General features: G+C 73.7%; 53 protein-coding genes and 2 pseudogenes (2 of these 55 running past the window's edge). 29 read left to right on the forward strand and 26 right to left on the reverse strand.

Annotated features, from left to right (window positions below):
• Nucleotides 1-799 carry the end of a sacsin N-terminal ATP-binding-like domain-containing protein gene (locus ACGRHY_RS15795; RefSeq protein WP_394635972.1) on the forward strand. 2375 nt of this gene lie to the left of the window's left edge, so the window shows 799 of its 3174 coding nt (coding positions 2376-3174); the start codon falls outside the window, past its left edge; it ends in the stop codon at nucleotides 797-799.
• Between the two features lie 60 nt (nucleotides 800-859).
• On the opposite strand, the gene ACGRHY_RS15800 is transcribed toward ACGRHY_RS15795, so the two are convergent.
• Complete coding sequence (locus ACGRHY_RS15800; protein ID WP_394635973.1) at nucleotides 860-1603, reverse strand: class I SAM-dependent methyltransferase; 744 nt, start codon at nucleotides 1601-1603, stop codon at nucleotides 860-862.
• 35 nt (nucleotides 1604-1638) lie between these two features.
• Nucleotides 1639-2178 carry an NUDIX domain-containing protein gene (locus ACGRHY_RS15805; protein ID WP_394635974.1) on the reverse strand — a complete coding sequence of 180 codons (540 nt, stop codon included), beginning with the start codon at nucleotides 2176-2178 and terminating at the stop codon, nucleotides 1639-1641.
• Nucleotides 2179-2441: 263 nt separating this feature from the next.
• On the opposite strand from ACGRHY_RS15805, the gene ACGRHY_RS15810 reads away from it, so the two are divergent.
• The 6 genes and pseudogenes from ACGRHY_RS15810 to ACGRHY_RS15835 all read left to right on the forward strand — a co-directional run.
• Nucleotides 2442-3434 carry a hypothetical protein gene (locus ACGRHY_RS15810; protein ID WP_394635975.1) on the forward strand — a complete coding sequence of 331 codons (993 nt, stop codon included), beginning with the start codon at nucleotides 2442-2444 and terminating at the stop codon, nucleotides 3432-3434.
• A gap of 46 nt (nucleotides 3435-3480) precedes the next feature.
• Nucleotides 3481-4014, forward strand: a complete 534-nt coding sequence (locus tag ACGRHY_RS15815) for a Uma2 family endonuclease (RefSeq protein ID WP_394635976.1) — start codon at nucleotides 3481-3483, stop codon at nucleotides 4012-4014.
• A 135-nt stretch (nucleotides 4015-4149) separates the two neighbouring features.
• Entirely contained in the window at nucleotides 4150-4950 is an 801-nt protein-coding gene (locus ACGRHY_RS15820; protein WP_394635977.1) for a GNAT family N-acetyltransferase, read from the forward strand.
• A gap of 202 nt (nucleotides 4951-5152) precedes the next feature.
• The gene (locus ACGRHY_RS15825; RefSeq protein ID WP_394635978.1) at nucleotides 5153-6364 is read left to right on the forward strand and encodes a helix-turn-helix domain-containing protein; all 1212 of its coding nucleotides are present in this window, start codon (nucleotides 5153-5155) and stop codon (nucleotides 6362-6364) included.
• 94 nt (nucleotides 6365-6458) lie between these two features.
• Nucleotides 6459-6926: a hypothetical protein gene (locus ACGRHY_RS15830; RefSeq protein ID WP_394635979.1), complete on the forward strand. Its 468-nt coding sequence runs from the start codon at nucleotides 6459-6461 to the stop codon at nucleotides 6924-6926.
• A gap of 477 nt (nucleotides 6927-7403) precedes the next feature.
• Nucleotides 7404-7532 (forward strand): annotated as a pseudogene (locus tag ACGRHY_RS15835) (putative ATP-grasp-modified RiPP); the annotation flags it as partial.
• A 26-nt stretch (nucleotides 7533-7558) separates the two neighbouring features.
• Here ACGRHY_RS15835 and ACGRHY_RS15840 read toward each other — a convergent pair.
• On the reverse strand, nucleotides 7559-10081 hold the full coding sequence (locus tag ACGRHY_RS15840) for an HAD-IC family P-type ATPase (RefSeq protein ID WP_394635980.1): 2523 nt from the start codon (nucleotides 10079-10081) through the stop codon (nucleotides 7559-7561).
• Between the two features lie 136 nt (nucleotides 10082-10217).
• Complete coding sequence (locus ACGRHY_RS15845) at nucleotides 10218-10541, reverse strand: DUF2530 domain-containing protein (RefSeq protein WP_394635981.1); 324 nt, start codon at nucleotides 10539-10541, stop codon at nucleotides 10218-10220.
• Nucleotides 10542-10849: 308 nt separating this feature from the next.
• Between ACGRHY_RS15845 and ACGRHY_RS15850 the strand changes: the two genes are divergently transcribed.
• From ACGRHY_RS15850 to thpR, 4 genes are all read left to right on the forward strand, one after another.
• A complete protein-coding gene (locus ACGRHY_RS15850; protein ID WP_394635982.1) occupies nucleotides 10850-12340 on the forward strand; it encodes an NCS2 family permease in 1491 nt (496 codons plus the stop codon).
• A 327-nt stretch (nucleotides 12341-12667) separates the two neighbouring features.
• Nucleotides 12668-13105: a MarR family winged helix-turn-helix transcriptional regulator gene (locus ACGRHY_RS15855; protein WP_394635983.1), complete on the forward strand. Its 438-nt coding sequence runs from the start codon at nucleotides 12668-12670 to the stop codon at nucleotides 13103-13105.
• Between the two features lie 32 nt (nucleotides 13106-13137).
• The gene (locus ACGRHY_RS15860) at nucleotides 13138-14724 is read left to right on the forward strand and encodes an MFS transporter (RefSeq protein WP_394635984.1); all 1587 of its coding nucleotides are present in this window, start codon (nucleotides 13138-13140) and stop codon (nucleotides 14722-14724) included.
• Nucleotides 14725-14751: 27 nt separating this feature from the next.
• Nucleotides 14752-15321 carry an RNA 2',3'-cyclic phosphodiesterase gene (thpR, locus tag ACGRHY_RS15865; RefSeq protein WP_394635985.1) on the forward strand — a complete coding sequence of 190 codons (570 nt, stop codon included), beginning with the start codon at nucleotides 14752-14754 and terminating at the stop codon, nucleotides 15319-15321.
• A 191-nt stretch (nucleotides 15322-15512) separates the two neighbouring features.
• On the opposite strand, the gene ACGRHY_RS15870 is transcribed toward thpR, so the two are convergent.
• A complete protein-coding gene (locus tag ACGRHY_RS15870; RefSeq protein WP_394635986.1) occupies nucleotides 15513-16499 on the reverse strand; it encodes an aldo/keto reductase in 987 nt (328 codons plus the stop codon).
• Nucleotides 16500-16575: 76 nt separating this feature from the next.
• Complete coding sequence (locus ACGRHY_RS15875) at nucleotides 16576-17331, reverse strand: GDSL-type esterase/lipase family protein (protein WP_394635987.1); 756 nt, start codon at nucleotides 17329-17331, stop codon at nucleotides 16576-16578.
• 84 nt (nucleotides 17332-17415) lie between these two features.
• Here ACGRHY_RS15875 and ACGRHY_RS15880 point away from each other — a divergent pair, with 84 nt between their 5' ends.
• Nucleotides 17416-18513, forward strand: a complete 1098-nt coding sequence (locus ACGRHY_RS15880) for a hypothetical protein (RefSeq protein ID WP_394635988.1) — start codon at nucleotides 17416-17418, stop codon at nucleotides 18511-18513.
• 363 nt (nucleotides 18514-18876) lie between these two features.
• On the opposite strand, the gene ACGRHY_RS15885 is transcribed toward ACGRHY_RS15880, so the two are convergent.
• Complete coding sequence (locus tag ACGRHY_RS15885) at nucleotides 18877-19662, reverse strand: TetR/AcrR family transcriptional regulator (protein WP_394635989.1); 786 nt, start codon at nucleotides 19660-19662, stop codon at nucleotides 18877-18879.
• An 88-nt stretch (nucleotides 19663-19750) separates the two neighbouring features.
• Between ACGRHY_RS15885 and ACGRHY_RS15890 the strand changes: the two genes are divergently transcribed.
• Together ACGRHY_RS15890 and ACGRHY_RS15895 are read left to right on the forward strand one after the other, a co-directional pair.
• Entirely contained in the window at nucleotides 19751-20737 is a 987-nt protein-coding gene (locus tag ACGRHY_RS15890) for an ATP-binding cassette domain-containing protein (protein ID WP_394635990.1), read from the forward strand.
• The gene (locus ACGRHY_RS15895) at nucleotides 20734-21564 is read left to right on the forward strand and encodes an ABC transporter permease (protein WP_394635991.1); all 831 of its coding nucleotides are present in this window, start codon (nucleotides 20734-20736) and stop codon (nucleotides 21562-21564) included. The genes ACGRHY_RS15890 and ACGRHY_RS15895 overlap by 4 nt, the downstream gene beginning before the upstream one ends.
• A 43-nt stretch (nucleotides 21565-21607) precedes the next feature.
• On the opposite strand, the gene ACGRHY_RS15900 is transcribed toward ACGRHY_RS15895, so the two are convergent.
• The 4 genes from ACGRHY_RS15900 to ACGRHY_RS15915 all read right to left on the reverse strand — a co-directional run bounded on the left by ACGRHY_RS15900 (nucleotide 21608) and on the right by ACGRHY_RS15915 (nucleotide 24151).
• Nucleotides 21608-22000, reverse strand: a complete 393-nt coding sequence (locus tag ACGRHY_RS15900; RefSeq protein WP_394635992.1) for a pyridoxamine 5'-phosphate oxidase family protein — start codon at nucleotides 21998-22000, stop codon at nucleotides 21608-21610.
• Nucleotides 22001-22122: 122 nt separating this feature from the next.
• Entirely contained in the window at nucleotides 22123-22737 is a 615-nt protein-coding gene (locus ACGRHY_RS15905; protein WP_394635993.1) for a 2'-5' RNA ligase family protein, read from the reverse strand.
• Entirely contained in the window at nucleotides 22734-23312 is a 579-nt protein-coding gene (locus tag ACGRHY_RS15910; RefSeq protein ID WP_394635994.1) for an N-acetyltransferase, read from the reverse strand. Before ACGRHY_RS15910 ends, ACGRHY_RS15905 begins: the two co-directional genes overlap by 4 nt.
• Entirely contained in the window at nucleotides 23309-24151 is an 843-nt protein-coding gene (locus ACGRHY_RS15915; RefSeq protein ID WP_394635995.1) for an NsdA family TPR-like regulatory protein, read from the reverse strand. The genes ACGRHY_RS15910 and ACGRHY_RS15915 overlap by 4 nt, the downstream gene beginning before the upstream one ends.
• Nucleotides 24152-24508: 357 nt before the next feature.
• Here ACGRHY_RS15915 and ACGRHY_RS15920 point away from each other — a divergent pair, with 357 nt between their 5' ends.
• Both ACGRHY_RS15920 and ACGRHY_RS15925 read left to right on the forward strand, forming a co-directional pair.
• Nucleotides 24509-24760: a hypothetical protein gene (locus tag ACGRHY_RS15920; RefSeq protein ID WP_394635996.1), complete on the forward strand. Its 252-nt coding sequence runs from the start codon at nucleotides 24509-24511 to the stop codon at nucleotides 24758-24760.
• A complete protein-coding gene (locus tag ACGRHY_RS15925) occupies nucleotides 24750-24926 on the forward strand; it encodes a hypothetical protein (RefSeq protein ID WP_394635997.1) in 177 nt (58 codons plus the stop codon). The genes ACGRHY_RS15920 and ACGRHY_RS15925 overlap by 11 nt, the downstream gene beginning before the upstream one ends.
• A gap of 244 nt (nucleotides 24927-25170) precedes the next feature.
• On the opposite strand, the gene serC is transcribed toward ACGRHY_RS15925, so the two are convergent.
• Nucleotides 25171-26289 (reverse strand): phosphoserine transaminase, encoded by a 1119-nt coding sequence (serC, locus tag ACGRHY_RS15930; protein ID WP_394635998.1) that lies wholly within the window; start codon nucleotides 26287-26289, stop codon nucleotides 25171-25173.
• Between the two features lie 146 nt (nucleotides 26290-26435).
• On the opposite strand from serC, the gene ACGRHY_RS15935 reads away from it, so the two are divergent.
• Together ACGRHY_RS15935 and ACGRHY_RS15940 are read left to right on the forward strand one after the other, a co-directional pair.
• A complete protein-coding gene (locus ACGRHY_RS15935) occupies nucleotides 26436-29369 on the forward strand; it encodes an FAD-binding and (Fe-S)-binding domain-containing protein (protein WP_394635999.1) in 2934 nt (977 codons plus the stop codon).
• Between the two features lie 241 nt (nucleotides 29370-29610).
• Nucleotides 29611-31182 carry an alpha/beta fold hydrolase gene (locus ACGRHY_RS15940; protein WP_394636000.1) on the forward strand — a complete coding sequence of 524 codons (1572 nt, stop codon included), beginning with the start codon at nucleotides 29611-29613 and terminating at the stop codon, nucleotides 31180-31182.
• 190 nt (nucleotides 31183-31372) lie between these two features.
• Here the strand turns inward: ACGRHY_RS15940 and ACGRHY_RS15945 are convergent, their stop codons facing one another.
• On the reverse strand, nucleotides 31373-32473 hold the full coding sequence (locus ACGRHY_RS15945) for a citrate synthase 2 (RefSeq protein WP_394636001.1): 1101 nt from the start codon (nucleotides 32471-32473) through the stop codon (nucleotides 31373-31375).
• A gap of 439 nt (nucleotides 32474-32912) precedes the next feature.
• Here ACGRHY_RS15945 and pdxH point away from each other — a divergent pair, with 439 nt between their 5' ends.
• Together pdxH and ACGRHY_RS15955 are read left to right on the forward strand one after the other, a co-directional pair.
• Entirely contained in the window at nucleotides 32913-33566 is a 654-nt protein-coding gene (gene pdxH, locus ACGRHY_RS15950) for a pyridoxamine 5'-phosphate oxidase (RefSeq protein WP_394638076.1), read from the forward strand.
• Nucleotides 33567-33934: 368 nt separating this feature from the next.
• Nucleotides 33935-35356, forward strand: coding sequence for a PAS domain-containing protein (locus tag ACGRHY_RS15955; RefSeq protein WP_394636002.1), 1422 nt, complete (start codon nucleotides 33935-33937; stop codon nucleotides 35354-35356).
• Between the two features lie 36 nt (nucleotides 35357-35392).
• Here ACGRHY_RS15955 and ACGRHY_RS15960 read toward each other — a convergent pair whose 3' ends face one another.
• Entirely contained in the window at nucleotides 35393-36196 is an 804-nt protein-coding gene (locus ACGRHY_RS15960; protein WP_394636003.1) for an SIS domain-containing protein, read from the reverse strand.
• 254 nt (nucleotides 36197-36450) lie between these two features.
• On the opposite strand from ACGRHY_RS15960, the gene ACGRHY_RS15965 reads away from it, so the two are divergent.
• Nucleotides 36451-37146, forward strand: a complete 696-nt coding sequence (locus tag ACGRHY_RS15965) for an iron-dependent transcriptional repressor DtxR (protein ID WP_394636004.1) — start codon at nucleotides 36451-36453, stop codon at nucleotides 37144-37146.
• Nucleotides 37147-37605: 459 nt separating this feature from the next.
• The gene (locus tag ACGRHY_RS15970) at nucleotides 37606-38475 is read left to right on the forward strand and encodes an alpha/beta fold hydrolase (protein ID WP_394636005.1); all 870 of its coding nucleotides are present in this window, start codon (nucleotides 37606-37608) and stop codon (nucleotides 38473-38475) included.
• A 127-nt stretch (nucleotides 38476-38602) separates the two neighbouring features.
• Here the strand turns inward: ACGRHY_RS15970 and ACGRHY_RS15975 are convergent, their stop codons facing one another.
• A complete protein-coding gene (locus ACGRHY_RS15975) occupies nucleotides 38603-39274 on the reverse strand; it encodes a bifunctional DNA primase/polymerase (RefSeq protein ID WP_394636006.1) in 672 nt (223 codons plus the stop codon).
• Nucleotides 39275-39617: 343 nt separating this feature from the next.
• On the opposite strand from ACGRHY_RS15975, the gene ACGRHY_RS15980 reads away from it, so the two are divergent.
• Nucleotides 39618-41003 (forward strand): NsdA family TPR-like regulatory protein, encoded by a 1386-nt coding sequence (locus tag ACGRHY_RS15980; RefSeq protein WP_394636007.1) that lies wholly within the window; start codon nucleotides 39618-39620, stop codon nucleotides 41001-41003.
• 640 nt (nucleotides 41004-41643) lie between these two features.
• On the forward strand, nucleotides 41644-42687 hold the full coding sequence (locus ACGRHY_RS15985; protein ID WP_394636008.1) for a hypothetical protein: 1044 nt from the start codon (nucleotides 41644-41646) through the stop codon (nucleotides 42685-42687).
• A 91-nt stretch (nucleotides 42688-42778) separates the two neighbouring features.
• Here the strand turns inward: ACGRHY_RS15985 and ACGRHY_RS15990 are convergent, their stop codons facing one another.
• Nucleotides 42779-44113, reverse strand: coding sequence for an ABC transporter substrate-binding protein (locus tag ACGRHY_RS15990; protein ID WP_394636009.1), 1335 nt, complete (start codon nucleotides 44111-44113; stop codon nucleotides 42779-42781).
• Between the two features lie 223 nt (nucleotides 44114-44336).
• On the opposite strand from ACGRHY_RS15990, the gene ACGRHY_RS15995 reads away from it, so the two are divergent.
• Together ACGRHY_RS15995 and purU are read left to right on the forward strand one after the other, a co-directional pair.
• Complete coding sequence (locus ACGRHY_RS15995; RefSeq protein WP_394638077.1) at nucleotides 44337-44783, forward strand: SCO4402 family protein; 447 nt, start codon at nucleotides 44337-44339, stop codon at nucleotides 44781-44783.
• Between the two features lie 109 nt (nucleotides 44784-44892).
• Nucleotides 44893-45777 carry a formyltetrahydrofolate deformylase gene (gene purU, locus ACGRHY_RS16000; protein ID WP_394636010.1) on the forward strand — a complete coding sequence of 295 codons (885 nt, stop codon included), beginning with the start codon at nucleotides 44893-44895 and terminating at the stop codon, nucleotides 45775-45777.
• Between the two features lie 40 nt (nucleotides 45778-45817).
• Here purU and ACGRHY_RS16005 read toward each other — a convergent pair whose 3' ends face one another.
• Nucleotides 45818-46972: a zf-HC2 domain-containing protein gene (locus tag ACGRHY_RS16005; protein WP_394636011.1), complete on the reverse strand. Its 1155-nt coding sequence runs from the start codon at nucleotides 46970-46972 to the stop codon at nucleotides 45818-45820.
• Nucleotides 46969-47532, reverse strand: coding sequence for an RNA polymerase sigma factor (locus tag ACGRHY_RS16010; RefSeq protein WP_394636012.1), 564 nt, complete (start codon nucleotides 47530-47532; stop codon nucleotides 46969-46971). The genes ACGRHY_RS16005 and ACGRHY_RS16010 overlap by 4 nt, the downstream gene beginning before the upstream one ends.
• 337 nt (nucleotides 47533-47869) lie before the next feature.
• On the opposite strand from ACGRHY_RS16010, the gene ACGRHY_RS16015 reads away from it, so the two are divergent.
• A complete protein-coding gene (locus tag ACGRHY_RS16015) occupies nucleotides 47870-48244 on the forward strand; it encodes an STAS domain-containing protein (protein ID WP_394636013.1) in 375 nt (124 codons plus the stop codon).
• Here the strand turns inward: ACGRHY_RS16015 and kilB are convergent.
• Nucleotides 48234-48752, reverse strand: a complete 519-nt coding sequence (kilB, locus tag ACGRHY_RS16020) for a plasmid transfer protein KilB (protein ID WP_394636014.1) — start codon at nucleotides 48750-48752, stop codon at nucleotides 48234-48236. The genes ACGRHY_RS16015 and kilB overlap by 11 nt on opposite strands.
• 324 nt (nucleotides 48753-49076) lie before the next feature.
• Between kilB and ACGRHY_RS16025 the strand changes: the two genes are divergently transcribed.
• Complete coding sequence (locus tag ACGRHY_RS16025) at nucleotides 49077-49598, forward strand: ATP-binding protein (RefSeq protein ID WP_394636015.1); 522 nt, start codon at nucleotides 49077-49079, stop codon at nucleotides 49596-49598.
• A gap of 71 nt (nucleotides 49599-49669) precedes the next feature.
• On the opposite strand, the gene ACGRHY_RS16030 is transcribed toward ACGRHY_RS16025, so the two are convergent.
• From ACGRHY_RS16030 to ACGRHY_RS16045, 4 genes are all read right to left on the reverse strand, one after another.
• Nucleotides 49670-49840, reverse strand: coding sequence for a hypothetical protein (locus ACGRHY_RS16030; RefSeq protein ID WP_394636016.1), 171 nt, complete (start codon nucleotides 49838-49840; stop codon nucleotides 49670-49672).
• A gap of 66 nt (nucleotides 49841-49906) precedes the next feature.
• Nucleotides 49907-50188: an NUDIX domain-containing protein gene (locus tag ACGRHY_RS16035; RefSeq protein ID WP_394636017.1), complete on the reverse strand. Its 282-nt coding sequence runs from the start codon at nucleotides 50186-50188 to the stop codon at nucleotides 49907-49909.
• Nucleotides 50185-51327 (reverse strand): flavin-containing monooxygenase, encoded by a 1143-nt coding sequence (locus ACGRHY_RS16040; protein WP_394638078.1) that lies wholly within the window; start codon nucleotides 51325-51327, stop codon nucleotides 50185-50187. The genes ACGRHY_RS16035 and ACGRHY_RS16040 overlap by 4 nt, the downstream gene beginning before the upstream one ends.
• 121 nt (nucleotides 51328-51448) lie before the next feature.
• Entirely contained in the window at nucleotides 51449-51991 is a 543-nt protein-coding gene (locus ACGRHY_RS16045) for a GNAT family N-acetyltransferase (protein WP_394636018.1), read from the reverse strand.
• Between the two features lie 373 nt (nucleotides 51992-52364).
• Between ACGRHY_RS16045 and ACGRHY_RS16050 the strand changes: the two genes are divergently transcribed.
• Complete coding sequence (locus ACGRHY_RS16050; RefSeq protein ID WP_394638218.1) at nucleotides 52365-52526, forward strand: hypothetical protein; 162 nt, start codon at nucleotides 52365-52367, stop codon at nucleotides 52524-52526.
• A gap of 13 nt (nucleotides 52527-52539) precedes the next feature.
• Here ACGRHY_RS16050 and ACGRHY_RS16055 read toward each other — a convergent pair.
• From ACGRHY_RS16055 to ACGRHY_RS16065, 3 genes and pseudogenes are all read right to left on the reverse strand, one after another.
• Nucleotides 52540-52713: pseudogene (locus ACGRHY_RS16055) on the reverse strand (helix-turn-helix domain-containing protein); the annotation flags it as partial.
• Nucleotides 52710-53888, reverse strand: a complete 1179-nt coding sequence (locus tag ACGRHY_RS16060) for a Cmx/CmrA family chloramphenicol efflux MFS transporter (protein ID WP_394636019.1) — start codon at nucleotides 53886-53888, stop codon at nucleotides 52710-52712. The pseudogene ACGRHY_RS16055 and the gene ACGRHY_RS16060, both read right to left, overlap by 4 nt.
• Before the next feature lie 793 nt (nucleotides 53889-54681).
• Nucleotides 54682-55101, reverse strand: the 3' portion of a protein-coding gene (locus ACGRHY_RS16065; protein ID WP_394636020.1) for a TetR family transcriptional regulator. It continues 228 nt past the right edge of the window; the window shows 420 of its 648 coding nt (coding positions 229-648); its start codon lies off the right edge, out of view; the stop codon is at nucleotides 54682-54684.

A 55101-nucleotide genomic window follows, 5' to 3' on the forward strand; every position in this document is an offset into this window, starting at 1 on the left:
CCCCTACACCGCCTGGTGGCTGCGCGGCCACCCCGTCCTGGACGGCCGCCGCCCCGCCGGACTGCGCGCGCCGGGCGGCGACCCGCTGCTGGCGGGCCTGTACGAGGAGGCACCGGCCGCCACCGCCGGCCTGGACGAGCAGGTGCTGCGCGCCCTGGGCATCCGCACCTCCGCCGCCGCCCTGCTGGACGAGCCCGGCGGCGCCTCCGAGCTCCTGGGCCGCCTCGCCGACCCGGCCGCGCCCGTCACGCCCGCCCAACTCCACGGCCTGTACACCCTCCTGGCGGAGCTGGACCCGGACGAGGTCACGCTGCCGGACGAACTGCGTGCCGTGGCCGACGGCGAGGTACGGCTGGTGGACGCCGCCGACGCGCTGGTCGCCGACGCCCCCGACCTGCTGCCCCTGGCCACCGGCCGCCCGCTGCTGCCGGTACGCCCGACCCTGGCCGCCGCACTGGCCGCCGTCCTCGACGTACGCCGCCTGAGCGAGACCGTCGGCGCGGACCTGCCCGACCCGGAGGCCGGGGCGGGCGAGGTGCGCGAGGTGCCCGACGCGGTACGCGTCCTGCTGCCCGGCGCCCCGGCCACCTACGTCGAGCACGACGAACTCGTCGTCGCCGGCGTGGAACTGGACTGGCGGCTCACCCCCGACGGCGCCCTCCACGCCACCACCGTCGAGGGCGTCGCGGCCGGCCTGGCCTGGGCGGCCGGCCAGTGGCCGCGCCGCTTCGAGGCCGCGGCCCTGCTGGAGGACCCCTCCCGGGTCGCCGAACTGGCCCGCGACCGCTGGTTCGACTGACGCCCGGCCCCTGGGCCCCGGGCCGGCGGGGCCCTGGGGCCGCTCGCCCCGTCGGCTCCGTCAGCGCCGCGCGACGGTGACGATCTCCGGGCTGGAGTCCGTCAGCGGGCCCCGCGCCCAGTCCCCGTACCGCTCCACGACCCTCAGCCCGGCCCCGGCCAGGAGACCGTCGAGCGCGTCCGCGTCCCAGAACCGCAGTTCGCTGCGGCCGGCCCGCTCCCAGCCGGGGCCGGTGAAGGTCGTGGTGAAGCGGACGGCGCCGCCCGCCACCGGCTCCCGGACCTCGTGCGCGACCCGTACCGCCGCACCCGTGCCGTCCGCCACCCGGACCGCGTGCTCCGGCGTCCAGCGCTCCCACGGCCGGACCGCCGGGTTGCGGGTCTCGAACGCGAAGCGCCCGCCGCCCGTGAGCGCCGTCCGCACGGCGGCCAGGGCGGTACGCACCTCGTCGTCCCCCAGCAGCACCTGGAAGGCGTGCCCGGTCATCACCACCAGCTCGAACTCCCCCTTCCAGCGGGCCGATCCCAGATCCCCGAGCACCCACTCCACCTCGGCCCCCGACCGCGCCGCCTCCCGCCGTGCCCGGTCGAGCATCGCGGCGGCCGGATCGAGCCCGCACAGCCGCCCGCCGTGCCCGGCCTCCCGCGCGCGGCGCAGCAGCGCGCCCGTACCGCACCCGACGTCCAGCACCGAGGCGGCGGACATCACCAGCTCCAGGTGGAAGTCGTCACCCGGGCCCCACGGGTTGAGCGCGTCGTACAGGGCGGCGAGAGCGGGATCGGAGTAGGCGCGGTCGACCGACACCCCGGTCCCGCGCGCCGCGGGCCCCGGCCCGTCCGTCACGCCGGCCCGCCGAGGATCGGCTCGCTCAGCAGCAGGGCCGCCCGGCCGGTGCGGCGGGCCTCGGCGAGGGCGGCCAGCCGCCGGTAGCCCTCGGGCGTCATCAGCCGCTCCCAGACGGGCCAGTACTCCACCGCCCAGCGGTCGTGCTCCTCCGGGTCCAGCCGGATCGAGGCGATCTCCTCGTCGCTCAGCGTGCCGCCGTCGAAGCAGAAGCCGACCTTCGCCAGCGGCGCCTCGGCCGGATCGGAGCGGATGTAGTGCGCCAGCAGCAGCGGGCACGGGCCTTCGATCCGCAGCCCGGTCTCCTCGTACGTCTCCCGCACGGCCGCCTGGAACGGGTCCTCGCCCGGGTCCATGTTGCCGCCCGGGATCTGCCACACCCGCCCGCCGTACACCGAACGCAGCTGCACCGGCCGCCCGCGCACGTCGGTGAAGTACACGCAGGCGTAGACGGTGGCCTTGGGCAGGGTGGCCAGATACTCGGCCTGCGGCATCGGGAACGGCAGTCCGGCGGGCTCGTCACTGGTGGAGGTCATGCCCCTACTCCTACCGGATCCCGGGTTCCGGGACGCGGGATCCGAGCGCTCTATCGGTGGAACGGGTGGGTCGCAGACCCACCCGCCCTCCCTCTGTGAGTGAGGCCGCGAACAGGCGAGTTGACTTTTCGTGACCGGAGCGCCACGCTTCGGCGTGGCGATGCGGCGTTGCGTCCCGCACAAGCAACGGCCCCCGACAGGTGCTCGCAACACCTCCGGGGGCCTGACCAACGAGATCGACAAGCTAGAAGGAAACCGATCCCATGGCTGAGAGCCACTGTAGCTTTTCCGCGTCCTCCGGCGGGCATCCGATGGCCGTTTCCGGCTACGGAAAGCGGCACGTCCCCGCACAACGGCCGCGCCGCAAGGATGACTTCGCGGAGCTGAAGCCCCGGGCCGCGGCCGTCGCCGCGTACATCGACCGGTTGCCCGAGGGCGCCGACATCTCCATCAAGGCCCTGGCCGCGCGGCTGCCCTACGGCCAGCAGGCGGTCGGCACGGCGCTCCGGCAGATGTCGGCGGCCGGTCATCTCAGGCGGGTGCGGGAGCGTCCGCCGGGCTGCGGCCAGTGGGTGACGCGGACGTACTTCTCGCGTGTCCCACGCTCCGACACCTGGTGGGCGGGCTTCTTCGCGGAGGCGGAGTCCGCCGAACCGGCGGCCGTCCGGGAGACCGCCGGGAAGGCCGCTCCGGAGGAGGACGCCGCCCCGGAGCCGGACGGCGCACAGGAACGGCCGGAGCGACCGGAGCGGTCGCGGGCCTACGGGACGCTGGCGCGGCTGGGGGAGGCCGATCCGCGCATGGGCCTGTCGGCGGCCGACTGCGAGGAGTTGGCACCGCTGGTGGCCCAGTGGTTCGCCCGGGGTGCCGGGGAGCGGCAGGTGGTCGAGGCACTGACGGCAGGGTTGCCGGGCGAGGGCGTGCACTCGCCCCGCGCCGTGGCCGCCTGGCGGCTGGAGCACAAGATCCCGCCGCCCCAGCCGGTGCGCAGCCGCACCCTGCGGCTGGTGGAGTGCACGGTGTGCGGCGCGCCGGGCCGGCCGGAGGCCCTGCCCGGCGGACTGTGCCGGGAGTGCCGGGGCGGGGAGCGCCGCGACGGCTCCGGCGGCGCACAGGACGACGCACAGGCTGTGGACGTACGCCGCAAGGCCGACGCCGTACGCGCGGCCATGGCCCGAGGACGGCGCCGGGGCTCGCCGGACGAGCCACGTGCCTCCCGTGCGGGCGCTCTTCGCGGCACTGCTCTGGGCCGGTAGGCGTGAGAGGGGGCGCACCATGACGGCGCGGATGGAGGGCCCTGTGATGTCCGAGGAGATGCGGCGGTTCGAGGAGATCGACACCGCGTTCCCGGACCTCGGGGGCGAAGTGATCGACGGGGAAATCCACATCGACGCCGTGGTGACCAGCGCTCATGGACAGATGGTGCTCGCCATCGCCTCCCAGCTCATGCCCAGGTGGTGCGTGATGACCGAGGTCGACACCGTTTACGGGGGGTGGCACGGGAGGAGCCTTCTGCGTCCCGACGTGTCGGTGGCCGGCCCCTCCTACCGGGGGACCCGGCTCAAGCAGTTCCCGGCCGACGAACTGCTACTTGTCGCGGAGGTCGTCCCGGAGTCCAACCCCGAGAACGACCTGGACCGGAAGGTCGGGAAGTACGCGGTGGCCGGGATTCCGTACTACCTGGTCGTGAATCCGGTCAAGGGCGTCTGTCTGCTGCACTCCGAACCGGTCGGCGAACGCTACCGGGCGGTGCGTGAGAGCGAGTTCGGGGAACCGGTGCCGGTGGGCGAACCGATCGGCACTGTACTCGACACCTCGGCGCTGTACGCCTACTGAGCCGCGTGCTGCCGAAGACCCCCCGGATGGAGGAACCGGCCCGGGACGGGCGGTCCGGCCGACGGCCGCATGCTCCTGCCCGCAGCCGCCCGAACAGCCGGAAAACCGGTTGCGGGCGCTCGTAGAGTCGGAGCCGTGACGGATCTCGACGGCCTGCTCGCGGCCTACGACGAGCAGATGCGCAGACCACCCGCCAACCCTCCGGCCGGAGTACGGTACGAGCAGGACGGGCCGGTGGTGCGGATCGTCGGCGGACACCGCAGCTTCGTCGCCGCACTACGCGACACGGGGCTGCGCGGCGCCGAACTCGACGGGCTGATCGCCCGGCAGCGCGACTACTTCGCCGCGCGCGGCGAAGCGGTGGAGTGGAAGACACGCGGACACGACGAACCGGCCGACCTCACCGACCGCCTGCGCGCCGCGGGCTTCCTCCCCGAGGAGCGGGAGACGGTCGTCATCGGCCTCGCCCGCGAGATGTCCGCGCACCCGGTCCTGCCGGACGGCGTCGCCGTCCGCCGGGTCACCGCCGACGCCGACATGCGCCGCATCGCGGCCATGGAGTCCGCCGTCTGGGGCGAGGACCTCGGCTGGCTCGGTGACGACCTGATCGGGCGCGTCGCGGCGGCCCCCGAAGACATCGCCGTCCTGGTCGCCGAGGCGGGCGGCGAAGTGGTCTGCGCCGCCTGGCTGGTCTTTTATCCGGGCACCGAGTTCGCCTCACTGTGGGGAGGTTCGACGCTGCCCGCGTGGCGCGGCCGGGGCATCTACCGCGCCCTGGTCGCCGCCCGCGCGCAGCTCGCCGTGGCCCGGGGCGTCCGGTACCTCCAGGTGGACGCCTCCGACGACAGCGCCCCGATCCTGCGCAGGCTGGGCTTTCACGCGGTGACCACCACCACGCCCTACGTGTGGACGCCGCCGCACCCCCGGGCCGGCTGACCACCTGCCCGGCGCCCCTCGGCGCTGCCGAGCCATGGGAGCGGGCAAGGCGGCACGGAGTTGACGGCCGGCCGTGGGACAGGAGTGTTCCCCGCGAGGACTGGGCCGAGTGCGCTCGGATTCCGCGGCTGTTCCGTTCCGTCCCGGGCTTCTGGACCTACCATCGGACAGCAGCAGCCTGAGCAGACGCACTGGGGTGATCGTGAGCAGCTGGGCTGATCTGACGAACGGTAAGCGCATCAAGCACCTGCGAGGCTCCGGTCTGACACAGCAGGGGCTCGCCGATGCGGCGGGGCTGTCCCTCGCTCTGGTACAGAAAGCCGAGCAGGACCGCGGGGAGTTGTCCGTCGGCTCCCTGCTCGAACTCGCCCACGCGCTGAACACGGACGTGTCCGTGATCCTGGGGCAGCAGGCGCCGCGTCGGGGCATGGACCGCGGCGACCGTGCCGCGCTGCGCCAGCTGTCCGACGCCGTGCACGAGAGCGCCCTCGGCGAGTGGGAGGGCATCGACGACCCGAGTACCGTCGAGGAACTGGGCGAAGCCCGCGACCGCGCATGGGATTCCTACTGGGCGAGCGACACGGCCAGGGTGAGCAGCTACGCCTCGAAGGTCCTCATGGAAGGACAGGCCAGGTACGCCAGCGCCACCGGCAGCGAGCGCGAGCGGCTGGGATCGATTCTGGCGAGCACCTACCGCGTGGCCGCGTCGTGCTCGAACGGGCTCGGGCAGCGCGACCTCGCACTGAGCGCGCTCACGTCGGCGAAGCACCTCGCGGGGAACGTCGGCGACCCTGTGATGACGGCGCTGCTCGAGTCCACGCTGTCGTGGATCCATCTGCGGGGTGCCAAGTTGCCCCGGGCGGTGGCCGTGGCCGAGCGCGCGGCACTGACGGTCGAGCCGTCGTTCGGCAACGGATCCCGCCCGCAACTGCTCGCGTACGGGCGGCTGATGATCTCCGCGGCCGTGGCGGCGTCGAGGCGCGAGGACAGGAGCGCGGCCGACGACTACATCTCGCAGGCGCACGCCGCGGCGGCGAGGCTGGGCCGGGACGAGAAGCTGTACGGGACCAGTTTCGGTCCGACGGCGGCGAAGGCCGAGGCCGTCGGGATCCACGTCGCGCTGAAGGACTACGGGCGCGCACTCGAACTCGCCGGTCAGCCGGAGATGAAGAAGCTCCCCAAGTTCACGTCGAAGGTGGCCCGCAACCGCTACCGGCTTGATGTCGCTCTCGCGCAGTGCGCGGCCGGTCTCCACGACCAGGCCGGAGACACGCTGATCGAGGTAGGGCTCGACGCTCCTGAGTGGGTCAGACACCAGGCGCTGCCCGGTGTCATCGGGAAGCGCCTCGCGAAGGCGTCCACCTCACGCGTGCGGAACATCGGCGAACTCATCGGCGTGCCCTTGATCGCTTGAGTCCTACGGAGCGTACGGGCCGGGGTCCGGCCATCTCGTCAAGTCCTACGCCTCATCGCTTCACTGTGTGTCATCGGGCGAGCACGATTGACGCATGGTCGGTATCCAGAGCGGGCCGGAACGACCCGGGGCCCGCCGAACCGAAGGCGAACTGCGGCTGTGCCGGTCATTGGCGGACGCGGCGGCGGGCGTCGCGCCGGGTGAGGCCGGTGTGTCCGCCGAGGCCGCGAGGACCGAGCGGTTCCGCTGCGTGGTCTGTCTGTGCGGCGCCCCCAACACGGACATCACGGGCCCTCGCGAGGAGTGCACGATGCACGCCGAGGCGTTCGGGTGGGAGATCACGGGAGTGATCGAGGAGCGCGTGGGGCTGCTGCCGCCGCAGGGACGTGACGGTTTGAGACAGGCCGTCGAGTGCGTCAGGAGCGGCGAGGCCGGGGCGGTGCTCACGGCGTGGCGCTCGATGGTCTCGCCCGTTCCGCAGGAGTACGACGACGTGGCGCGCGAGATCGAGAAGGAAGGAGGCTTCCTGGAACTCGCGCGGGTGAACGGGGGCACGGTATGACCTTCGCCCCGGCCATGGCGCGTACGGCGCGTACATGGTGCGACGCGTGGCCGCTCGTCGCGCAGACGGACGACGGGAACCAGTGGGTGACCGGCGCCTGTTGGCTGTACTGCCGACGGGAAGGCTTGCGCGTGCTGTGGGTCGGGTCCGTGACCACGCCCGGTACGACGGGCGACGTGTACGCGTGCGGCCCGTGCATCGCGGAGCTCGACCACATGGCACGCATTCAGTCGCACGGCCGGGACCGAGCGGCCGACCGCGTCGTACAGCCTGTCGCACTCACCGCGCATTCCCCGCCGCGCACCCTGCTCGCAGGCGTGCTCGGAGAACGTCACCGATCACCCCGCGACTGATGCATCCGCTCCTGTCGGGCGGAGTTCGCGCGACACCACTGTACGAAGCGATCAAGGAGGAAACTTGCAGACGAACCTCGCAGGTATGGAGGCCATCGCACCGGTTCCATGGGGGTTGCGCCGTATGGTTCCGCTGCGCAACGGCTCTCCCTCATCACCGTGGCGGTACGCGGGCATCGACCCGGCCACGCAGACCGGCCGGTGGATCGGGGAGGGCGGACAGATGACGCCGGCTGAACTCGGCAAGCACGGCTGTGCCCGGGCCGCCGGGCGGCGGGGTCAGTCCGGGAAGCGGCGGCCGATCCAGCGCCAGGTGACCTCCAGGAGGGCGGCCGAGGCGGCGGCGACGCCGACGGCCGTCCACGGCATCACCGTGCCGACCAGGCGGAGGGCGAAGAAGTCCTGGAGGAACGGGGTGACCTGGACGACCAGGAAGGCCGAGGCCATGGTGAGCACCAACCCGATCCGCCACCAGGTGTAGGGGCGGGCGACGATCGCCAGCACCCACAGCGCCACCAGGAACAGCGTCAGCGTCGCCGCGCTGGTCTCGGCCTCCAGCGCGTCCGGGCCGGTGTAGTGGGAGCGGGCCAGCAGGTAGACGGTGAAGGTGGCGGTCGCGGCGACGATGCCGGAGGGGACCGCGTACCGCATCACGCGCCGTACGAAGTGCGGGCGGGCGCGCTCCCTGTTGGGGGCCAGGGCCAGGAAGAAGGCGGGGATGCCGATGGTCAGGCCGCCCAGCAGGGTCAGATGGCGCGGCAGGAACGGGTAGGGCACCTGGGAGACGATGACCAGCAGGGCCAGCAGCACCGAGTAGACGGTCTTGGTGAGGAAGAGGTTGGCGACGCGTTCGATGTTGCCGATGACCCGCCGCCCCTCGGCGACGACCGACGGCAGGGCGGCGAAGGAGTTGTCGAGCAGCACGATCTGGGCGACGGCCTTGGTGGCCTCCGAGCCCGAGCCCATCGAGACGCCGATGTCGGCGTCCTTCAGGGCCAGTACGTCGTTGACGCCGTCGCCGGTCATGGCGACGGTGCGGCCGCGCGACTGGAGGGCGCCGACCATGTCGCGCTTCTGCTGCGGGGTGACGCGGCCGAATACCGCGCCGTCCTCCAGAGCCGCCGCCAGTTCCTCGCGGTCCTCCGGCAGGGTGCGGGCGTCGACGGTGGAGTCCGCTCCGGGCAGGCCGAGCTTGGCGGCGACGGCGCCGACGGAGACGGCGTTGTCGCCGGAGATGACCTTCGCCGAGACGTCCTGCTCGGCGAAGTAGCGCAGGGTGTCGGCGGCTTCGGGGCGCAGCCGCTGCTCCAGGACGACCAGGGCGGTGGGCTCGGTGGCGGGCTCGGCGGCGGGGCCGGCTGCCGCGGGGCCGGCGAGAAGGGCGGGGTCGTCCAGGGCGCGGGAGGAGCGGGCCAGTAGCAGTACGCGCAGGCCCTGCCGGTTGAGGCGGTCGGTCTCGGCCAGGGCCGGGGAGCCGGGGGCGAGCAGGACGTCGGGGGCGCCCAGCAGCCAGGTGCCCGTCCCGCCGCCGGGCTCGGTGAGGGCCGCGCCGCTGTACTTGCGGGCGGAGGAGAAGGGGAGGGCGCCGGTGCACGGCCAGCCGGCCGCGCCGTCGGCGGGGTGGGCGTCGGCGATGGCCTTCAGACTGGCGTTGGGACGGGGGTCGCTGCCGCCGAGCGCGGCCAGGACCTGCCGTACGCGGGCGGGGTCGGCGCCGTCCAGCGGGCGGACCTCGGCCACGTCCATGCCGCCCTCGGTGAGGGTGCCGGTCTTGTCCAGGCAGACGGTGTCCACGCGGGCCAGGCCCTCGATTGCGGGCAGTTCCTGGACCAGGCACTGCTGCCGTCCCAGCCGGATGACGCCGATGGCGAAGGCGATGGAGGTCAGCAGCACCAGGCCCTCGGGCACCATCGGCACGATGCCGCCGACCATGCGGCGGATCGCCTCGTCGGCGCTGTGGTCCTCCACCAGGAGCTGGCTGAGGACCAGGCCGATCGCCGCCGGAACGATCATCCAGGTGATGTACTTGAGGATCTGGCTGATGCCGCTGCGCAGTTCGGAGTGGACGAGGGTGAAGCGGGAGGCCTCCTCGGCCAGTTGGGCGGCGTACGCCTCGCGCCCGACCCTGGTGGTGGTGAAGGCGCCGCCGCCGGCGACGACGAAGCTGCCGGACATCACGGTGTCGCCGGGCCGCTTGTGGACGGGGTCGGCCTCACCGGTCAGCAGGGACTCGTCCACCTCCAGGCCGTCGGACTCGGTGACGGCGCCGTCCACGACCACCTTGTCGCCGGGGCCCAGCTCGACCAGGTCGCCCAGGACGATCTCGTTCGTGCGGACCTCGACGGCGGCGCCGTCGCGGCGGACGGTCGGCCTGGACTCCCCGATGACGGCCAGGTTGTCCAGCGTCCGCTTGGCGCGCAGCTCCTGGACGATGCCGATGAGGGTGTTGGCGAGGATGACGAAGCCGAACAGGCCGTCCTGGATGGGGCCGACGACCAGGATGATCGCGAAGAGGACGCCGATGATGGCGTTGAAACGGGTGAAGACGTTGGCGCGGACGATGTCGGCCGTGGAGCGGGAGGACCGCACGGGGACGTCGTTGACCTGGCCGAGGGCCGTGCGCTCGGCGACCTCGGCGGCGGTGAGGCCCGGAGACCGGGTGGCGGGGGTCCCCGCGGCCGGGCCGGTGCCCGCTGCTGCCGTGCCCGCGCCCGTGCGGGGGGAGGGTATGGCGAGCGCCGTGCCCTCGTGCGGCTCCGCGGCGCCCCGCTCGCCTCGTACTGTCTCAGCCCGTTCCGTCATGCCCTAGACAGTACGAGGCGAACACGTCTTCGCGCGCGGTCTGCGGCCCGAGCACAGGTGTGATGGGGCAGAAATCAGGGAAGGGTATATGGCCTCCGCGGGGCGGGCGCCCGGTCGCGGTCACATCGGCCGCGGATCACCCGGCGGGTGCGGGGCCCTCCGGGGCGGGGCCTGTGCCGGGGCCGGAGTCCGTCCCGGTCTCCTGTGCGAGGCGTTCGCGGCGCAGCGCCGCCTCGCGGCGGCGGACGAACCAGATGCCGTAGAGGCCCAGGACGCCGCCCGCCAGGCAGGTCCACAGCCACCAGGTGCGGTCGTGTTCGTCGAACCAGCCGTAGAAGGGGAGCTGGACCAGGAAGAGCGTGAACCAGATGACCGTGCCGCCCACGACGGTGGCGACGACGTTGCCCTCCAGGGGTTCGGGTGCCTCACGCTCGCCGCTCGTCCACCTGCTCCAGCCCATCGCCTGGCCCTCTCGCTTCCCGTCACCCCGTCGCCTGTCCGTGCCGCGGCGTTCCGCACCAGCGTAACGAGAGGGGAGGCCGGGGCCGACCCGGGAGCGGCGTACGGGTGGGGGCGGGGGCCGGAAGTCTTGCGGGCAGGGGCGGAGGGAGGGGTGTGGGGAGCGTCACGGCCGTGCCCGGGGAACGTCCCTGTCCGCGAATGGTCTTTTCAGCAGTGGTGCGTTCATACTGAAAGCGCCCTGGATTGGCTGGTTCCCGTTGGAGGAACCTCCGAAACCGTCCCCGAACCGCCCAGTGAAGGTCACGCATGTCCGCTCCGGCCACCGACACCCCGGCCACGCCAGACACCCCCGGTACCCCTGGTAACGAAACCGGATCCCAGTCGCCCGGGAGCGGCATCGACCGCTTCTTCAAGATCTCCGAACGAGGCTCGAGCGTGAGCCGCGAGCTGCGCGGCGGACTCGCCACCTTCTTCGCGATGGCCTACATCGTCGTGCTGAACCCGATCATCCTGGGCGCGGGCACTGACAAGTTCGGCCAGCAGCTCGACAACGCCCAGCTCGTCACCGCCACCGCGCTGATGGCCGGGCTCACCACCATCCTGATGGGCGTCATCGGCAACGTGCCCATCGCGCTGGCCGCCGGACTCGGCATCAACGCCGTGGTCTCCCTCCAGCTCGCGCCGCAGATGAGCTGGCCCGACGCCATGGGCATGGTGGTCCTGGCCGGGCTGGTGCTGATGCTGCTGGTCGCCTCCGGACTGCGCGAGCGCGTCATGGACGCCATCCCCGGCGGGTTGCGCCGGGCCATCGCGATCGGCATCGGCCTGTTCATCACCCTCATCGGCCTGGTGGACTCCGGCTTCGTCACCCGCAACCCCGACGCCGCGAACACCACCGTGCCGCTCGGCCTCGGGCAGGGCGGCCACCTGGCCGGCTGGCCGGTGCTCGTCTTCGTCCTCGGCCTGGCCCTGACCTTCGTCCTGGTCATCAGGAGGACCAAGGGCGCGATCCTGATCAGCATCGTCGCGATGACCGTGGTCGCCGTGGTGGTCAACGCGGTCGCCGAGATCCCCGACGCGGCGTGGGGCCTGGCCGTGCCCAACCTGCCCGAGAGCATCGTGAGCACCCCGGACTTCGGCCTGATCGGCGAGGTCAGCCTCTTCGGCGGCTTCGCGGAGGTCGGCGTGCTGACCGGCTCGCTGTTCGTCTTCACCGTGCTGCTGTCCGGTTTCTTCGACGCGATGGGCACCATCATCGGCGTCGGCCACGAGGCGAAGCTGACCGACGAACAGGGCCGGCTGCCCGGCATGGGCCGCATCCTGATGACGGACGGTGTCGCGGTGGCGGGCGGTGGCTTCGGCTCCTGCTCGGCCAACACCTGCTTCGTGGAGTCCACCGCCGGTGTCGGCGAGGGCGCCCGCACGGGCCTGGCCAACCTCATGACCGGCGCGCTGTTCCTGCTGGCCCTGGTCTTCACGCCGCTGGCCACCGTGGTGCCGTCGCACGCCGCGACCCCGGCGCTGGTCGTGGTCGGCTTCCTGATCATGGCCTCGAACGTGCGGGAGATCGACTGGAGCGACCAGACCGTCGCCGTCCCGGCGTTCCTGACGCTGATCTCCATGCCGTTCACCTACAGCATCACCAACGGCATCGGCATCGGCGTACTCTCCTACATCCTGCTGCGCACCGCCACCGGGCGCTTCCGCGAGATCCCGTGGCTGCTGAACGCCGTGGGAGCCTGCTTCCTGGTCTACTTCCTGCTGGACCCGATCCAGCAGGTGCTCGGGATCGGGTGACCGGGCAGGGCCGGGTGACCGGAACCGGATGACCCGCCGCGGAACACGGAACGAGCGCCCGGGACCACGTGGTCCCGGGCGCTCGTTCCGTGTTCCGCGGCGCGGCGGCAGAGCCGTTCGGGCAGCACACCGTCCGCACTGTCCGCACCGCCCATCCGTAGGCTTGGCGTCTTCGTTTCCGCGGACTCCTTGGGGACAAGGTCGCGGGGTAGGCGGGGAGTGCGCCGGTTTTTCCCGCCGGCTCACTCGCACGGGTGCGCAAAGACACACCTTCCCGGCCCTCCCCGGACTGGTCCTTAGGAGAAGTAATGAGTTAGGCTAACGAATATGTCGGACCTGTCCCGGGGCGAGGACGCCGAAGCCGTCAACGCCCTCCGCGCCGCCACGATGCGCCTGGCGCGCCGCCTCAAGCACCAGCGCGTCGACGAGTCGCTGAGCCCGGCCGAGATGTCGGTCCTCGGCACCCTTGCGCGCTGCGGCTCCGCCACGCCCGGCGAGCTGGCGCGCAAGGAGCACGTGCGACCGCCGTCGATGACCCGCATCGTGGCGATGCTGGAGGCCAAGGGGCTCGTCCGGCTGGAACCGCACAGGGACGACCGCCGCCAGAAGGTGGTCACCCAGACCGAGCAGGCCGAGGCGATGCTCCTCGCGAGCCGTACCAAGCGCAACGCCTGGCTCGCCGAGCTCGCCGGGCAGCTCGACGAGGACGAGTGGGCGCGGCTGCGTGCCGCGGCCCCCGTCCTGGAGAAGCTCGCGCAACTGTAAGAAGGAGTAGCGCCACGAGGAGGCGAAACCGATTGAGTCCGGGACCCGGAGCACACTCCGCACCCGCACCTGACGAGAACACGAACGATTCCGCCGCGGCCGGGGAGCCCTCGAAGAACGCCGGGCCCGCCGGGCCCGCCGGGCCCGCCGGGCCCGCGAAGGCGGCGAAGCCCTCGACGTTCAGCTCGCTGCGCATCCGCAACTACCGGCTGTTCGCCGCGGGGCAGCTCGTCTCCAACACCGGCACCTGGATGCAGCGCATCGCCCAGGACTGGCTGGTCCTCAGCCTCACCGGGTCCGCGACGGCCGTCGGCATCACCACGGCGCTGCAGTTCCTCCCCATGATGCTGCTGGGGCTGTACGGCGGAGTCATCGCCGACCGCTACCCCAAGCGCAGGCTGCTGCTGATCACCCAGACGGCGATGGGCCTGACCGGACTCGCGCTCGCCGCGCTGACCCTCAGCGGCCACGTCCACGTCTGGCACGTCTACGCGCTCGCCTTCGTCCTGGGACTGGCGACGGTCGTGGACAACCCCGCCCGCCAGACCTTCGTCTCGGAGATGGTCGGCCCCGACCAGCTCGCCAACGCCGTCTCCCTCAACGGCGCCAACTTCCAGTCCGCCCGCCTGGTCGGCCCGGCCGTCGCCGGTGTGCTGATCACGGCCGTGGGCAGCGGCTGGGCGTTCCTGCTCAACGGGCTGTCGTTCATCGCGCCGATCACCGGACTGCTGATGATGCGCACCGCCGAACTGCACACCGCCCGGCGTGCCCCGCGCGCCAAGGGCCAGCTCCGCGAGGGCCTGCGGTACGTCGCGAGCCGGCCGGAGCTGATCTGGCCGATCACGCTCGTCGGCTTCGTCGGCACCTTCGCCTACAACTTCCCCATCTGGCTCACCGCCTTCACCGACAAGGTCTTCGACGAGGGCGCGGGCACCTACGGCCTGCTCAACAGCCTGATGGCCGTCGGCTCGGTCGCCGGCGCGCTGCTGGCGGCCCGGCGCGGGGTGAGCCGGATGCGGTTGATGGTCGGCGCCGCGCTGCTCTTCGGCGTGCTGGAGATGGCCGCGGCCCTCTCCCCGTCGTTCTGGGTCTTCGCCCTGCTGATGGCGCCCATCGGCGCGGTGGGCCTGACCTTCAACGTCACCGCCAACTCCACCGTCCAGCTCGCCTCCGACCCGGCGATGCGCGGCCGGGTGATGAGCCTGTACATGATGGTGTTCATGGGCGGCACCCCGCTCGGCGGTCCGCTGATGGGCTGGATCACCGACACCTACGGCGCCCGTATCGGCTTCCTGGCCGGCGGTCTGGTCTCGGCCGCGGCCGCCGTCGCCACCGCCCTGGTGCTGGCCCGGATCTGCGGGCTGCGGCCGAGGGTGGGCCTGCGCCGCGGCCGCCGGGGCCTGACGTTCGTCCCGGTGGCGCGGGGCGTACGGGCGGCCGGCGCGGCGAGTGCGGAGGGGCCGGAGAGCATAGCGGGCGACGGCCCGGTCCCCCAGGACCGCGCCCCGGTCTCCCTGCGCCGGACCGTCCCCGCCGCCGCCCCGGCCACCGCGCCGCCCAGCACCCCGGCCTCCGCGCCGGGCGAGGAGCGGGACCACCGCAGGGACGTGCTCGCGTGAGCGGCACGCCCGCGTGAGACTCTCCCCATGAGGCTTTTCACCGCCGTGCTGCCGCCGCCCTCCGCCGTCGCGGAACTCGGCGAGGAGGTGGAGCGGCTGAAGGGGCTGCCCGGCGCGGACCGGCTGCGCTGGGCCCACCCCGGGGGCTGGCACTTCACGCTCGCCTTCCTGGGAGAGGTGGACGACGACCTCCTGCCCGCCCTGTGCGAGCGCCTGGAGCGCGCCGCCCACCGCCACCACCCCTTCGAGGTGCGGCTGGCCGGGGGCGGCCGGTTCGGCGACCGGGTGCTGTGGGCGGGGGTGGACGACGGCCGCGAGCCGCTGCGGCGGCTGGCCGGCTCCGTCACCGCGGGCGTCAACCGGGCCGGGGCGCCGACCGACGACCGCCCCTACAAGCCGCATCTGACCCTGGCCCGCGCCGACCGCCGCGGACCGGGCCCGGACCTGCGCCCCCTGGCGGCCGCCCTGGAGGGCTTCGCGGGAAGCGCCTGGCGGGCCGGGGAGCTGACCCTCGTGCGCAGCCGGCTGCCCCGCTCCGGGGTCCCCGGGGAGCATCCCCGCTACGAGACGCTGGCGGTCTGGCCGCTGGGCCACTGAAGGGCCGCCGACAGCCCGCCGACGGGCCGCAGGCAGGGCGGGCTACCGTTGGGGCGTGGACCCGAAGACCCGTACCCGCATCGTCAGCGGGGCCCTGGTGCTCATGCTCGCCGTGGTGATGCTGGCGGCCCTCATCGGCTGAGGAGACCGCCCGCCGCCCGCCGCGAGACGGGACGGCCGGGCGGCGGGCGTCACCAGGCGAACGCCTCCGGGGACGGACCGGGACCGGGGAAGATCTCGTCCAGCGACGCCAGCAGCTCCTCCCCCGGCTTCAGCTCCACCGCGCGCAGCGCCGAGTCGAGCTGCTCGCGCGTGCGCGGGCCGATGATCGGACCGGTGATGCCGGGCTGGGCCAGATGCCAGGCCAGGGCCACCTCGCCGGGCTCCAGACCGTGCTTGTCCAGCAGGTCCTCGTACGCCTGGATCCGGTCGCGCAGTCCGGGGTTGTTCGCCAGCGCCTTCGAGGAGCGGCGCTCGGGGTTTTCCCGCTCCTTGCGGAGCACGCCGCCCAGCAGACCCCCGCCCAGCGGGGACCACGGGATGACGCCGAGGCCGTAGCCGCGCGCCGCCGGGATGACCTCCATCTCGGCGCGGCGCTCGACGAGGCTGTACTTGCACTGCTCGCTGACCAGGCCGAGGCGGCCGGTGCGGGCGGCGGTCTCGTTGGCCCGGGCGATGTGCCAGCCCGCGAAGTTGGACGATCCGACGTACAGGATCTTGCCCTGCTGGACCAGGACGTCCATCGCCTGCCAGATCTCCTCCCACGGCGTGTCCCGGTCGACGTGGTGGAACTGGTACAGGTCGATGTGGTCGGTGCGCAGCCGCTTCAGGCTGGCGTCGACGGCGCGGCGGATGTTCACCGCGGACAGCTTGTCGTGGTTGGGCCAGACGTCGCCGCCCGCGGCGGCCATGTTGCCGTAGACCTTGGTGGCGAGTACCACCTTGTCGCGGCGGTCGCCGCCCTTGGCGAACCAGTTGCCGATGATCTCCTCGGTGCGGCCCTTGTTCTCACCCCACCCGTAGACGTTGGCCGTGTCGAAGAAGTTGACGCCCGCGTCGAGCGCGGCGTCCATGATGGCGTGGCTGTCGGCCTCCTCGGTCTGCGGACCGAAGTTCATCGTGCCGAGGACCAGGCGGCTGACCTTGAGGCCGGTGCGTCCGAGCTGCGTGTACTCCATGGACACCAGCCAACGTGCTGGAGTGGGCTCAAGGCAAGAGCGGCACGGCCGGGGCCGGACCCTGGGGCGGAACCCGTCACCCCGTGGTGATCGGCTCGGCCGGCCGGCGGGCGCGGGCCGCACCCGCCTGGGCCCCCACCACGCCAGCGGCGTACGGGCCGCCCACGCCCCACGCCCGGTGCATCGCGTCGGCGAAGGCCGCGGCGATGCGGTGCTCGCCGCAGGCGGTGGGATGGGTGCCGTCGTAGGTGTCGCGGGCCAGGTCCCAGTCGTGCGGCGGTACGGCCGTCAGCAGCGGCGAGGCGGAGGTGGACAGCTCGGCCGCGGTCCGGGCCAGCAGGCCGTTGAAGCGCTCGCACTCGGCGGCGAAGAAGGCGTCGTGCCGCGCCCGTATGTTGGGGATCACCGGCAGCAGCACCATCCGCACCCGCGGCTCGGCGGAGCGGGCCTCGGCGACGAAGCGGCGGACGCCGGCGGCGGTGGCGCCGGAGCCGGTGTAGAAGCCGAGGTCGATCAGGCCCAGGAAGACCAGCAGGGTGTCGGCGCGGTGCTCGCGCACCGCGCCGGCTATCACCGGCGCCATGTGCAGCCAGCCCTCGCCCCAGCCGGCGAGATGGCGGCGGGCAGCGGCGGGGAAGGCGGGGTCGGCGTAGTCGTGGGAGACCGGGGCACCGGCTTCCTTGTCGTACAGCGCGTCACGGGGGCCGACGATCTCGAACGCGGCGCCGTGCGGCCCGCGGGTGCGCTCCAGATGCCGCCACATGCGGTGGCGCCAGGTGTGCTCACCGGCGCCGCCGATGGTCATGGAGTCGCCGACGAAGAGCACGCGCATCCGCTCATCCTCCCGGAAGACGGCTGTGACCTGCGACGTGATGCCCGTCACCCGTCGGCGCCCGCGGATGGCAGGCTTGGGGCCATGCGGAGGCTTGTGCGCGCCCTGGGCGCGGCGACGGTGATCGGGCTGACCGGAACGACCGGAGCGTCCGGGGCGACCGGGGCGACCGGGACGGAGGCGGCGGCCGGCCCCGCCGCCGACGGCTTCACGATCGAGGACGAGCGGATCACCGAGTCCAGCGGCCTGGCGCCCAGCCGCGCCCACCCCGGCGTGTACTGGACGCACAACGACAGCGACGACGGGCCGTACGTCTACGCGATCGACGGCCGCACCGGCGAGACGGTCGCCACCGTCACCCTGGCCGGCGTCACCCCGCGCGACGTCGAGGCCGTCTCCGTCGGCCCGGACGGCGACGTGTACGTCGGCGACATCGGCGACAACTTCGGCGGCCGGTGGCCCGAGGTGTGGATCTACCGCTTCGCCGAGCCCGGGAGGCTGGCCGACCAGACCGTCGAGGCCACCCGCCACACCGTGCGCTACGCCGACGGCCCGCGCGACGCCGAGTCGCTGGCCGTCCACCCCGTCACCGGGCGGGTGTACATCGTCAGCAAGCACGAGGACGGCGGCGCCCTGTACGCCGGGCCCGACGAGCTCCCGGCCTCCGGCGCCGCCACCTTCACCCGCGTCGCGGACATCGGCCTGTGGGCCACCGACGCCGCCTTCTCCCCGGACGGCACCCGGCTGGCGGTGCGCGGCTACTTCGGCGGGACCATGTACGCCTGGGAGGACGGCAGACCGAGGGAGTTGGGACGGCTGACGGTGCCGGTGCAGCGCCAGGGCGAGTCGGTGACCTTCACACCGGACGGCCGGACCCTCCTGTACGGCACGGAGGGCGAGCGCAGCCCCGTACAGCCGATGCCCCTGACCGAGGAGCAACTCCCCCAGAGCGCGGGGAAGGAGAAGCCGGAGCGGACCGGCGGCGACGAGGCCGGTGAGGGGGCCGATGAGAGGGCCGGCGACGAGGCGGGCGACCGCAAGCCCGGCGCCGAAGGCGGCGGGGACGGCGGCGACGGCGGGGGAGAGGGGAGCACTCTCGGATTCGTCCTCGCCCTCGCCGCGGGCGCCGTACTCCTTCTCGCCCTGCGCCGCTCGAAGCGGCGCGGAGGCGGCGGCGCCTGACCCGGTGCCGGGCTTCCCCGCCCGAAGCGGCCGCCCGGCCGCCGCGCCGGGCGGAAGCCCTGCCGCGCGGGGCGGCCGGGCGCGGTAGCGTCCCCGGGGTCCGGCCCGGCGGCGCCCCGCCGTCACCGCCCGGACCGCCTGACCGGCGAAGTGGCTTGAACTGCAAGGCCGTTCGAACCGCGCGGTCCAGGGTGAGCCGGAACGATCATGCGCCGGGCCGCGCGGCCCGGCGCGACCGAGGGGGGTCCGGTCTTGCTCACCGCCGTCTTCCGAGGCCACGGGGGTTCGTCGTCTTCGCGGTCCTCCTGACCGCAGCCTGCGCGGCGGCCGTCTGGCACCGGGCCCGCCGCCGCGCCCGGCCGCTCAGCCCCCGCCGCCCAGCCGCTCGGTGGTGGTCCCGCCGTCCGCGGCGGCGATGAACGACGCCAGGCCGTCGAGCAGCCGCTCCAGGCCGAACTCGAACAGCCGCTCCCCGGGGACGGCGAAGGTGTCCTCGGAGAGCGCGGCCGCGTGCGGGTACGCGCCGCTGAGCATCGCCTTCTCCAGCAGGGGCCCGTGGGCGGTCCAGAACTCCTCGTCGCTGATGCCTGTCTGCCGCGCGGCGAGGGCCGCGTGGACGTGGGCGCGGGCGCAGCCGGCGACATAGCCGTCCACGGCGGCGATGAACCCCAGCCGCTCCTGGTCGGTGAGGGGGAGGCCGGCCAGGCCGGAGACGGCGTAGTCGAAGCCGGCCATGGCGCCGGGACCGAGGACGGGCCGGGCCAGGTTGGTCTGGAGCAGCCAGGGGTGCGCCAGGTACATGCGCCAGTTGCCGTGGGCGACGTAACCCAGGACCGTGCGCCAGTCGGCGTCCCGCGGCGCGTCGTCGCCGGGCATCATCCGGTAGGCGCGGTCGATCATCAGCTCCAGCAGCTCCGCCTTGCCCGGCACGTAGCGGTAGAGCGACATCGTGCCGACGCCCAGTTCGGCGGCGACGCGGCGCATGGAGAGCGCGTCGATCCCCTCGCCGTCGGTGATCGCGACGCCCGCGGCGGCGATGCGCTCCAGGGTCAGGCCCGGCCTGGGACCGCGGGAGGGGCGCTCCCCCTGGCCCCACAGGAGGTCCAGGCTGCGCCTGAGGTAGCCGCGGTCGCTGTTCTCGCTCGTCATCGGGGCCCATCCTACGGGTGCGCCGGAAAACCGAGTACGGCGTACGCACAATCGGGTACGCTGTACCCGGTTTCGAAGGGAGGCCACCATGACCACACCCGCGACCCCGTACGCCGTACTGGCGGAGGGGCTGGTGAAGCGGTACGGCGGCGGACGCGCGCTGGACGGCTTCGACCTGGAGGTAGGGCGCGGCACCGTGCACGGCCTGCTCGGCCCCAACGGCGCGGGCAAGACCACCGCCGTCCGCGTCCTGGCCACGCTCGTCCGGCCCGACGGCGGCCGGGCCGAGGTGGCGGGGCACGACGTGACCCGCGAGCCCGTCCGCGTACGCCGCAGGATCGGGCTGACCGGGCAGTACGCGGCGGTCGACGAGATCCTCACCGGCCGCCAGAACCTGGAGATGTTCGGCCGCCTGTTCCACCTCGGCACCCGGCGCGCCCGGCAGCGGGCCGGGGAACTGCTGGAGCGCTTCGCGCTGACCGAGGCGGCCGACAAGCCGCTCAAGGCGTACAGCGGCGGCATGCGGCGCCGCCTGGACCTGGCCGCCGGGATGATCCTCGCCCCCGAGGTGCTCTTCCTGGACGAGCCCACCACCGGACTCGACCCGCGCAGCCGCAACGAGGTGTGGGAGGCGGTGCGCTCACTGGTCGCCGGCGGTACGACGGTGCTGCTGACCACGCAGTACCTGGAGGAGGCCGACCGGCTGGCCGACCGCGTCACCGTGATCGACCGCGGCGTGCGCATCGCCGACGACACCCCGGCCGCCCTCAAGGGCGCGGTCGGCGGCGACCGGGTGGAGGTGGTGCTGTACGACGCGGCCGACCTGCCCGCCGCCGCCAAGGTCCTCGCCCGCGTCGCGGACGAGGGCGCCGAACCGTACACCGACCCCGTGGAGCGCCGGGCGCACGCACCGGTCACCGACCGGGTGGCCGCGCTCACCGAGGTGGCCCGGAACCTCCAGGACGAGGGTGTCGGGGTGGAGGACATCGGCCTGCGCCGCCCCACCCTGGACGAGGTCTTCCTGCGCCTGACCGGCCACCGTACCGCCACCGGGCAGAAGGAGAACGCGGCATGAGCGGCCTGAACCCCACAGCCACAGCCCCGTCCGGCCCGCAGGGCCGCCTGTACTGGGCCCTCGCCGACTGCTGGACGATCGTCCGCCGCGACCTGACCCACATCGCCCGGCAGCCGTCCATCATCGCCTGGCAGCTCGGTTTCCCGATCGTCTCGGTGCTGCTGTTCGTCTACGTCTTCGGCAGCGCCATGGACGTGGGCGCGGCCGACTACGAGTCGTACGCACTGCCCGGCATGTTCACCATGACGATGGCCTTCGGCTTCATGAACACCGCGATGGCCGTCGCGGTGGACAAGGAGCGCGGGATCACCGACCGCTTCCGCTCCATGCCCATGTCGCCGTCGGCGGTGGTCACCGGACGCGGCGTCTCCGACGTGCTGCACGCCGGGCTGGACCTGCTGGTGCTGGCCGCCATCGCCCTGGTGGTCGGCTGGCGCTCGGACGGCGGGGTGCTCGCCACCCTCTACGCCTTCGGACTGCTGCTCCTGCTGCGCTTCGCGCTGATCTGGGTCGGGGTCCTCATCGGGCTGCTCGTGCCCAACCAGGAGGCGGCGGGGAACCTGTTCGCGATCGCCTTCCCCTTCGGGATGATCTCCAGCGTCTTCACCCCGCCCTCGATGATGCCGGACTGGCTGGGCGCGATCGCGATGTGGAACCCGGTCTCCTCCACTGCGAACGCCGTGCGCGACCTCTTCGGCAACCCCGTGCCGGGCGGCGGGAGCTGGATCGAGCAGAACGCGGCGCTGATGGCGGTGGTCTGGCCGCTGGTGATCACGGCGGTCTTCCTGCCCCTGGCGGTACGGCGCTACCAGCGGCTCTCCGGCTGACGGCCCGGCGGTGGACGGGGCCGAGCCGTCCGCCGCCGGGCTCTCACCGCTCGCCCACCGGGCGCAGCTCGTACAGCAGCGACCGGTCGAGCATCAGCCGGTGGCCCAGCGGCACCAGCACGCCCCGCACGGGGTGCTTCCGGGCCAGGCGCCGGGCCGCGTGCCGGGCCTCGCGGCCCGACAGCCGCCGCACGTCCACCTTCATCGGCGCGCCCGCCGGGGTGCCGCCCAGGGAGGCGGGGGAGATCTCCGCCTCGGGGCGGCGGCGCAGCCGACCGGCCGTGCCCGACCGGCCGCGGGCGCGCACGTAGGCGCGGTCGCCCTCCACGGCGATCGCCGTGGCCGTGCCCACCGGCACGCCCTCGCGGTCGTACGTGGCCAGCCAGACGCGCCGCTCGTCGGCGAACAGACTCAGCCCGGTGCCCGGAGTGCTCATGCGCCCCCGGGTACCTCACCGGGGCCGTACGGAAACGGGCGCGGCCCATGGGTGTCCGCCCATTTCCGGTCGGCCCCCGCCCGGGTCGGGGCTTCGGCCCTGTGCCACGGAGTGCCGCGGTGTCAGCCGAGGCGCACCGCTGCGAAGTCCTCCCACTCATACATCCGGTTGTCCCGGCCCAGGACGATGAGGTCCACCTGCTCGATCCGCGCCGTGGCGGGCTCGGCGTCGACCGCGTCCAGGGCGCGAGCGACCGGAGAGGCCGGGCCGTCGCTGTTGCTGTAGGCGATCGTCACATGCGGTGCGAAGCCGTCCGCGGGCTCGGGAACGTCGTCCCGTATGTCCGCGATGGCGGCACGGACCGCTGCCCGTACGGCTGTGGGCGACCCGCTGGGCTCGGCCTCCCACCGGATCGCTTCCGGGGTGATCTCCGGCTGGTGGAGAGGCAGATCGAAGGGTGCCACGCCGGTCAGGCGCCGACGGGTCGCGTCGGCGATGGCTCGCGCGTCCTGCTCCGGAACCTCGTCCACGAAGCCCAGGCCCTGCACGGTCAGGTGAAGCCATCGGTCGGGAACGAGGTCCAGGCCCGCCACCTCGGCCAGCCCTCGGCGGCAAACGTCGGCCAGACGGTGTACTTCGGTGGCGGTCCGAAAAGTGAAGTGCCAGGTGCAGAAGTGGCGTCCGGGCCTCCAGCCCGGACGCCACCACCAGTGGTCCGCCACGGTTTCGGCGGTCATGCGGGCGCCTTGAGGGGGTCGCGGACCATGGTGGCGAAGCGGGGGGAGTCGGGGAACGGCTGTTGGTCACCGATGTTGCGGTACCCCCACGACTCGTAGACCGCCTTCAGCCGCCCGTCGGAGCGGCTGGGGTCGACCAGGAGCGTGGCGCGCCGCTCAGCACGCTCGGCGAGAAGCGTCTCGTGGAGAAGGCGGGAGGTTCCGGCGCCCGCGCTGCCCCGCCATGGGCCGCGGACCATGACTTCCTGGACGGCGAACGTGCGGATGCCGTCCTCGCGGGTGAAGTCCTCCGGCATCGGCCGGAGCATGCTCGACCACCATCTGGTGCCCGGGACGAGGGGGCCGCCGGAGGCGCAGCCGACCGGCTCGTCGCCCTGGTAACCGATGACGGTTTCCCAGCCCGACCGGGAGGCGTAGGAGTCCAAGCGCTCGCCGAACCGTTCACGGGATTTGAAGGGGCTGCCCAACAGACCGAAGTCGCCGCGAACCCCTTCGCTGAGATCCAGGAGGAGGTCTCGGACACCGTTCGCGAGGCTGCTGGTGCGGCGGAGGGTGAGAGAACTGGTGTCGGTCATGCGGCCACCGCCTTGTAGTGGGTCTTCCAGTCGTGGGTCTCCCGGCTTCGGGGGGCGAGTTCGGTGATCCGCTTGGTGAAGTCGCCGAGGATCTTGTGGACGCGGCCGTGGCCGGCCAGTTCCGAGGGGATACCCCGCGCGGTGGAGACGGCCGGCTCGAGGTCCCCCTGACCGAGTTGGGCGACGGCGAGGTTCGCGTAGACCAGGGCGCGGTTGCGCTCGAAGTCGGGCCGCAGGCCGGGGAGACCGCGGTGCGCGTGACTTTCGGCTTCGGGATGGTTCCCCATGCGCAGGTGGGCGATCATCGCGAGATGATCCAGCTCGGCCTGATCGTAGAAGCCGATCCAGGCGGGTCTCCGGGTGTTCCGGTCGGCTCGGTCGAATGCCTTCTGCGCGTTGTCGAGGTAGAGCCGGGCTTTCCTGACGTCTCCTCTTTCGGCGTGGCTGATGCCGATGCGGGCCAGTGCCAGGGAGACGTGGAACGGGTCGCGGCGGGCGACGACGGCCCGGGAGCGTTCGGTGGCGGCCAGGGCGTCTGCGCGGCGTCCTTGCTGCTTGTGGAGGATGCTGGCGTGGCCCCATACGCGGAACTCGGTGGCGGGGCCGCCCGACAGTCCCGCCAGGGTGACGGTTCGGTTCAGGTGCTGCTCGGCCTCCCGCGGCCTGCGCCCGTCGACGGCGGCCCACACGGCGCTGTTGGAGAAGGCCGCGGCGACCGTGTACAGCTCCGGGCGGATGCGGGACGAGGCGCTGCCGTTCTCCAGAAGGTTCAGGGTCTCCTGGGTGAGCGCCGTGGCGTGCTTCTCCAGTTGGAGGGTGCCGCCGTACCGGTCCTCCATGTTCGCGTCATGACGGGACGTTAGGTCGGTTCCCCGGAGGCGCTCGCAAAGGCGGCGTAAAGATGTCAGTGCATCGGGGTGCGGCCGGTGCCGCGAATGTCATTCCCGGCGGGTTCTCGATCGCAGCCATCTGGTTACGTCACCGCGAGTCACCGAGGAGTCCGGGAATGTGACCAGATTTGCCGTAGACACCACCACGCCATCCACTGCCCCGCTCGTCCGGGCGGGGGTGTGGTGCGAGGCGGTCAGCACCCTTGCGGGCCTTCCGGGGACGGCCACGCGCCGGGACGGGTACGCCGCCCCGGGCCCGAGGCGGCGGTCCGGTGGATACGGGCCGGGGCGCGCACCGTGGCCTGCGTGCTCGGCCCGCACCAGGCCGGGTACGTGCTGGACCACTGGGTGGACGGACCCGGCTCGGTCAGGGCTCGCACCCGGCTGTGCGAAGCCGGCGAACGTTCGCTGACCCTCTACCCCGGCATCCAGCACCTGACCTGGCAGGCCCGCCCGGTGCGGTTCCTGCACCTGGCGGAGGTCAACGGCGGCCCTCCGTGCGGCCGCAGGCACCGGCCGCGACTGCTGCTGACCGGGAGGGCCGGCCGTGCCCGGTGACGCGCCCCAGACGCCCGACGGCGCGAAGACCACGCAGCCCGGCCGGCCGGGCTGCGTGTGCCTGACGGTGAAGGCCAATCCCGGCGCCCTCTTCATCGTGCTGGTGATCCTCGGCTGCGCCGCCTGGTGGCTGTGGCCGCTCCTCGTATTCGCGCTCGGCTGGTAGCCCCCCGTTATGTTTTCTGCGGCTCCGCAACGGAGCCGCAGAAAACATAACGGGGAGCCGGACCGGGCTCTGTGCCACCTCGGGGCGTCCGGTCGCCGCACCCACCGCACCCGCACCCCGCCCCTGGACCGGGGCGGTGTGGAAGACGGTGTGGAAGACGGTGCCGCCGGCCGCCGGGACCGCGACGGGGTCCCGGCGCCCGGCGGCCGGGTGCGTACGGAGCGGGTACGTACCGCCGTACGGCTCAGAGGCGCTCGGCGACGTAGTCCACGCAGGCCGTCAGGGCCTCGACGTCCGCCGGCTCGACGGCCGGGAACATCGCCACGCGAAGCTGGTTGCGCCCCAGCTTGCGGTACGGCTCGGTGTCCACGATGCCGTTGGCGCGCAGCACCTTGGCGATCGCGGCGGCGTCCACGCCCTCGGCGAGGTCGATCGTGCCGACGACCTGGGAGCGCTGGGCGGGGTCGGTCACGAAGGGGGTGGCGATCTGGGACTTCTCCGCCCAGCCGTACAGCCGCGAGGAGGAGTCGGCGGTGCGGGAGGTGGCCCAGTCCAGACCGCCCTGGCCGTTGATCCACTCGAGCTGGTCGGCCAGCAGGAAGAGGGTGGCGACGGCCGGGGTGTTGTACGTCTGGTTCTTGCGGGAGTTGTCGATCGCGGTCGGCAGGTCGAAGAAGGCCGGGATGTGCCGGTCGCCCGCAGCGATCCGCTCGGCCCGCTCCAGCGCGGCCGGGGAGAACACGCCCAGCCACAGGCCGCCGTCCGCGGCGAACGACTTCTGCGGGGCGAAGTAGTAGACGTCGGTCTCGGCGATGTCCACCGGCAGGCCGCCCGCGCCGGAGGTGGCGTCGACCAGGACCAGTGCGCCCTCGTCCGCGCCCTCGACCCGCTTGACCGGCATGGCGACGCCGGTGGAGGTCTCGTTGTGGGTGAGGGCGTACACGTCCACGCCCGCCTCGGCGCTCGGCAGCGGGTGGGTGCCGGGCTCGGAGGAGATCACGGACGGGTCGGCCAGCCAGGGGGCGAGCTTGGCGGCCTTGGCGAACTTGGAGGAGAACTCGCCGAAGGACAGGTGCTGGGACCTGGACTCGATCAGACCGTGGGTCGCGATGTCCCAGAAGGCGGTGGAGCCGCCGTTGCCCAGGACGACCTCGTAGCCCTCCGGGAGACCGAAGAGCTCCTTCACCCCCTCGCGCACCCTGCCGACCAGGTTCTTGACCGGAGCCTGGCGGTGTGAGGTGCCCAGCAGGGACGTACCGGTGGCGGCCAGGGCGCTCAGCGCCTCCGTCCGCACCTTGGACGGGCCCGAACCGAATCGTCCGTCGGCGGGCTTGATGTCTGCGGGAATCTGGAGATCGGCCACGTACCGAAGGGTAGTGCGTGGCCGCCCTGTGCTCCGTGAGGCGTCCACCCCGCGAGACGCGCCGTGGACGCGCCGCGGGACACGCGACGAGACACACCGTGGAACGACTGGTGCGGAAGGGACCGGCCGGGATGCACGCTGTTGCCATGGGTGACGACGCGGCGAGGGCGGCAAGGGAGCAGGCGCGCACGGCGCTGGAGCGTACTGCGCAGGCGGAGGAGCGCGAGCGGGCGCGGGAGGTGGTGCGGGCGCTGCGGGCGGCGGTGCGGGGGGAGGTGGCCGACGACGCGGGCTCCCGCGCGCTGGTGACGATGGACGCGTCCAACTACCGGCGGGTGCCGCTGGCCGTGGTCGCGCCGCGCGACGCCGGCGACGTGGCGGCGGCGCTGGAGGTGTGCCGGGGGACGGGGGTGCCGGTGGTGCCGCGTGGCGGGGGCACGTCCATCGCCGGGCAGGCGACGGGCACGGGGGTGGTGCTGGACTTCACCCGCCACATGGACGCGGTCCTGTCGCTCGACCCCGGGGCGCGCACCGCCGTCGTCCAGCCGGGCGTGGTCCTGGACGATCTGTGCCGCGCGGCCGGCGCCCACGGGCTGACCTTCGGCCCCGACCCCTCCACCCACAGCCGCTGCACGCTCGGCGGGATGATCGGCAACAACTCCTGCGGTTCCCACTCGGTGGCCTGGGGGACGACCGCCGACAACGTCCGGGACCTGGAGGTGCTCACCTACGGCGGCGAGCGGGTCCGGCTCGCGCCCGGCGGGGAGGGCGTGCCCGAGTGGCTGCGCGCCGGGGCGCGGGAACTGGTGGGCGGGGAACTCGCCCGGCTGCGCACCGGCTTCCCCGAACTGCCGCGCCGTATCTCCGGCTACGCCCTGGACGCGCTGCTGCCCGAGCGCGGCGAGGACTGGGCGCGGGCGTTCACCGGCAGCGAGGGCACTCTCGGGGTGGTCACGGCCGCCACGGTGGGGCTGGTGGAGCGGCCCGGCGCGCGGGTGCTGGCGGTGCTGGGCTACGCGGACGAGAGCGCGGCGGCCGAGGCGGCCGTCACCCTCCTTCCGCACCGTCCGCTGACGGTGGAGGGCATGGCGAGCGATCTGGTGCCCGAGACCGAGCGGGCGATGCTGCCCCGGGGCGGGGCGTGGCTGTTCGTCGAGGTCGGCGGCGCGGACGCGGACGGGGCGCGGGCGGCGGCCGAGCGGCTGTGCCGGGCGGCGGCCGGGGACGCGGCCGACCACGCGCTGGTCGCCGACCCGGCCGGGCAGCGCGCCCTGTGGCGGGTGCGCGAGGACGCCTCGGGCACCGCCACCCGCATGCCTGACGGCAGCGAGGCGTGGCCCGGCTGGGAGGACTGCGCGGTCCCGCCCGCCCGGCTGGGCGCGTATCTGCGGGACTTCCGCGCGCTGCTGGCCGAACACGGGCTGCGCGGGCTGCCGTACGGCCACTTCGGCGACGGCTGCATCCATGTGCGCATCGACTTCGACCTGATCGTCGAGGCGGGCGTCGCCCGCTTCCGCCGCTTCTCCGGTGACCTGGCCGATCTGGTGGTCGCGCACGGCGGCTCGCTGTCGGGCGAGCACGGCGACGGGCAGGCGCGCGCCGAGCTGCTGCCGCGCATGTACGGGCGGGAGACGGTGGAGCTGTTCGGCCGTTTCAAGGACCTGTGGGATCCCGACGGCGGCCTCAACCCCGGCATGCTGGTGCGCCCCCACCGCCTGGACGAGAACCTGCGGTTCGCGCCGCTGCCGCGTGAGCCCCTTCCGGTCGTCTACGGCTACCCGGAGGACGGCGGCGACTTCTCCGCGGCGGTACGGCGCTGCGTGGGAGTGGCCAAGTGCCGCAATCCCGCCGGGAGTCCGGGCGTGATGTGCCCCTCCTACCGGGCGACGGGGGAGGAGAGGCACTCCACGCGCGGCCGGGCGCGGCTGCTGCACGAGATGCTCGCGGGCGAGGTGGTCACCGACGGCTGGCGCTCGGAGGAGGTACGCGAGGCACTGGATCTGTGCCTGTCGTGCAAGGGCTGCCGCAGCGACTGCCCGGTGGGGGTGGACATGGCCACCTACAAGGCGGAGTTCCTGCACCACCACTACGCGGGCCGCCGCCGTCCGATGGCCCACTACTCGATGGGACTGCTGCCGCTGTGGCTGCGGGCGGTGGCCGCCACCCGTACCGCGCCGCTGCTGGGCGCCCTGGCGCGTACCCCGCTTGCGGCCCCGGCCAAGCGGCTGGGCGGGATCGCTCCGGAGCGGGAGATCCCGCCGCTGCCGCGCGCTCCCTTCATGCGCCGGTGGCGCGCTTACCGCCGCACGCGCCCAGCGCGTCCCGCGCGCGGCGGTAAGCGCGTCGTGCTGTGGCCGGACACCTTCACCAACCACCTCTCCCCCGAGGCGGGCGCCGCGGCCGTGCGGGTGCTGGAGGCGGCCGGGCTGGAGGTGGTCCCGCCGCCGGGCGCGGACCGGGTCTGCTGCGGCCTGACCTGGGTCTCCACCGGACGGCTCGACGGCGCGCGCCGTGTGCTGCGCCGCACCCTGGACCGGCTGGAGCCCGTACTGGAGGCGGGGGTCCCGGTGGTCGTCCTGGAACCGCCGTGCGCGGCGGCGCTGCGCACCGACGCCCCCGAACTGCTCCCGGACGACCCGCGCGCGAAGCGGCTGGCCGCCTCCGTGCGCACCTTCGCCCAGGCGCTGGAGGAGTACGCCCCCCACTGGGCCCCGCCGCGGATCGGCCGCCCGGTGGCCGGCCAGACCCACTGCCACCAGCACGCCGTGCTGGGCGACGCGGCGGAGCGGCGGCTGCGGGAGAAGGCCGGGCTGACCGGCGCGCTGAGCGACGGCTGCTGCGGGCTGGCGGGCAACTTCGGCTTCGAGAAAGGGCACTTCGAGGTCTCGGCCGCCTGCGCGGAGGAGAAGCTGCTGCCGGCGGTGCGCGGCGCCGAGCCGGGCACCGAACTGCTGGCCGACGGCTACTCCTGCCGCACCCAGCTCGCCCAGCTCGGCGGGTACCGCGCCCGCCACCTGGCGGAGGTGCTGGCCGAGGCGCTGGAGGGGCCGCCGGAGGAGGGGCGGCGGGGAGAGCGGTGAGGCGGGAGGGGCGGGGGCCGGAACCGTTCGCCGTTCGCCGTTCGCCGTTCGCCGTTCGCCGTTCGCCGTTCGCCGTTCGCCGTTCGCCGTTCGCCCGATGGTGCGAGGAGGAGCACGACGAAAGTTACGGACGCGTAACTTACCGTCGGGTTACCGGTGGTAAGTTACGCGTCTAATCTCGGGTCACCTTCCCCCACGCCCGCCGGCCCCCCGCCGGCGGCACGACCCAGGAAGAGGGCCCATGGGACACCCTCGCAGGCGCCTGCGCACGTCCGCCGCCGTCGCAGCCGTCCCGGCCGCGGTGCTGGCCGGGACCGTCGCCGGTCCGGTCTCCGCCGCCCACGGCACGACCGCCTCGTCCACCGTCCGCTTCGTCGAGATCCCCGGCGACGGCGGTACGCCGCTGGCCGCCAACGTCGTCGTACCCGGCGACGCGGACGGAGAGCGCCGCTACCCGCTCGTCGTGCTCCCCACGAGCTGGTCCATGCCGCAGATCGAGTACCTCGCCCAGGCGAAGAAGCTCGCCGACTCCGGCTACGTGGTGCTCAGCTACAACTCGCGCGGCTTCTGGCAGTCCGGCGGCGAGATCGGGGTCGCCGGTCCGCCCGACATCGCCGACGCCGCCAAGGCCGTCGACTGGGCGCTGGCCAACACCCCCGCCGACCCCGAGCGGATCGGCATGGCCGGCATCTCCTACGGCGCCGGCATCAGCCTGCTGGCCTCCGCCCACGACGACCGGATCAAGGCCGTGGTCGCCATGAGCGGCTGGGCCGACCTCGTCGGCTCCATCTACAGCGGCCGCACCCAGCACACCCAGGCGGCCACGTTCCTCACCGGCGCCGGCTACCTCACCGGCCGCCCCGGCGACGAGTTCAAGGAGATCATCTCCGGCTTCCTCGCCTCCGACCTGGACAAGGAAGGGGACATGATCGCCTGGGGGAAGAAGCGCTCCGCCGCCACCCACATCGACCGCATCAACGCCAACGGTCCCGCGATCATGCTGGGCAACGCCTGGGGCGACTCGATCTTCCCGCCCAACCAGTACGCCGACTTCTACGAGAAGCTGACCGGTCCCAAGCGCCTGGAGTTCCGGCACGGCGACCACGCCACCCCCGAGATGCCCGGCCTGCTGGGCCTGCCCAACGACGTGTGGAACAGCGCCGAGCGCTGGCTCGACCACCACCTCAGGGGCGAGGACAACGGCGTCGACCGCGAGCAGCCCGTCCGGCTCACCGACCGCCGGGGCGACCAGGAGGGCTACTCCGACTGGAAGTCCGTGCCCTCGGGCACCGAGCGGATCGCCCTGGACGACACCGAGCGCCTCCTGGCGAACGCCGACTCCGGCGCGAACGGCGGCACGGTCCTCCTCTCCAGCGTCTTCGACCGGCTCACCGGCCTCCCGCCGGTGGTCTCCGTTCCGCTGCTGCCCGACTGGTACTCCGCGGTCTGGAAGTCCGATCGGTACGCCACCGCCCGGCAGATCCGGGGCACCGTGAAGCTGCACACGACGGTGACCTCCAACCGGTCCAGCGGCACCTTCGTCGCCCACCTCTACGACGTCAACGCCCTCGGCGTGGGCAGACTGGTCACCCACGCGCCGTTCAGCTTCCACGGCAGGACGCCGGGCGAGGCGTTCGGCGTGGACCTGGAGCTGTTCTCGACCGCCTACGACGTCCCGGCCGGACACCGGCTCGCCCTGGTGATCGACACCGTCGACCCGCTCTACGCCGAACACAACCCGTTCGGCGCGAAGCTCGCCTTCTCCTCGCCCGCGGACGACCCCTCGTACGCCGAGATCCCCGTGCGCGACTGACCGGCCCGCTCCGGCGCCCACCGGCCCTGCCCCGCCGCTCCCGGCGGGGCGGAGCCGTCCGTTTTCCCGCGGGCCGGCCCCGGCGCGGCGGCGGGGGCCGTCGCGCCGGGGCCGGCGTGATGTCCGTACGGACGGACGGACGGGCGTACGCCCCTCCCGGCGCCCGGAGGCGGGCGCCGGGACGAGGGCTTCAGCGGGCGACCTCGTCGTAGCCCTCGATCTCCCGCAGGCTGCGCGAGCCCGGGCCCACGTAGCGCGCGGAGGGGCGCACCAGGCGGCCGGTGCGCTTCTGCTCCAGGATGTGCGCCGACCAGCCGGCGGTGCGGGCGCAACTGAACATCGAGGTGAACATGTGCGCCGGGACCTCGGCGAAGTCCAGCACGATCGCCGCCCAGAACTCCACGTTGGTGGCCAGCACCCGGTCCGGGCGCCGGTTGTGCAGCTCCTCCAGCGCCGCCTTCTCCAGGGCCTCGGCGACCTCGAAGCGCGGCGCGCCCAGCTCCCTGGCGGTACGGCGCAGCACACGGGCGCGCGGGTCCTCGGCACGGTAGACGCGGTGGCCGAAGCCCATCAGGCGCTCGCCGCGGTCCAGGGCGTCCTTCACGTACGCCCGGGCGTCCCCGGTCCGCTCGATCTCCTCGATCATGCCCAGCACACGCGAGGGCGCGCCGCCGTGCAGCGGGCCGGACATCGCGCCCACCGCCCCCGACAGCGCCGCCGCCACGTCCGCGCCGGTGGAGGCGATGACGCGGGCGGTGAAGGTGGAGGCGTTCATGCCGTGCTCGGCGGCCGACGTCCAGTAGGCGTCCACGGCCGCGACGTGCTTGGGGTCGGGCTCGCCCCGCCAGCGGCGCATGAAGCGCTCCACGACGGTCTCGGCCTTGTCGATCTCCCGCTGCGGCACCATCGGCAGACCCTGGCCGCGCGCCGACTGGGCGACGTACGACAGCGCCATCACCGCGGCCCGTGCCAGGTCGTCGCGGGCCTGCTCCTCGTCGATGTCCAGCAGCGGGCGCAGGCCCCACACGGGTGCGAGCATCGCCAGCGCGGACTGCACGTCCACCCGGATGTCGCCCGAGTGGACCGGGATGGGGAAGGGCTCGGCCGGGGGCAGACCGGGGGTGAAGCCGCCGTCCACCAGCAGGCCCCACACGTTCTCGAAGGAGACGTGGCCCACCAGGTCCTCGATGTCCACACCCCGGTAGCGGAGGGCGCCGCCCTCCTTGTCGGGCTCGGCGATCTCCGTCTCGAACGCGACGACTCCCTCGAGTCCGGGTACGAAGTCGGACATCTGGCGGCTCCTCGTATGTGGTTCGGTAGGAGGACGGCGGGCACCCCAGGGGGCCGGTCGGCTCTCTGCGGGCGTGCCTGCGCGGTTCCGCCGCCGCGTGGGGCCGGCGGTCCGGGCCGGCACCCGGTCCTGCCCTGCTGCTGTTGGGCTGCCGGTGGTGACCGGGCAGTGAATGGTCGGACACGGTGGCCCGCGCTGTGCGGAAGCCACAGTGGTCCAGCCAGCGATTCTGTCCGGTTCGGCAGGTGCGGGGAAGAGTGAGATGCGGCACACTCCCCGTTTCCCCGTCTCCAGGTGTACACGCTCCGGCAGGCGGGCAAACTCGCCCGCCACCGCCCGATGCCGTGCGCCGGACGTGTTGCAAGATGAACGCGTGCCCCAAGCCGACGACGCAGCCCGTGAAGCCCTCGCCCACCGCCCGCACCTGGATCCCGCCGCCATGAGGGCCCACTACCGGGCGGAAGGAATCCGGGAGGAGGATCTCGCCGCCGACCCGTACGGGCAGTTCCTGCGCTGGTTCGAGGAGGCGGTGGCCGGCGGCCTCCACGAACCGAACGCGATGGTCGTCTCGACGGCCGACGAGCAGGGGCGGCCCAGCTCGCGCACGGTGCTGCTCAAGCAGTTCGACGAGCGCGGCTTCGTCTTCTACACCAACTACAACTCGCGCAAGGGCCGCGAGATCGACGCCAACCCGTACGTCTCGCTGCTCTTCCCCTGGCACGCCGTCGCCCGCCAGGTGATCGTCGGCGGCCGGGCGGAGCGCACCGGCCGCGACGAGACGGCCGCCTACTTCCGCACCCGTCCGCACGGCTCGCAGCTCGGGGCGTGGGCCAGCGAGCAGTCCTCGCGGGTGGCCTCCCGGGAGGAGCTGGACCGCGGGTACGCGCAGCTCGCGGACCGCTACCCGCAGACGGAGCGGGTCCCGGTCCCGCCGCACTGGGGCGGCTACCGGGTGGTGGCGCGGACGGTGGAGTTCTGGCAGGGCCGCGAGAACCGCCTCCACGACCGCCTGCGCTACGTCCGCCGGGACTCCGGCGGCCCCGGCGGCCCGGGCGCGGCGGCGGCCTGGACGGTCGAACGCCTCAGTCCCTGACGGGCCGCTCCCGCCCGGAGACGCAGACGACCCGCGGGCCTGGCCCCGGTCGCGCCGTGCGGCGCGAGGGGGTCGGTCGGACGTACCGACAGCCCGCGGGTCGGGTGACTGCTTGGGATTGGCCGGCGGCGCCGGCATCACGCTGTGACGCCGGCCTCCTGGGCCGCAGCCACCTCACGCGTCCGGTTGCAACTCATCTGCCGAACCACCTCCCTTCTCGTGTACCCCAGACGTTAGGCGGCGGTATGGGCATGGACAAGCGAATTTCGAGGGCACAACGATTTGTGTGAATCACATGTGCGCTGCGTCACGTTCGAGTTCAATGATCGGGAGTGCAGTTGCGCGCAGCGTCCAGCTGGGGGTGCCAGGTGACGGCTCAGTCCGAGACCCACTTCGAACACGGTGCCGGTGACGGAGGCGATACCCGCGCCGGTTCCGCGGGGGGAGCCGCCCCGCCGCGGTTCGCCGGCTCCGAGGGCGAGCTGCTGCTCGCCGCCCTCCTGGACGGCATGGACGCCGCCCTGTGCGCCTTCGACGCCGACGGTGTCGTCACCCACTGGAACCGCGAGGCCGAGCGCATCCTGGGCTGGACCAGACAGGAGGCCGTCGGCAGGCGGGGGCTGGCGGGATGGGCGGTCCGCACCGCCGACGCCGAGGACGTCCGGGGACGGCTGATGGACGCGATGGCCGCGCCGGGGCGCCGGGTCCACGAGTTCGCGCTGATGCGCAAGGACGGCGGACGGGTGCTGGTGCGGGTGCAGTGCTCGGGGGTGCGCGGCGCGGACGGCCGGCCGTCCGGTGTGTACTGCGCGTTCGGCGAGGTGCGCACGCAGATCGATCTGGAGCGGTCGGTGGCCCTGAGCGAGGCCCTGTTCGAGGGTGCCTCGTGGGGGGTGGTCCTGGTGGACGCCGACCTGCGCCCGGCCGTCGCCAACCTCCACGCCGCCCGCGCGCTGCGCGTCGGCCGTACGGCCATGCTCGGACGGCCGCTGGGCGAGCTGGTGGGGGAGGGCGTGGAGGAGCTGGAGTGCGCCCTGCAGCACGTACTGGCGGAGGGCCCGCCGCCCGCTCCGGCGGAGCTGTGGGTGACGCTGCGCACCCGGGCCGACGAGCAGGGGACGGAGCGGGAGGACGGGCCCGCCGGGGACGCGCGGCGCTGCTGGCGCAGCGGTTTCCTGCGGCTGGTCTCGCCGATGGCGGAGGAGACGCCGGTGCCGCTGGGCGTGGCGTGGTTCTTCATGGACGTCACGGACACCAGACGGACCGAGCAGGAGGCGGCGCGGTTCCGCTTCCGGGGCAACCAGGCCCACCGGGCGGCGCGGGCCGCGTCCGAGTGCGAGGACCCGATGGAGGCGGCGGCCGTCCACCTGGACTTCGCGCTGGCGGGCTTCGCCGACCACGCGCTGCTGGACCTGGCGGCGGGCGGCTCCCCGGTCCGGCTGGTGCGCACCGCCGAGGCCCCGGCCCCGGGCACGACGGCGACGGGCGTCCCGGTCCCCTACGCGAGCGACCACCCGGCGCTCCAGGCGTACGAGCGCTGCGGCCCGGTGCGCACCAGCGTGGGCGGCGCGGCTGCGCAGGGTTGGGCGCGGGCCCGCAGATGGCCGGAGGGCACGGTGCACGGCCTGTGCGCGGTCCTGCGCAGCCGCGGCCGCACCCTGGGCGTGCTCACCTTCCTGCGGGGGCCGAGCCGGCGGGCCTTCGACCGCTCGGACGCGATCTACGCGGAGGGCGTCGCGGACCGCGTCGCCGCCGCGGTCGACCTCGCCCGCACCCTGTCCCGGGACTGAGCCCGCGCCCGGAGCGGGAGCACGGGGCCGGGGCCGTCAGCGCAGGTAGAAGATCCGGTCGGCGTGTTCGGCCATCACCCGGGCGTTCCACTCGTGGCCCCCGTCCACGTTCCCCGAGCGCAGCAGGGGCGGGGTGACGCCGCGGGCGGCCAGCGCGCCCACGGCCGAGGCGACGACGGCCTGCATGACCGCGCCGGCGACCACCGTCGAGGCGGGGGCGAAGGGGGCGCCGGCGCCCTCCGCCGTCAGCTCCGCGTCGCCCACCGCGATCTTGCTGTCGACGACGACGTCGCAGTGGTCCTTCAGGAAGGTGCCCGACGGGTTGCGCGGCGAGGTGGTCCGCGCGTACGCCACCGAGGTCACGCCGATCACCTTCAGGCCCAGCTCCCGGGCGCGGGAGGCCATCTCCACGGGCAGCGCGTTGCGGCCCGACAGGGAGATCACCACCAGTACGTCGCCGGCCCGCGCGGGAGAGGTCTCCAGCACGGCCGAGGCCAGCCCCTCCACCCGCTCCAGCGCGCTGCCCAGCGTCGCGGGCACGACGTCGACGCCGACCGCGCCGGGCACGGGCAGGAGGTTCAGCACGGCGAGACCGCCCGCCCGGTAGACCACGTCCTGGGCCGGCAGGGAGGAGTGGCCAGCGCCGAAGGCGAAGACGCGGCCGCCGCCGGTGAAGGCGTCGGCGATCAGCGTCCCGGCCGCCGAGATGTTGCCGGCCTCCTCCTTGCGGACCCGTTCCAGCAGGCCGACGGCCGCGTCGATGAACCGCTCGGCCGGCCCGCTCCCGTCCGCGGCCTCGCTCGCCGTCCTGCCCGCCGCCTCGTCCGCCGCCCCGCCCATCGCCCCGGCCTCCCGTCGTGTGCCGCCGTACGGCCCGGGCGCGCGCCCGGGCCGCATGCCCCGGCGAACGCTCCGGCAAGCGCCCCGGAACCTTTCGTGACGCCGCGATCACGGTGAGGTCTGGACCAGTGCGCTGTCAATACGCGGTGCTTCCGGACGGCTTCCGGACGGCTCCCGGCGGATTGGGAACGGTTGTCGGCGCCATGCGTCAGAATTGGTTGCCAGGGCCACCGCACGAGCTGACGAGGGGCACGATGTCCGGACTCATCGACACCACGGAGATGTATCTCCGTACCATCCTGGAGCTGGAGGAGGAGGGCGTGGTCCCCATGCGTGCCCGTATCGCCGAGCGGCTCGACCAGAGCGGCCCGACGGTGAGCCAGACGGTCGCCCGCATGGAGCGCGACGGGCTGGTCCGGGTGGCCGGCGACCGGCATCTGGAGCTGACCGAGGAGGGCCGGCGGCTGGCCACGCGAGTGATGCGCAAGCACCGGCTGGCCGAGTGCCTCCTGGTCGATGTGATCGGCCTGGAGTGGGAGCAGGTGCACGCGGAGGCGTGCCGCTGGGAGCACGTGATGAGCGAGGCGGTCGAGCGCCGTGTGCTGGAGCTGCTGCGGCACCCCACCGAGTCCCCCTACGGCAACCCGATCCCGGGCCTGGAGGAGCTGGGCGAGCCGCTGGAGGCCGGGCCGTTCCTGAGCGACGACATGGTGAGTCTGTCGGACCTGGACGCGGGCTCGGACGGCAAGACGGTCGTGGTGCGCCGGATCGGCGAGCCGATCCAGACGGACGCTCAGCTGATGTACACGCTGCGACGGGCCGGTGTGCAGCCGGGCGCCGTGGTCAGCGTGACGCCGGGGGCCGGCGGCGGGGTGCAGGTCGGCAGCGGCGGCGAGGCGGCGGAACTGACCGCCGACGTCGCCACGCACGTGTTCGTCGCCAGGCGCTGAGGGCGGGCGGGAAGGCCGCCGGGGCCCCGCCGGCCTTCCCGCCCGCCGGGGTTGCGCGGAACCCGGGCGGCGGGGAACGTGTCGTGACACGCTTTCGGTGATGCGTTAGGGAAGACGGAAGGGGAGCCGTCCATGGGGCTGTCGCACCATCGGGGCCCCGGCGCCGTCGCCGGCCGCCGGGGCCCCGCCTCCCCGTGTCCCCCCGTTCCGCCGCCCCCCTGCGCGACCCTGAGCCCCGAACTCCCGGGGTCGCTCCCCGCGGGCCCCCGCCCCCGAATAGCCCGCCTCCCGGTAGCTGTCTCCCCTCGGCCCGGCCGGAAGACACTCGCTGAGTGTCACTCAAAAGAGGGGTGTTGCACGTCAGATGGGTCTGTTCGAATAAAAGTTCGATAGCGTGAGGCCGGCAGGCGACGAGGCAGGCGGACGACGCGGACAGGAGGGATGGGGGTGCCGGGACACATGGTTCGACGCATCAACGTCAGGGGAGCGGACGGTCTGCGTCTCGCGGCCTGGGAGTTCGCCGACCCGCCCAAGGGCGCGCTGCCGGGAGGCGACGGGCAGACTCCGGGCGTGCTGCTGCTGCACGGGCTGATGGGCCGCGGCTCGCACTGGGCCTCCACCGCCCGCTGGCTCTCGGGGCGTTACCGCGCCGTCTGCCTGGACCAGCGCGGACACGGCCGCAGCGACAAGCCGACCGACGGCCCGTTCGGCCGCGACGCGTACGTCGCCGACGCCGAGGCCGTCATCGAGCAGCTCGGTCTGGCGCCCGTGGCGCTCGTCGGGCACGGGATGGGTGCGCTGACGGCCTGGCGGCTCGCCGCCGAGCGCCCCGACCTGGTCCGCGCCGTGGTGATCTGCGACATGCGGGCCTCGGCGCTGGGCAAGCGCTCCCAGCGCGACTGGGAGCAGTGGCTCGCGACCTGGCCGGTGCCCTTCGCCACGCTCGCGGACGTCCGCAGGTGGTTCGGCGAGGAGGATCCGCTCCTGGAACGCCCGTCCCCCTCGCGCGGCGAGTTCTTCGCCGAGGTGATGGCCGAGCGGATGGACGGCTGGCGCCCGGTGTTCTCGCGCCGCCAGATGCTGATGATCCGCCAGACGTGGGTGCACGAGGCGCACTGGGAGGAGCTGGCCCTGGTGCGCTGCCCGGCCCTGGTGGTCCGCGGCATCGACGGCGAACTCGGGCGTGCCGAGGCCCAGGAGATGGTCCGGGTGCTGCCGCAGGGCGTCTACGCCGAGGTCGCCGACGCGGGCCACCTCGTCCACCACGACCAGCCGGAGCAGTGGCGGCAGGCGGTCGAGCCCTTCCTCCAGGGCGCGCTCCCGGCCTGAGCGGCTGCGGCCGGGCGGGCCGGCGGGGCGGTGCCGAGGGGGCGTACGCCTGCGGCCGCGAACCGGCCGCCGGACGCGTCCCCCTGCCGTTTCCGCGCCGACCGTTCCCGGGCCGGCCCGGGAACGGTCAGCGCGCACGTGCCGCGGCGGCGTCGCGGCCGCAGGCGTACGCCAGTGGCCGGACGATCTCCCCGGCGTCGGGGAGCCGGTGGCCGGCGTCCGAGGGCTGCCGTACCCACAGCACCGCGCCGCGGGTGCCCACCCGGGTCGGCGGAGCCGCCACCCAGTCGCCGTCGCCCCGCGCGGTCAGGTCGACGCCGCTCGGCGACCAGCCCAGCCTCCGCACCAGATCCGGCGTCCTGGCCGCGCCGCCGGGCTGGACGAAGAAGAGCATCCGCCCGCCCGGGGTGCCGGTGACCGGGCCGACCGCCAGGTCCATGCGCTCCATCCGGGCCAGGGCCAGGCAGCCCGTGGTCTCCGGCACCTCGATCGCGTCGAAGGCCCGCCCGGTCGGCAGCAGTACCGACGCGTGAGGCCGGTCGGCCCACATGCGGCGCACTGCCGTGGCGCCGCCGGTGGCCTGCGCCGCCCAGTCGGGGCGCGTGGGGTGCGCGCCGGGCGCTCCGCAGCCGGCCGCTCCGCACGAGCAGCGCGGTACGCCCCCCTCGGTCTCGAGCCACGCGCCCGGGAACACATCCCACAGCCGTTCCCTCGTATAGCGCACCGCGTACTCGACCATCGGACCCGCCGGGCCCGCCGGACCGGGCTTGGCCGCGGTTGTCGCCGTTGTGATGTTCATGGGCTCCTCCACGATGATCACAACTTGTTCCGTGACGAGGGGTTACGGCCTGGGGATCGATTCATCCGATGCACCGTTCCGGCACGCGGGGCGCACGGGTGCACGGGCGGGGGCGCGTGCATGAACGGACGGCCTCGGATGGGTAGTTCCCTGTGCGGCGCGGCGCCGGAAATCTTGGCATATGCGCCCGGCGGTGCGGTCGGAGTGCCCGGAGCACCCGGACCGCTCGGAGCAGGCAGAGCAGGCAGAGCAGGCAGAGCATCCGCAAGAGCGGTCACAGCAGACGGCGCGGTCGGACGGACGGCGCGGTCAGGACAGGCAGCACGCAGAGGGAGGGGACCACATGGCCGCGAGGCCGCTGGTCGCACGGCAGCCGAACGAACGGCTGCAGGCGCTCATCCAGGAGGCCGGCTGTTCCAACGCCGGGCTGGCCCGCCGCGTCAACATGTGCGGCGCGGAGCAGGGGCTCGACCTGCGCTACGACAAGACGTCCGTCGCCCGCTGGCTGCGCGGCCAGCAGCCGCGCGGCCGGGCGCCGGCGGTCATCGCCGAGGCGCTGGGGCGCAAGCTCGGCCGGACGGTGACGGTCGAGGAGATCGGCATGGCGGGCGGCCGGAGCATGGCCGCCGGGATCGGCCTCCGGTTCGCGCCCACCGTCTCCGGAGCCGTCGAGCAGGCGAGCGAGCTGTGGCGCAGCGACGTGGGACGCCGCGATCTGCTCGCCGCGCGGTCGGGGGCGTTCTCCGCGCTGGTCGAGCCCAGCCGCGACTGGCTCATCTCCGCCCCGGACGCCGAGGTGGAGCGCCGCACCGGACCGAGGGTGGGGGCGTCGGACGTCGCGGCCGTACGGGACACCACCTCGGCACTGTCGGAGCTGGACCACCACTACGGCAGCGGCCAGGTGCGGCCGGTGGTCGTCCACTACCTCAACAGCGTGGTCTCCGGGCTGCTGACGGGCTCCTACACGCAGGCGGTGGGCCGCGAGCTGTTCGCCGCGGTCGCCCGGCTGACCGAACTCGCCGGCTACATGGCCGTGGACACCGGGCAGCCCGGCCTGGCCCAGCGGTACTACATCCAGGCACTGCGGCTGGCCCAGGCCGCGGACGACCGCGCCTACGGCGGCTATGTGCTCGCCGCGGGCATGAGCCACCTCGCGGCCTCGCTGGGCACCCCACGGGAGATAGCCCAGCTCGCGAGAGCCGCACAGGAGGGCACGAGGGGCCGGGTGACCCCGCGGACGCAGGCGATGTTCCACGCGGCGGAGGCGCGCGGCCACGCGCTGCTGGGCGACGCCCGCACCTGCCAGCTCGCCGCGGGGCGGGCGCTGGCGGCGTTCGACCGGGCGGAGTCGGCGACGGACGCGGGCGACGACCCGGACTGGATCGGCCACTTCGACGCCGCCTACCTGGCCGACGAGCTCGCCCACTGCCACCGGGACCTCAACCAGCCCACCCCCGCCCAGCGCCGTGCCGAGGAGGCCCTGGCGGGCCACCCGGAGCGGCGTACGCGGCGGCGGGCGATCGACCTGCTGCTGCTCGCCGCCGCGCGGCTCCAGCAGCGTGAGCTGGAACACGCCTGCCACACCGGCGCGCAGGCGGTGGAACTGCTGAACGGCCTGCGCTCGCAGCGGGGTTCGGAATACCTGGACGACTTCCGGGCACGGCTGGAGCCCCACCGGGAGGAGCCCGTGGTCAGGGAGTTCGTGCAGCGGCTGGAGCCGGCGGCGTAACGAGCGCGGGGAAGGCGTACGGGGCAGGGGCCCGGAGGAGGGAGGGCGGAAGGAAGAGGACGAAGGAGAGGACGGTGAGGTTTCGCCCCGGCCGATGGTGGGGAGAATGCGCAGCCCTCCCAGGGGCGTGGTCGACCGTGTGAGTGACCGGGTAGCGTGAGCCGACGCATTCGCAGTCGTGTTTTGGTAGTCAGGCGAACGAGGAGTCCCGGTGACGAGGCACAGCCGACAGGGCGACGAGACGCGCGAGGGTGTTGTCCTGCCGTCGAACGGTGACCGGTGGACTCCCGGTCACGGCGACTCCCAGGCGAGCCCGCCGGCGGGGCAGCCCTGGGGCCAGCCGTGGGGACCGGCTGCCCCGTCCGGGCCGCAGGGGCAGCAGCCGGCCCCGGCCCCGCCCCCGGCCCAGCAGGCTCCCCGGCCGCAGTACCAGCAGCCCGGCCCTCCGCCGCAGTACCAGCCGCCCGGCCCTCCGCCGCGGTCCCCGGCTCCGGGCACGGCGCCGGGTGCCGTGCCCGGAGCCGCCGACGAGACGCAGCTCCTGCCCCCGATGCCCCCGTCCGGCCCGGCCCCTCAGGCCCCACAGACGGCGCCGGGCGCTCAGGGAGTTCGGGGAGCCCGGGGCGGCGGGGCGGACGGCATGGACGACGCCACCCGGGTCCTGCGGCCGGTCACCGGCGGCACGCCCCCGGAGCGTGACACCGAGAGCACCACGGTGCTGCGCAGGCCGCTGCCGCCCGAAGGCGTGCCCGCTTCCTCGCACCCGATGCCCCCGCCGCCCGCCGGAGCCCCGTACGGGATACGCCCCGGCGCCCCCGACGACCGCACCACCCCGCCCTCGGACTTCGACGGCCTGTTCCGGGGCGGTGCCCAGCCGGGTGGGCGGCCGGGAGTCCAGCCCGCCGACGCCACCCAGCAGCTTCCGCCCATCGACCCGGGCGCCCCCCAGCCCCCCGCACAGCCGTCGTACGGCGGCGGCCACGACGGTTACGGCGATGGCCGCGGCGGATACGGCGGCGGATACGGGGACGGGGGCCGCGGCACCGGCGGGCGGCGCGGTATGCCGCGTGCCGCCGTCGCCGGGCTCGTCGTCGCGGGACTCGTCACCGCCGGGCTCACCGCGGGCGCGGCGCTGAGCGGCGGGGACAAGCCGGCGGAGCAGCCGCAGCCGCAGGCGAAGTCGTCCGCCCCCGCCGAGCCCGAGCAGTCGCCGCCCCCCTCGGCCGATCCCGCGGAGGCCCAGGCCAAGGAGCTGGACAAGCTGCTCGCGGACAGCAACAACAGCCGCAACACGGTCATCCGGTCGGTCGAGAACATCAAGAAGTGCGAGAACCTGGGCAAGGCCGCCACCGATCTGCGCGACGCCGCCCGGCAGCGCAACGGCCTGGTCACCAGGCTGGGCGAGATCGAGATCGGTGAGCTGCCCAGGCACCAGGAGCTGGCCGACGCACTCACCGAGGCGTGGAAGGCGTCGGCCGCCGCGGACAACCACTACGCCGCGTGGGCCGACCAGGTCGCGGGCAAGAAGGGCTGCAGGAAGGGAGCGGCCCGGGTCACCGACCGGACCGCCCAGGGCAACAAGGCCAGCGGAGATGCCACGGCCGCCAAGAAGAAGGCGGCCGGACTGTGGAATCCGACCGCCCGTCGGTACGGCCTGCCCGAAAGGCAGTTCAGCCGGCTCTGACCGCGGCCCCGGTCTTCGGCCGCCGTTTCCCGGCGAACGGCGGCCGGTGCCGGACCCCCGGGTACGGCCGGAGCCGTGCCGCGTGTGCGCCTCAGCCGCCGCCCGGCACGGTCTCCAGGGTGTCGCGCACATCGACGAAGCCCTTGCGGGCCGGGGCCAGCGTGCCCTTCCTGACCTGCTGGAAGGTCACCATCGCGTTGACCAGCCGCGGATGGTCGCGCACGGCCAGCATGTCGTCGTAGCGCCAGCTCAGCTGAGGTGTCAGACCCTCGGTGTCCACCGGGGGCATGGTCTCCAGGGCGCGCCGGACGGTCCTGGCGGTGACGGCCCCCTCGGTGTGCTCCAGCGCCGCCCGCAGCACGGTGTACGCGATCCAGGCGGTCTGGACGCCGGGGTCGGCGGCGTCGATCCGGTTGTCGCCGAAGGCGTGCTCGCGGATGACGCTCTTCATCCGCGCCCAGCGAGGGTCGGAGGAGACCGGGTACCAGCCGGTGGCGTACGCGCCCTCCCACTGGCTGTCCGGGCCGCCCGTCCGGTCCACGAGCGACTGCTGCACACTGCCGAGGACCGAGGCGATCCGCACCCCGGGGCCGTCCTCGCGCAGCCGCCGGAAGGAGTCGAAGAAGGTGTCGGTACGGCCGCCGAGCACGGCGGTGACGCAGGCTCCTTCCGCCCCGCCGTCCTGCCCGCCCTCCGTCCCGCCGGCGGTCCGGACGCCGCCCCCGTCATCCGCCAGGCCCACCCCGGCCAGGGCGCGCCTGGCGTGCTCGGTGTAGGCGGAGGCGTCCTCCGGGGCGCGGATGTCGGCCGCCGGGCCCCGGTCGCCGGCGGTGGCCAGGCCGGCGTTGAGCAGCCTGGGGAGCTGATCGCCCGAGACGGTGTCGGGACGCACGAGCGAGATCCGCTCGCAGTGGTCGGCGAGCTGGTGGCCGCTCCCGGCGAGCAGGGTGGCCTGGCCCCCGTTGACCGGGTACGACAGCGGGCTGGTGAACTCCTCGTCCGTCACGCCGTAGCCGCCGAGGTAGGGGATGCCGGCCGACTCCAGGGCCGTCATGAACGTACGGCCGTGCTGGCTGTACGAGCCGACGACCGCGGCGACCTCCTCGGTGCGGGCGCGGTCGGCGCACCGTGCGGCGCCCACCGAGCTGTTGTGATCGTTGCAGGTGAGAACACGGAGGGTGCGCCCGTTGACACCCCCGGTGGCGTTCACCCAGCGCGCATATGCCTGTGCCATGGCCGGCATGCCGGGCATGTCGGTGGCCCCGGTCCCCTCCGGGGCCCAGGTCATCACGGTCACGGCGCCCTCGTCGGCCCTCGCGTCACCGGGCGGCATGCCGCAGCCGGTGAGCAGTGAAGCGCAGACCCCCGTTGTGGCGGCGAGAGCGGCCATGGTCCTAGCGGAACGTTTGCTACGCCATGCGGTCATGACCCCGAACGATTCCGCCGCGGCTGTAACGGAGGAGTGATGAACGGGCAACGCGGAGCGACGGTGAGGTGAACAGGCGGGGGGTGCGCGGATCCGTCCGGCGCGGGACGTACGATCGACGACCGTGCGGGCACAACAGGGTGAAGCCGAGCAGGGGTGGCAGGACCGGCAGGACCGGCAGGTCCAGGAGAGGTCTTCCCGCCGCGGCGGTCGTTCGAGCACCATGGACGGCATGCCGCCCAAGGACATGCCCTGGTGGCGCTGGCGCAGCAACGTGCGCTCGGCGCTGCACATGCTCTCCGACCCCGTCTTCCAGCGGGAGTGCTGGCTGACGGGCCTGCCCGGGTACGGCGACGTCACGGACGCCGTCTACCGCCTGGTCGAGGACACCTGGCTGGACAACTGGTCCGCTGACAAGTACATCGGCACGGTCTTCCGTGACGTCCAGGAGGCCGCGCTCGTCGACGTCGCGGTGCTGCGCGTCCTGCGGATCATGCACCAGGCCGGGGCGGACGCACCGGTGGCGGCCTATCTGGAGCACCCGGGCTGGCCGGAGGCCGTCCACGCGGCGCGCGACGCCCACGTCCTGCTCTCCGCCAACGACGGCGAGGACCCGGACCGGCCGCCCCACTCGCTGGACGTGCTGGCGGCCATGCTGCGGGTCGCCTGACCCGGAGGCCGGGTTCCGCCCCGGCGCAGTCCCGGCACAGCCCCGGCGGCGTTCCCCACCGGCGGGAACCGGTCACGGCGCCCGGCCGGGATGTGCCACGCTTGTGCACATGAGCCAGCCGCAGCCCGCCGCAGCACCCGAGAAGCCCGAGCAGTACGTCCTGACGTTGTCGTGTCCGGACAAAAAGGGCATCGTGCACGCCGTCTCCAGCTACCTCTTCATGACCGGCTGCAACATCGAGGACAGCCGGCAGTTCGGGGACCACGACACCGGGCTGTTCTTCATGCGGGTGCACTTCAGCGCGGAGGCCCCGGTGACCGTGGAGAAGCTGCGGGCGAGTTTCGCGGCGGTGGGCGACTCCTTCCGGATGGACTGGCAGATCCACCGCGCCGACGAGCGGATGCGGGTCCTCCTCATGGTCAGCAGGTTCGGGCACTGCCTGAACGACCTGCTGTTCCGCACGCGCATCGGCGCGCTGCCGATCGAGATCGTGGCCGTGGTCTCCAACCACACCGACTTCGAGGAGCTGGTCTCCTCCTACAACATCCCCTTCCACCACATCCCGGTCACCAGGGAGACCAAGCCGGAGGCGGAGGCGCGGCTGCTGGAGATCGTCCGCGAGGAGGGCGTGGAGCTGGTGGTGCTGGCCCGTTACATGCAGGTGATCTCGGACGATCTGTGCAAGGAGCTGTCGGGCCGGATCATCAACATCCACCACTCCTTCCTGCCGAGCTTCAAGGGCGCCAAGCCCTACCACCAGGCCCACGCGCGCGGTGTGAAGCTGATCGGCGCCACGGCGCACTACGTCACCGCCGAGCTGGACGAGGGACCGATCATCGAGCAGGAGGTGGAGCGCGTCGGGCACGAGCTCACCCCCGAGCAGCTCGTGGCGGTCGGCCGGGACGTGGAGTGCCAGGCGCTGGCCCGCGCGGTGAAGTGGCACAGCGAGCACCGCGTACTGCTCAACGGCCACCGCACGGTCGTCTTCGACTGACAGGCCCCGCCGCGCCCGCGACCCCGGCCGGGGGTGCGGGTCACATCCGCGAGAGCGAGGCCGCGGCCCACAGTGCGTCACGGACGGCCTCCCCGTCACCCTCCCGGCCCGCCGCCGCCTCGCGCGGCGGTACGTGGCCCGCGGCCAGCCGGCAGAACTCCGCGTCCTCCAGCGCGAGGCGGGCCACCGTGTGCTCCGGAGAGGCGAGGGCGGCCGGGGAGTCCAGGGGGATGTACCAGTCGCCGCCGCCCCGGCCCCCGATCTCCAGACGGAGGGTGCGGCCCGGCGCGCCCGCCGCCGTCAGCCGGCGCGGCGGGGCGGCCAGCCCGGCGCGGCGCCGCGCCGCGATGGCCTCCGGGAGCCGCCGGACGACGAATCCGACCATGCGGGCCAGGTGTTCGGGCGCGGGCGGCCCGTACGGGTAGTCGACCGCCGCGGCGATGTCCTCCGCGTGGATCCAGCACGCGAAAGCCCGCCCGGCCAGCGCGTCGCGCAACGGGCGCCGGAACTCGGTGAAGTCCACCGGCAGACCGGCCTCGTGGGCGTGCAGGGCCGCGGTGCGCACGATGTTCCGGGTCTGGGTGCGCCACTTGTTCCGCACGAACGTCGGCCCGTGCGCGCGGCACCGCTCGACGGCCGTCTCCGTGCGGTCGCCCACGGTGCGCGGGGCGCCGGGGCCGAGGGGGTCGTCCAGCCCGAGGGCGGTGGCCACCAGACCGTCCACCGAACCGAGGTGGGCGAGCACCCCGCACAGCGTCAGCGCGCGCTCGCCGGTCGCCCAGCGCAGCCGGACCGGGGCGCTCCACTCCGCCTCGCCCATGTCGCACAGCAGCGCGTCGAGCCGCGCGGTCTCCGCGTCGTACGGCGCCACCCACTCCGGCAGCGGCGTGTGGGCCGGGCGCCGGCGCAGGCACTCCTCCAGCACCCGCGAACGCAGCAGCGGGTCCGGATCCAGGCTCTCCTCGCGGTGCATCAGCCCCACGGCGTCCCGCAGCCGCCGCGCCTCCCCGGCGCAGGACGGGCACCGGGGCAGATGCGCCTCGACGGCCGCGGTCTCCTCCGGGGAGCAGACCGCCAGGGCCCATACGCCCAGCAGGGACTTCAGGGCGAGATGCCCGTCGGGGTCCTCTCCGCCGCCCCCTTCGGCCTCCGGCCCGGCCGCGCGTCCGGCCTTCCGGCTCCCGGCGGGGCTCACGAGGCCTTCTCCGCCCCGTTCTCCGCGGCCGTGGACAGCAGTTGCAGCCCCAGCCTCAGCCGCCGCCGCGTCTCGTCCTCGCTGACGCCCAGTTCGGCGGCGGCCTCGCGATAGTCCCGGCGCCGTACGTAGGCCAGCTCCAGGACCGTCCGCAGCGAGCCGGGCATGGCGGTGACCATGCGTTCCGCGCGGGCGGCGGCGGACGCGGCGCGGATCCGCTCCTCCAGCCGGGCCCGTGACTCCGGGTCGAGGGGGCTCTCGTCCAGGTGCCGCAGCGCCCGCCGCCGGGTGAGCTCGGTCAGCCACGAGCGCAGCGAGCCGCGCTCCGGCTCGTACGCCCCGGGATCCGCCCAGACCCCGGCGAAGACCTCCGTCACGACGCGGTCCGCGGCGTCCTCGTCGTCCAGGAAGCGGTGGGCGAGGCCGCGCACCACGGACGCGTGCCCGTCGTACAGCTCGGCCAGCGCGGACTCCTCGCCCCGCACCAGCCGCCACCGTATCCCGTGGTCCCGGTGAGGACGTGCCGTGCAGGGTGTCCCGTCGGGCGTCTCGTTCGGCATCCTCCACCCCCAGCCTGCTGCTGCTCATCTCGAATGTAATGGCAGAAGCTGACAGGATCCCTCCCTTTGCGTGAGTGTGCTCCTCCACACGGTTGCGCATGGTCGCCGTCCGGTCACTTTGCGCACCTTCGGACTGATCGGGACGGTTCGGTCCTGTCCGGATCCGGTGGTGTGTTACGCGGGTGTGACCGGAAGTTGGGGGAGGCGGAGACCTGGTTCGGCATAGGGTCGGGGTCTGCAGGTGTCGTGACGATGTCCGGCAGGGGCGGTCGGTGAGGAGAAAAGTCGGGAAGGGAACGTTCCGGTCGGTGTCGGCGGATGAAGGGACTACGAGCACGTGTCGTTGAAGGTGATCGGGGAGGACCGGGGGGAGTGGGCCGTGCTGCGGGTGTCGGGTGAGCTGGATCTCGTCACCTCCCCCGTGGTCCGCCAGCATGTGCACGACGCCGTGGCCGACGGCCGCCACAGCCTCGTGCTGGACCTGTCGCAGGTGCTGTTCTGCGACTCCAGCGGCGTCGGCGTCCTCATAGCCTCGCGCCGGCTGATGCGCTCGTGCGCCGGCCGCCTCCGGCTGATCCTCCCCGCCCAGGGCGCGGTGGACGGCTCCCACGTCAACCGGGTCCTCGCCGCGCTCGGCGTCCGCCGTCTCTTCGACTGCTACCCGGATCTCGACGCGGCGGCGGACGACGCCGCCAGCCCGCTCAGCGCCTGACCCCTCCCCGCCGCGCCGGTGCGGCGCCCGTCTCCGGGGGTTCGCCCGCATAGGGCGCCGCCGCCGTGACGAAGCCCTCGATGGCCCGTTTCGAGGAGGTCCGGAGGGCGTCCAGGCCCCGGCGGTCCACCTCCTTGCCGTACAGGGCGGTCACCGTCTCCAGGGCGGACCGTGCGACCTCCTCCAACTCCGGTGACTGCGTGAGGAGTTGTACGCGGAACAGCGACTCGTGGGCCTCCGAGCGCAGCCGGTAGATCTCCCGCAGCAGGGAGGGCATGTCCTCCTCGCCGGGTCTCTCGTGCTCCGCGAACCACCGGTGCACCAGCATCCGCCGGTAGTTGTGCAGGGCTCCGGCGTACAGGCAGTACGCGTCGATCCTCTCCTGCCGCAGCCGCTCCCGGCGCGCCAGCTCCTCGCCGTACGCGGTCGTCCGGCGCTGGAACGCGTAGGTGATACCCGAACCCAACAGGGTGCCGAGGACGGCGATGAGTGCCGCTATCGCTTCCATGCCTCAAGCCGATCACGAAAAGTGTCCGAGGGAAGGGGAGTTGGCGAGTACGGGCGCACCTGGTCGCATGGCGGCGCGTTCGGTGGCGCACCGCGGCGGACGGCCGCGCGCCGGAGCGCGTTCCGCCCGCCGGGCTCGGATGTTCGACTCTCCGGCCCGGGCGTCGCACAGCATGCGGTGTCACTACTCCTTTGCGCCGGAATATGCCCGAAGCGCTTGTTGCCGCGACGCCGGTTCCAGCACTCTGTGCGACACCGGGGGAACGGACAGTGGCCTCGCGTCGGCGTGGGGCCGTGCGGACCCGGGTCATGGACGGTGTGAAGGGTGCAGATGCTTCAGGTGCAGCTGGAGGTCGGAAGCGATCCCGAGGAGGTGGGCAGAGCCCGCAGATGGGCCCGGTCGAGACTGGCCGGTTTCGGCCTGGAGCCGGACGGGTCCCTGGTGGAGACACTGGTGCTGCTGGTCTCGGAACTGGTGACCAACGCCGTCGTCCACACCGGGCGTCCCGCGGTACTGCGCATGTTCCTCTCCGGGCGCCTCGTGACGGGAAGGAGGACCGTACGGATCGAGGTCGCCGACACCAGCAGCAGCCCGCCGCTGCGGCGGCGGGCCGAGGGCGAGGCCACCGGCGGACGCGGTCTGGAACTGGTGGGCGGGCTCGCCGACCGCTGGGGCTGGCTCCAGGAGGGCACGGGCAAGCGCATCTGGTGCGAACTGGACAGCGGTAGCGGTGCGGTGGCCGAGAGCGCGGGCGCCCGGGACGCGGGGGACGCCGGAAGGACCGGGGCCCGTGCCGTCCCGCGCGACGCCTGTGACGAGCCGCGGGCCCAGCCGGTCCGCACCTGACACCGCGCCGCCCGCACCGCCGCTCCGCGCCGTGAACGCCCCCGGCGCGCCGCCCGCCCTCCCCGGCGGCCTCACGGGGTGAGCCGCCCGCGCCAGGGGCCGTCCGGCAGCAGGGCCGCCAGGACGGAGAGCAGGTGCGGCGGCTCGACCCGGCCGGGCAGCGAGCCCAGATCCGGCCACGGCGCCCAGGCGTACGCCTCCAGCGAGGTCTCCTCATGGGGCAGCAGGCCGACCCGCGACACCGTCGGCCGCTCGCCGCCGAAACGGGCGGGGAAGAACAGTTCCGTGCCCGTGCAGTACCGCCCCCTTCACCGCACGTCGCGGTCGACGGGCACCGGCCGGTCCAGGACCGCGGCGGGGTCCGGGCCGGTCTCCTCGGCCAGTTCGCGCCGTGCCGCCCCCAGCGGCGTCTCACCGGGCTCGATGCCGTCGCCGGGCGGCTCCCGGAGCCGTGAACCGTCGTACGGATCGCGCCACTTCAGCAGGAGAACGCGGTCGGCGGCGTCCAGGCAGACGACCCGCGCGGCGGGCGGACATGCGACCGGGTCCTGGTCAGGGTCCGGCGCAGGGCCCGCCGACCGGTCCGTCACTCGGTCGTCGTGCGGGCGACGGCGCGGGCGATCTTCCGTGCGTCGATGGCCAGTTCGCGCAGCATGCCGCTGATGGGGTTGGTGTAGCCGGTGAAGTACAGGCCCGCGGCGGCGGGCAGCGTACGGGGGCCGCGGGCGCGGGGCAGCCCGCGCTCGTCCAGCACGCCGAGGTGACCCACCATCTCCTCCAGCCCGCGCCGGTAGCCGGTGGCCGCTATGACGGCGTCCGGGGCGATGGCGCTGCCGTCGGCGAGGGTGATCTCGGACCCGTCGAAGGACTCCACCGCGGCCACCGGCTCTATCCGGCCCTGGCGCACCGCCTTGACGAAACCCGTGTCCTGCACCGGGATCGCGCCCTGCCGCACCCGGGTGTACAGGCCGGCCTCGGGGCGCGGCAGGCCGTGACGCGACAGGTCCGGCAGGGAGACCCTCGCCAGTCCCCGGGCCATGGAGTCCACCATGCGCACCGGCAGCCGCCGCACCGCGATGCCGGTGGCCTGCGCGGGCCAGCCCAGGGTGGAGCGGCGGACGATGTGGGGCGGGGTGCGCACCGCCAGCCGCACTCGCGCCGCGCCGCCCTCGGCCAGGTCCAGGGCTATCTCGGTGCCGGTGTTGCCGGTGCCGACGACCAGCACGTCCCGGCCCTCGTACGGCCGGGCGTCGCGATAGGAGCGGGCGTGCAGCAACTCGCCCCCGAACGAGTCGCGGCCGGGCCAGTCGGGCACGCGCGGGGTGTGGTTGTGCCCGGTGGCCACCACGACCACCGGTGCGGCCAGCTCCCGGCCGCCGTTGGCGCGCAGCACCCAGCCGCCGTCGTCGGCCCGGTCGACGCGGTTGACCTCCACACCCGCGGCGATCTCCAGCCGGTGATGGAGCGCGTACTCCTCCAGGTAGCGCACCAGGTCGTCCCGGCGCACCCAGCGCCCGTACGAGCGCGGGATCGGCATGCCGGGCAGTGCGGACCGGCGGCGCGTGGTGTGCAGGCGCAGCCGGTCGTAGTGGCCGCGCCAGGAGGCACCGACGGAGCCGGCCCTCTCCAGCACGACGGACCGTATGCCGCGCTCCCTGAGCGCGGCGGCGGTGGCCAGCCCGCCGGGTCCTCCCCCGATGATGTGCACTGGTCTGCTGTCGTCGGACATGTGCATGCCCATGAGTCTATGCCCCGCTTCCTCCCCCGCGTGCCCGGCCTCCGAACGCCGGGACGACACCGCGGGCCCGGCTTCCCGGGCCGGGGCCGGGGAAACCTCGGCTGACGCGGCACTAGAAGGGCAGCGACAGCAGGCGTACTGGGCCGGGCGGCCAGCCGGAGCCCTCGCGCAGCGGCGTCCACATGGTGCGCATCGGCATGGTCACCGGTCCGTCCGGCTGCTCGACGCGGACGTGCTCCTCCAACTCCCGCCAGCCCAGTGCCTCGTAGACCGGCATCCGTTCCGGCCAGCAGAACAGCAGGCCGACCTCGGGGCCCATGCCGCGCGCGTGGTCCATCGCCGCGGTGACGACCGCCCGCGCCAGCCCCTGTCCGCGCAGCCCGGGAGCGACGATCACACCACCCAGGCCCACCGCCTCGGTACGCCGGCCCGCGGCCGACACCGGCACGGCCACCAGGCCCGCGTGCGCGGTCAGACGACCCTCCCGCCTGATGCCGAAGTGCTCCCGCTTGGGCCGCCACGCCATGGCCAGCCCCTCGATCTCGAAGGGATCGGGGACGCCTCCGCAGACCTCCTCCAGGTCGGCCCCGGTGAACTCCGGCAGCCGCACCGCCGCATGCCGCTCCCCGTACGTCCTCGCGCTCGTCGTCGTCACGTACCGATCCTGCTCCGGCAGGGGGCCCGCCAATCCGCGCGGTGTGCGAAGGGAACGGGGAGGGGAGGAAGCCGGGGCCCTCCGGGACGGTGTGTCACGGAAGGGCCCCGGCGCGATGCGGGGAGGCACCGCCGATCGCGCTCCTCACCGGTACGCCCCCGCGTGCCCGGACCCCGGGACGTGGGAGTTGCGCCCCGGGGCCCGGATACCCGGAAGACCGCCGCTCCGCCTCCGTGCGCCGCCCGGGGGACCTTCCCGGACACCGGGCCGCGACCGTCACCACGGAAGCGGGCACCACCTCGCCCGGCGGACGGGGTTGCGGACCGGCCGGCGGGCGCCGGTTGGCGGATCCGTCGGGATCGAGGAACCGGCGGTGGCTGATACCCGGGCGCGCCGGCCACCGGCCCACGGTGCGTTCGCCGATGCGCACACCGTGGCCTTCGAGTTCGAGCGCGACCCTGCGGGCGGACCACTTGTTGTCCCGCCGCAGTCGCTCGATCCGTTCGGCGACGTCGGGCGGGGTCTGGGCCGGTGAAGCGCGGGCTGCCGGAGCGGTCCCGCAGCCCGGCCTCGCCGTACTGGTCGTAGCGGTTCTTCCACTTGGACGGGCAGGCCCGGGAGACACCGGCCTCGGCGGCCACGTGGGAGATGGGACGGCTGCGGAAGCGCTCCACGAGCCGTCGGCGCCCCCCGATGTTCAGGGGGGCGTTCACATGCGTCACCGGAGCACCTCAGCGCTTCGGCCGGCCGCAACCACGGTACGGAAGGGGAACGCGATGAGCAGCGCGACGGCGACCAAGAGCCCGCTGGCCCACAGCGGCCCGGGGTTCCCAAGCCCGGTACTGAGGGTGGTCGCGGCGACGAGCGGTCCGATGGCGGCGCCGACGTTGAGTGCCGCGGTCGCGTACGCCCCGGCCATGGTGGGAGCTCCCGCGGCCTCGTGGAGGACCCGCGTGATCAGCGTGCTGCCCAGCGCGAACGACAGCGCGCCCTGCACGAGCACGAGGGCGAACAGGGCGACCGGCTCCTCGGCCAGCACCGCCAGGGCCGGCCAGCCGAGGAGCAACAACGGACCACCGACCGCGAGGACCAGACCGGGACGCTGGTCGGACAGCCGGCCGGCGACGGTGACGCCGACGAAGGCACCGGCCCCGAAGAGCACCAGGGCGACCGAAATCCACAGTTCGCCCAGCCCGGCGGTGCCGGTCACCACGGGGGCGAGGAAGGTGAAGCTTGCGAACGTTGCCGCGTTCACCAACGCGCCGAGCCCCATCACCAGGAGCAGCCGCGGTTCGGTGAGCTGGGCGAACTCCGCTCGCAAGGCCGGCCCGCCGGTCGCCTCTTCCTTCACACGTCCCGTGGGAATCCCCTTCAGGATGCCGAGAGCCGCGGGCAGACAGAGAGCGGCGACGGTCCAGAAGGTGGCCCGCCAGCCGAGTGCCGTGCCGAGTACCGACCCCCCGGGGACGCCGGCGATCATGGCCATCGTCGTGCCCGACAGCAGCACGGCCAGCGCACGCCCCTTCTTGTCGGGCGGGACCAGCGTGGCGGCGGCCGTCAGAGCGACGGCGAGGAACCCGGCGTTTGCGACCGCGGCGACGACCCGGGTGGCGAACAGGACCGGGAAGCCGGTGGTGATGGCGCCCACGGCGTGAGCTGCCGTGAAAGTGAGGATGAAACCGAGAAGGCTGGAGCGCTTGGGCCAGTTGCGGGCCAGCGCGGCCACCAGGGGGGCGCCGACGACCATGCCGACAGCGAAGGCCGAGGTGAGCGTGCCTGCCGTCCCGACCGTGACGTCGAGGCCTGAGGCGATGTCCGGCAGGAGGCCGGCGAGCATGAACTCCGAGGTGCCCATGGCGAAGACCGCCATGGCAAGCAGATACAACGGGAGAGGCATCGAGTGGCTCCGAGATGAGGAGAAGCACGAGGAGGGCATCTCGTCACCGCGGCCAGCCCCAAGGGCGCACTCGCCCGGCCGCGGAAGGCGGCGCGACGGCAGGGCTACGAGCTCAGTGGTTCAGGGGCTGACGGCGTGACCGAAAGCCCCCGCCGTGTCTGACTCAGGACTCGACATGGCCCGCACGGTACCCGACCGATGCCCGTCGAGGCACCTCGGTTTCACCGGCATCGGCCTGTGTCACCAACGCCATGTCCCGCAACACCCAGGTCGTGGACTCCGGCGTCAACATCGCCCACGAGGACCTCGGCGGGCACGCCTCCTGCGGCTACGACTTCGTGGACGGCGACCGGCGGCTCCGCGAGCGACGCCGAGGACGCGGCGGTGCGGACGATGGCCGAGGCGGGGATCACCGTCGTGGTCCGGGACGGGCAACGGCGGGCAACGGCGGGCAACAAGGCCACCGGCGCGTGCACCCGGCCGCCCGCCCGCGAGCCGTCCGTGATCACGGTGGCCGCGCGGGCGTGTTCGCGCCCGGCGCCCCGTCCCGTCGGCCGGGATCGGCTCGGGGACCGAGGTGCGGACGATGAGCGGTACGTCGATGCCGGCGCCGCATGTGACGGGCGCCGCGGTGCTCCACGTCCCGGAGAACCCGGACGCCCGGCACATGGAAAGGCCCCCGGGCGGCCGGTGACAGGGGCCGGCCGCCCGGGGAGCCGGGCACGGACAGGAGGAACGGGACGGGCGCGGGCTCGGGGCCGGGCGGAGGCACGGAGGCCGGGGCCCGGGCGCCCTACCGGCTGGGCCTGCGGCCCGTGACGCCCAGGTAGAGCAGATAGGCGAGGTTCGGCTTCAGATCGGACTTCTTGGCGCCCCAGCTCTGCGCGGCCTTCTGCTGGCCGGCCACCGAGGTGAGCATCGACACCAGCGAGCCCGCGACGGCGGCCGGACTGATGTCGGGGTCCGCCTTGCCCTTGGACTGGAGCTTTCCGATGGAGTCGGCCAGCGGGCCGGTGATCCCGCCGAGGACCTTCGCGCGGATCTTGGAGAAACGTTTGTCCCCCTCCGCCGCGCCCAGGTCCACCACCCGCAGGATCGCGTCGTTCTCCCGCCAGAAGGAGAGGAGGCCGTCCACCAGTTCCTCCGCCGTCCGCCACCCGGCCTTGCCCGTCCACGTACGGTCGGTGGCCAGCTCGCTCAGCGAGGAGCTCTC

Origin of the sequence: Streptomyces shinuiensis, assembly GCF_043660855.1 — a bacterium.
In the GTDB taxonomy this organism is placed as follows: Bacteria; Actinomycetota; Actinomycetes; order Streptomycetales; family Streptomycetaceae; genus Streptomyces.

What these genes read in the sequence shown, in the direction of transcription:
- ACGRHY_RS15805 (WP_394635974.1), bottom strand. Translation starts at nt 2,178, where the DNA reads ATGACCTCCACCAGTGACGAGCCCGCCGGACTGCCGTTCCCGATGCCG.
- ACGRHY_RS15810 (WP_394635975.1), top strand. Translation starts at nt 2,442, where the DNA reads ATGGCTGAGAGCCACTGTAGCTTTTCCGCGTCCTCCGGCGGGCATCCG.
- ACGRHY_RS15815 (WP_394635976.1), top strand. Translation starts at nt 3,481, where the DNA reads ATGTCCGAGGAGATGCGGCGGTTCGAGGAGATCGACACCGCGTTCCCG.
- ACGRHY_RS15830 (WP_394635979.1), top strand. Translation starts at nt 6,459, where the DNA reads ATGGTCGGTATCCAGAGCGGGCCGGAACGACCCGGGGCCCGCCGAACC.
- ACGRHY_RS15840 (WP_394635980.1), bottom strand. Translation starts at nt 10,081, where the DNA reads ATGACGGAACGGGCTGAGACAGTACGAGGCGAGCGGGGCGCCGCGGAG.
- ACGRHY_RS15845 (WP_394635981.1), bottom strand. Translation starts at nt 10,541, where the DNA reads ATGGGCTGGAGCAGGTGGACGAGCGGCGAGCGTGAGGCACCCGAACCC.
- ACGRHY_RS15850 (WP_394635982.1), top strand. Translation starts at nt 10,850, where the DNA reads ATGTCCGCTCCGGCCACCGACACCCCGGCCACGCCAGACACCCCCGGT.
- ACGRHY_RS15855 (WP_394635983.1), top strand. Translation starts at nt 12,668, where the DNA reads ATGTCGGACCTGTCCCGGGGCGAGGACGCCGAAGCCGTCAACGCCCTC.
- thpR (WP_394635985.1), top strand. Translation starts at nt 14,752, where the DNA reads ATGAGGCTTTTCACCGCCGTGCTGCCGCCGCCCTCCGCCGTCGCGGAA.
- ACGRHY_RS15870 (WP_394635986.1), bottom strand. Translation starts at nt 16,499, where the DNA reads ATGGAGTACACGCAGCTCGGACGCACCGGCCTCAAGGTCAGCCGCCTG.
- ACGRHY_RS15875 (WP_394635987.1), bottom strand. Translation starts at nt 17,331, where the DNA reads ATGCGCGTGCTCTTCGTCGGCGACTCCATGACCATCGGCGGCGCCGGT.
- ACGRHY_RS15880 (WP_394635988.1), top strand. Translation starts at nt 17,416, where the DNA reads ATGCGGAGGCTTGTGCGCGCCCTGGGCGCGGCGACGGTGATCGGGCTG.
- ACGRHY_RS15885 (WP_394635989.1), bottom strand. Translation starts at nt 19,662, where the DNA reads ATGACGAGCGAGAACAGCGACCGCGGCTACCTCAGGCGCAGCCTGGAC.
- ACGRHY_RS15890 (WP_394635990.1), top strand. Translation starts at nt 19,751, where the DNA reads ATGACCACACCCGCGACCCCGTACGCCGTACTGGCGGAGGGGCTGGTG.
- ACGRHY_RS15895 (WP_394635991.1), top strand. Translation starts at nt 20,734, where the DNA reads ATGAGCGGCCTGAACCCCACAGCCACAGCCCCGTCCGGCCCGCAGGGC.
- ACGRHY_RS15900 (WP_394635992.1), bottom strand. Translation starts at nt 22,000, where the DNA reads ATGAGCACTCCGGGCACCGGGCTGAGTCTGTTCGCCGACGAGCGGCGC.
- ACGRHY_RS15905 (WP_394635993.1), bottom strand. Translation starts at nt 22,737, where the DNA reads ATGACCGCCGAAACCGTGGCGGACCACTGGTGGTGGCGTCCGGGCTGG.
- ACGRHY_RS15910 (WP_394635994.1), bottom strand. Translation starts at nt 23,312, where the DNA reads ATGACCGACACCAGTTCTCTCACCCTCCGCCGCACCAGCAGCCTCGCG.
- ACGRHY_RS15915 (WP_394635995.1), bottom strand. Translation starts at nt 24,151, where the DNA reads ATGGAGGACCGGTACGGCGGCACCCTCCAACTGGAGAAGCACGCCACG.
- ACGRHY_RS15935 (WP_394635999.1), top strand. Translation starts at nt 26,436, where the DNA reads ATGGGTGACGACGCGGCGAGGGCGGCAAGGGAGCAGGCGCGCACGGCG.
- ACGRHY_RS15940 (WP_394636000.1), top strand. Translation starts at nt 29,611, where the DNA reads ATGGGACACCCTCGCAGGCGCCTGCGCACGTCCGCCGCCGTCGCAGCC.
- ACGRHY_RS15945 (WP_394636001.1), bottom strand. Translation starts at nt 32,473, where the DNA reads ATGTCCGACTTCGTACCCGGACTCGAGGGAGTCGTCGCGTTCGAGACG.
- pdxH (WP_394638076.1), top strand. Translation starts at nt 32,913, where the DNA reads ATGAGGGCCCACTACCGGGCGGAAGGAATCCGGGAGGAGGATCTCGCC.
- ACGRHY_RS15960 (WP_394636003.1), bottom strand. Translation starts at nt 36,196, where the DNA reads ATGGGCGGGGCGGCGGACGAGGCGGCGGGCAGGACGGCGAGCGAGGCC.
- ACGRHY_RS15965 (WP_394636004.1), top strand. Translation starts at nt 36,451, where the DNA reads ATGTCCGGACTCATCGACACCACGGAGATGTATCTCCGTACCATCCTG.
- ACGRHY_RS15970 (WP_394636005.1), top strand. Translation starts at nt 37,606, where the DNA reads ATGGTTCGACGCATCAACGTCAGGGGAGCGGACGGTCTGCGTCTCGCG.
- ACGRHY_RS15975 (WP_394636006.1), bottom strand. Translation starts at nt 39,274, where the DNA reads ATGAACATCACAACGGCGACAACCGCGGCCAAGCCCGGTCCGGCGGGC.
- ACGRHY_RS15980 (WP_394636007.1), top strand. Translation starts at nt 39,618, where the DNA reads ATGGCCGCGAGGCCGCTGGTCGCACGGCAGCCGAACGAACGGCTGCAG.
- ACGRHY_RS15985 (WP_394636008.1), top strand. Translation starts at nt 41,644, where the DNA reads ATGGACGACGCCACCCGGGTCCTGCGGCCGGTCACCGGCGGCACGCCC.
- ACGRHY_RS15990 (WP_394636009.1), bottom strand. Translation starts at nt 44,113, where the DNA reads ATGACCGCATGGCGTAGCAAACGTTCCGCTAGGACCATGGCCGCTCTC.
- ACGRHY_RS15995 (WP_394638077.1), top strand. Translation starts at nt 44,337, where the DNA reads ATGGACGGCATGCCGCCCAAGGACATGCCCTGGTGGCGCTGGCGCAGC.
- purU (WP_394636010.1), top strand. Translation starts at nt 44,893, where the DNA reads ATGAGCCAGCCGCAGCCCGCCGCAGCACCCGAGAAGCCCGAGCAGTAC.
- ACGRHY_RS16010 (WP_394636012.1), bottom strand. Translation starts at nt 47,532, where the DNA reads ATGCCGAACGAGACGCCCGACGGGACACCCTGCACGGCACGTCCTCAC.
- kilB (WP_394636014.1), bottom strand. Translation starts at nt 48,752, where the DNA reads ATGGAAGCGATAGCGGCACTCATCGCCGTCCTCGGCACCCTGTTGGGT.
- ACGRHY_RS16040 (WP_394638078.1), bottom strand. Translation starts at nt 51,327, where the DNA reads ATGTCCGACGACAGCAGACCAGTGCACATCATCGGGGGAGGACCCGGC.
- ACGRHY_RS16060 (WP_394636019.1), bottom strand. Translation starts at nt 53,888, where the DNA reads ATGCCTCTCCCGTTGTATCTGCTTGCCATGGCGGTCTTCGCCATGGGC.